The sequence below is a fragment of the Pseudoalteromonas sp. SANK 73390 genome, assembly GCF_054966645.1.
Genome location: NZ_ARPN01000043.1, coordinates 1 through 57671, shown reverse-complemented (window position 1 = coordinate 57671; position 57671 = coordinate 1). Strand labels below are relative to the sequence as shown.

General features: G+C 39.2%; 52 protein-coding genes, 1 tRNA gene and 3 pseudogenes (1 of these 56 running past the window's edge). 4 read left to right on the top strand and 52 right to left on the bottom strand.

Features of this window, described 5'->3' with window-relative positions; translation table 11 throughout:
• The 50 genes from SANK73390_RS05170 to SANK73390_RS04925 all read right to left on the bottom strand — a co-directional run.
• A protein-coding gene (locus SANK73390_RS05170; protein ID WP_462764380.1) for a hypothetical protein crosses the window boundary here: on the bottom strand, positions 1–1273 show its 5' portion. Its footprint begins 278 nt before the window's first position; only the first 1273 of its 1551 coding nucleotides appear in the window; it begins with the start codon at positions 1271–1273; its stop codon lies off the left edge, out of view.
• A gap of 3 nt (positions 1274–1276) precedes the next feature.
• Positions 1277–2584: a polysaccharide deacetylase family protein gene (locus SANK73390_RS05165; RefSeq protein WP_462764378.1), complete on the bottom strand. Its 1308-nt coding sequence runs from the start codon at positions 2582–2584 to the stop codon at positions 1277–1279.
• A 23-nt stretch (positions 2585–2607) separates the two neighbouring features.
• Positions 2608–4500: an asparagine synthase (glutamine-hydrolyzing) gene (gene asnB / locus SANK73390_RS05160; RefSeq protein WP_462764376.1), complete on the bottom strand. Its 1893-nt coding sequence runs from the start codon at positions 4498–4500 to the stop codon at positions 2608–2610.
• Position 4501: 1 nt separating this feature from the next.
• Positions 4502–5293: a glycosyltransferase gene (locus SANK73390_RS05155; protein ID WP_462764375.1), complete on the bottom strand. Its 792-nt coding sequence runs from the start codon at positions 5291–5293 to the stop codon at positions 4502–4504.
• 24 nt (positions 5294–5317) lie between these two features.
• Positions 5318–6385, bottom strand: coding sequence for a DegT/DnrJ/EryC1/StrS family aminotransferase (locus tag SANK73390_RS05150; RefSeq protein WP_462764373.1), 1068 nt, complete (start codon positions 6383–6385; stop codon positions 5318–5320).
• Positions 6386–6405: 20 nt separating this feature from the next.
• Positions 6406–6981, bottom strand: a complete 576-nt coding sequence (locus SANK73390_RS05145) for an acyltransferase (RefSeq protein ID WP_462764370.1) — start codon at positions 6979–6981, stop codon at positions 6406–6408.
• Between the two features lie 3 nt (positions 6982–6984).
• Positions 6985–7941 carry a Gfo/Idh/MocA family oxidoreductase gene (locus tag SANK73390_RS05140; RefSeq protein WP_462764368.1) on the bottom strand — a complete coding sequence of 319 codons (957 nt, stop codon included), beginning with the start codon at positions 7939–7941 and terminating at the stop codon, positions 6985–6987.
• 1 nt (position 7942) lies between these two features.
• Positions 7943–9022, bottom strand: a complete 1080-nt coding sequence (gene wecB / locus SANK73390_RS05135) for a non-hydrolyzing UDP-N-acetylglucosamine 2-epimerase (protein ID WP_462764365.1) — start codon at positions 9020–9022, stop codon at positions 7943–7945.
• A gap of 5 nt (positions 9023–9027) precedes the next feature.
• Positions 9028–10305, bottom strand: a complete 1278-nt coding sequence (locus tag SANK73390_RS05130; RefSeq protein ID WP_462764362.1) for a nucleotide sugar dehydrogenase — start codon at positions 10303–10305, stop codon at positions 9028–9030.
• Positions 10302–11567, bottom strand: coding sequence for a UDP-N-acetyl-D-mannosamine dehydrogenase (gene wecC / locus SANK73390_RS05125; RefSeq protein WP_462764359.1), 1266 nt, complete (start codon positions 11565–11567; stop codon positions 10302–10304). Before wecC ends, SANK73390_RS05130 begins: the two co-directional genes overlap by 4 nt.
• A 38-nt stretch (positions 11568–11605) precedes the next feature.
• On the bottom strand, positions 11606–12724 hold the full coding sequence (gene wecB / locus SANK73390_RS05120; RefSeq protein WP_462764356.1) for a non-hydrolyzing UDP-N-acetylglucosamine 2-epimerase: 1119 nt from the start codon (positions 12722–12724) through the stop codon (positions 11606–11608).
• 282 nt (positions 12725–13006) lie between these two features.
• Positions 13007–15241, bottom strand: a complete 2235-nt coding sequence (locus SANK73390_RS05115) for a polysaccharide biosynthesis tyrosine autokinase (RefSeq protein ID WP_462764353.1) — start codon at positions 15239–15241, stop codon at positions 13007–13009.
• 14 nt (positions 15242–15255) lie between these two features.
• Entirely contained in the window at positions 15256–15690 is a 435-nt protein-coding gene (locus tag SANK73390_RS05110; protein ID WP_462764350.1) for a low molecular weight protein-tyrosine-phosphatase, read from the bottom strand.
• 11 nt (positions 15691–15701) lie between these two features.
• Positions 15702–16817, bottom strand: a complete 1116-nt coding sequence (locus tag SANK73390_RS05105) for a polysaccharide export protein (RefSeq protein ID WP_462764347.1) — start codon at positions 16815–16817, stop codon at positions 15702–15704.
• 444 nt (positions 16818–17261) lie between these two features.
• The gene (gene rfaH / locus SANK73390_RS05100; RefSeq protein ID WP_462764344.1) at positions 17262–17741 is read right to left on the bottom strand and encodes a transcription/translation regulatory transformer protein RfaH; all 480 of its coding nucleotides are present in this window, start codon (positions 17739–17741) and stop codon (positions 17262–17264) included.
• 178 nt (positions 17742–17919) lie between these two features.
• Positions 17920–19086 (bottom strand): nucleotide sugar dehydrogenase, encoded by a 1167-nt coding sequence (locus tag SANK73390_RS05095; RefSeq protein ID WP_462764428.1) that lies wholly within the window; start codon positions 19084–19086, stop codon positions 17920–17922.
• A 43-nt stretch (positions 19087–19129) separates the two neighbouring features.
• Entirely contained in the window at positions 19130–19858 is a 729-nt protein-coding gene (locus tag SANK73390_RS05090; RefSeq protein ID WP_462764341.1) for a hypothetical protein, read from the bottom strand.
• A 418-nt stretch (positions 19859–20276) separates the two neighbouring features.
• Positions 20277–21206, bottom strand: coding sequence for a glycosyltransferase family protein (locus SANK73390_RS05085; RefSeq protein ID WP_462764338.1), 930 nt, complete (start codon positions 21204–21206; stop codon positions 20277–20279).
• On the bottom strand, positions 21203–21997 hold the full coding sequence (locus SANK73390_RS05080) for a glycosyltransferase family 2 protein (RefSeq protein ID WP_462764335.1): 795 nt from the start codon (positions 21995–21997) through the stop codon (positions 21203–21205). The genes SANK73390_RS05085 and SANK73390_RS05080 overlap by 4 nt, the downstream gene beginning before the upstream one ends.
• A 12-nt stretch (positions 21998–22009) precedes the next feature.
• Positions 22010–22999 carry a glycosyltransferase family 2 protein gene (locus tag SANK73390_RS05075; RefSeq protein WP_462764332.1) on the bottom strand — a complete coding sequence of 330 codons (990 nt, stop codon included), beginning with the start codon at positions 22997–22999 and terminating at the stop codon, positions 22010–22012.
• Positions 23000–23010: 11 nt separating this feature from the next.
• A complete protein-coding gene (locus SANK73390_RS05070; protein ID WP_462764331.1) occupies positions 23011–24258 on the bottom strand; it encodes an O-antigen translocase in 1248 nt (415 codons plus the stop codon).
• Positions 24255–25367 carry a DegT/DnrJ/EryC1/StrS family aminotransferase gene (locus tag SANK73390_RS05065; protein ID WP_462764328.1) on the bottom strand — a complete coding sequence of 371 codons (1113 nt, stop codon included), beginning with the start codon at positions 25365–25367 and terminating at the stop codon, positions 24255–24257. Before SANK73390_RS05065 ends, SANK73390_RS05070 begins: the two co-directional genes overlap by 4 nt.
• A 26-nt stretch (positions 25368–25393) precedes the next feature.
• The gene (locus SANK73390_RS05060; protein WP_462764326.1) at positions 25394–25861 is read right to left on the bottom strand and encodes an acyltransferase; all 468 of its coding nucleotides are present in this window, start codon (positions 25859–25861) and stop codon (positions 25394–25396) included.
• A 1-nt stretch (position 25862) separates the two neighbouring features.
• The gene (locus SANK73390_RS05055) at positions 25863–26255 is read right to left on the bottom strand and encodes a sugar 3,4-ketoisomerase (protein ID WP_462764324.1); all 393 of its coding nucleotides are present in this window, start codon (positions 26253–26255) and stop codon (positions 25863–25865) included.
• A complete protein-coding gene (rfbA, locus tag SANK73390_RS05050; RefSeq protein WP_462764321.1) occupies positions 26252–27127 on the bottom strand; it encodes a glucose-1-phosphate thymidylyltransferase RfbA in 876 nt (291 codons plus the stop codon). The genes SANK73390_RS05055 and rfbA overlap by 4 nt, the downstream gene beginning before the upstream one ends.
• 3 nt (positions 27128–27130) lie before the next feature.
• Positions 27131–28192, bottom strand: a complete 1062-nt coding sequence (gene rfbB, locus SANK73390_RS05045; RefSeq protein ID WP_462764318.1) for a dTDP-glucose 4,6-dehydratase — start codon at positions 28190–28192, stop codon at positions 27131–27133.
• Between the two features lie 14 nt (positions 28193–28206).
• Positions 28207–28935, bottom strand: coding sequence for a WecB/TagA/CpsF family glycosyltransferase (locus SANK73390_RS05040; RefSeq protein WP_462764316.1), 729 nt, complete (start codon positions 28933–28935; stop codon positions 28207–28209).
• Complete coding sequence (locus tag SANK73390_RS05035) at positions 28916–29842, bottom strand: glycosyltransferase family 2 protein (RefSeq protein ID WP_462764313.1); 927 nt, start codon at positions 29840–29842, stop codon at positions 28916–28918. Before SANK73390_RS05035 ends, SANK73390_RS05040 begins: the two co-directional genes overlap by 20 nt.
• A 457-nt stretch (positions 29843–30299) precedes the next feature.
• The gene (locus SANK73390_RS05030) at positions 30300–31262 is read right to left on the bottom strand and encodes a glycosyltransferase family 2 protein (protein WP_462764310.1); all 963 of its coding nucleotides are present in this window, start codon (positions 31260–31262) and stop codon (positions 30300–30302) included.
• Positions 31263–31417: 155 nt separating this feature from the next.
• Entirely contained in the window at positions 31418–32695 is a 1278-nt protein-coding gene (locus tag SANK73390_RS05025; RefSeq protein ID WP_462764307.1) for an oligosaccharide flippase family protein, read from the bottom strand.
• Positions 32696–32697: 2 nt separating this feature from the next.
• A complete protein-coding gene (locus tag SANK73390_RS05020) occupies positions 32698–33720 on the bottom strand; it encodes a TDP-N-acetylfucosamine:lipid II N-acetylfucosaminyltransferase family protein (RefSeq protein WP_462764304.1) in 1023 nt (340 codons plus the stop codon).
• Positions 33717–34292 carry an acyltransferase gene (locus SANK73390_RS05015; protein WP_462764301.1) on the bottom strand — a complete coding sequence of 192 codons (576 nt, stop codon included), beginning with the start codon at positions 34290–34292 and terminating at the stop codon, positions 33717–33719. Before SANK73390_RS05015 ends, SANK73390_RS05020 begins: the two co-directional genes overlap by 4 nt.
• A gap of 5 nt (positions 34293–34297) precedes the next feature.
• Positions 34298–35383 carry a DegT/DnrJ/EryC1/StrS family aminotransferase gene (locus tag SANK73390_RS05010; protein ID WP_462764299.1) on the bottom strand — a complete coding sequence of 362 codons (1086 nt, stop codon included), beginning with the start codon at positions 35381–35383 and terminating at the stop codon, positions 34298–34300.
• 157 nt (positions 35384–35540) lie between these two features.
• On the bottom strand, positions 35541–36881 hold the full coding sequence (locus SANK73390_RS05005; protein ID WP_462764296.1) for a hypothetical protein: 1341 nt from the start codon (positions 36879–36881) through the stop codon (positions 35541–35543).
• 382 nt (positions 36882–37263) lie between these two features.
• Positions 37264–39315: a secretin N-terminal domain-containing protein gene (locus SANK73390_RS05000; protein WP_462764293.1), complete on the bottom strand. Its 2052-nt coding sequence runs from the start codon at positions 39313–39315 to the stop codon at positions 37264–37266.
• 16 nt (positions 39316–39331) lie between these two features.
• Positions 39332–39841 carry a hypothetical protein gene (locus SANK73390_RS04995; protein WP_462764290.1) on the bottom strand — a complete coding sequence of 170 codons (510 nt, stop codon included), beginning with the start codon at positions 39839–39841 and terminating at the stop codon, positions 39332–39334.
• Positions 39834–40403 (bottom strand): hypothetical protein, encoded by a 570-nt coding sequence (locus tag SANK73390_RS04990; protein WP_462764287.1) that lies wholly within the window; start codon positions 40401–40403, stop codon positions 39834–39836. The genes SANK73390_RS04995 and SANK73390_RS04990 overlap by 8 nt, the downstream gene beginning before the upstream one ends.
• 1 nt (position 40404) lies before the next feature.
• Positions 40405–41532 (bottom strand): hypothetical protein, encoded by a 1128-nt coding sequence (locus SANK73390_RS04985; protein WP_462764285.1) that lies wholly within the window; start codon positions 41530–41532, stop codon positions 40405–40407.
• A 6-nt stretch (positions 41533–41538) separates the two neighbouring features.
• Positions 41539–42390: a type II secretion system minor pseudopilin gene (locus SANK73390_RS04980; protein ID WP_462764282.1), complete on the bottom strand. Its 852-nt coding sequence runs from the start codon at positions 42388–42390 to the stop codon at positions 41539–41541.
• Positions 42390–43055: a PulJ/GspJ family protein gene (locus SANK73390_RS04975; protein WP_462764279.1), complete on the bottom strand. Its 666-nt coding sequence runs from the start codon at positions 43053–43055 to the stop codon at positions 42390–42392. Before SANK73390_RS04975 ends, SANK73390_RS04980 begins: the two co-directional genes overlap by 1 nt.
• Complete coding sequence (locus SANK73390_RS04970) at positions 43045–43473, bottom strand: PulJ/GspJ family protein (RefSeq protein WP_462764277.1); 429 nt, start codon at positions 43471–43473, stop codon at positions 43045–43047. The genes SANK73390_RS04975 and SANK73390_RS04970 overlap by 11 nt, the downstream gene beginning before the upstream one ends.
• Positions 43460–43849, bottom strand: coding sequence for a type IV pilin protein (locus SANK73390_RS04965; protein ID WP_462764274.1), 390 nt, complete (start codon positions 43847–43849; stop codon positions 43460–43462). Before SANK73390_RS04965 ends, SANK73390_RS04970 begins: the two co-directional genes overlap by 14 nt.
• 1 nt (position 43850) lies before the next feature.
• The gene (locus SANK73390_RS04960) at positions 43851–45053 is read right to left on the bottom strand and encodes a type II secretion system F family protein (protein ID WP_462764271.1); all 1203 of its coding nucleotides are present in this window, start codon (positions 45051–45053) and stop codon (positions 43851–43853) included.
• Positions 45053–46705, bottom strand: coding sequence for a GspE/PulE family protein (locus tag SANK73390_RS04955; RefSeq protein WP_462764268.1), 1653 nt, complete (start codon positions 46703–46705; stop codon positions 45053–45055). Before SANK73390_RS04955 ends, SANK73390_RS04960 begins: the two co-directional genes overlap by 1 nt.
• Positions 46705–47130 carry a type II secretion system major pseudopilin GspG gene (gene gspG / locus SANK73390_RS04950; protein WP_462764265.1) on the bottom strand — a complete coding sequence of 142 codons (426 nt, stop codon included), beginning with the start codon at positions 47128–47130 and terminating at the stop codon, positions 46705–46707. Before gspG ends, SANK73390_RS04955 begins: the two co-directional genes overlap by 1 nt.
• Before the next feature lie 13 nt (positions 47131–47143).
• Positions 47144–48193 carry a UDP-N-acetylglucosamine--undecaprenyl-phosphate N-acetylglucosaminephosphotransferase gene (gene wecA / locus SANK73390_RS04945; RefSeq protein WP_462764262.1) on the bottom strand — a complete coding sequence of 350 codons (1050 nt, stop codon included), beginning with the start codon at positions 48191–48193 and terminating at the stop codon, positions 47144–47146.
• 86 nt (positions 48194–48279) lie between these two features.
• Complete coding sequence (locus SANK73390_RS04940; RefSeq protein ID WP_462764259.1) at positions 48280–49233, bottom strand: Wzz/FepE/Etk N-terminal domain-containing protein; 954 nt, start codon at positions 49231–49233, stop codon at positions 48280–48282.
• Between the two features lie 20 nt (positions 49234–49253).
• Positions 49254–51908 (bottom strand): SLBB domain-containing protein, encoded by a 2655-nt coding sequence (locus SANK73390_RS04935; RefSeq protein ID WP_462764256.1) that lies wholly within the window; start codon positions 51906–51908, stop codon positions 49254–49256.
• Between the two features lie 107 nt (positions 51909–52015).
• The gene (locus tag SANK73390_RS04930; protein WP_462764254.1) at positions 52016–52810 is read right to left on the bottom strand and encodes a DUF481 domain-containing protein; all 795 of its coding nucleotides are present in this window, start codon (positions 52808–52810) and stop codon (positions 52016–52018) included.
• A 21-nt stretch (positions 52811–52831) separates the two neighbouring features.
• Positions 52832–53647, bottom strand: a complete 816-nt coding sequence (locus SANK73390_RS04925) for a mechanosensitive ion channel domain-containing protein (protein ID WP_462764251.1) — start codon at positions 53645–53647, stop codon at positions 52832–52834.
• A gap of 178 nt (positions 53648–53825) precedes the next feature.
• Between SANK73390_RS04925 and SANK73390_RS04920 the strand changes: the two genes are divergently transcribed.
• A tRNA-His gene (locus SANK73390_RS04920) sits at positions 53826–53901 on the top strand.
• 424 nt (positions 53902–54325) lie between these two features.
• Here the strand turns inward: SANK73390_RS04920 and istB are convergent.
• Both istB and istA read right to left on the bottom strand, forming a co-directional pair.
• Positions 54326–55116 (bottom strand): annotated as a pseudogene (gene istB / locus SANK73390_RS04915) (IS21-like element helper ATPase IstB).
• Positions 55117–55138: 22 nt separating this feature from the next.
• A pseudogene (gene istA, locus SANK73390_RS04910) lies at positions 55139–56129 on the bottom strand (IS21 family transposase).
• 234 nt (positions 56130–56363) lie between these two features.
• Between istA and SANK73390_RS04905 the strand changes: the two are divergent.
• The 3 genes and pseudogenes from SANK73390_RS04905 to SANK73390_RS04895 form a co-directional block, all read left to right on the top strand.
• A pseudogene (locus SANK73390_RS04905) lies at positions 56364–56484 on the top strand (helix-turn-helix domain-containing protein); the annotation flags it as partial.
• A 167-nt stretch (positions 56485–56651) separates the two neighbouring features.
• Entirely contained in the window at positions 56652–56981 is a 330-nt protein-coding gene (locus tag SANK73390_RS04900) for a hypothetical protein (protein WP_462764248.1), read from the top strand.
• Complete coding sequence (locus SANK73390_RS04895; RefSeq protein ID WP_462764245.1) at positions 56978–57601, top strand: ATP-binding protein; 624 nt, start codon at positions 56978–56980, stop codon at positions 57599–57601. The genes SANK73390_RS04900 and SANK73390_RS04895 overlap by 4 nt, the downstream gene beginning before the upstream one ends.
• Positions 57602–57671 lie beyond the last annotated feature (70 nt).

Sequence of the window (57671 nt, the reverse complement as noted above, 5' to 3'; positions counted from 1 at the left end):
GTGAGAAACGCCTTTTTGCTACTGGTTGCATAGATGATAAAATTGTTACGCAGCTTCCCGAAAGTTCATATGTATTTTCTTTATTATAACTTTGTGAGCTATATAACTTTCCAGACGAAGATTTACAGATAACACCGTCGCTTCTCAAAACGAGGTTTTTATCTTTAAATTGATAAACTACGCCTCCCTTATATAAGGAGACGATGCTATATAAGCTTGGACGTTTGTCCACAATAAGCCCAGCTTCTTGAAAATGATGCTGAAAATCGCTTTCTGATTCAAAAGGTAATTGCGAAGAACTGTTATGTTTAGCACCTTTACTATAGTGTGCAGCAGCCCAGCAATAGGAATTAAAAGCTGGTATCAAATTTGGTTCATCTATAGCATCTAGTGTAACCACATTGTTATTCGCAATATGCTGACGCATAAACTGAGAAATCGCAGCTGATGGTTCAGAAAATTCGCTCAAATATTCAAAACCAGACGGATAGTAAAACCGGGTATTGCGGCTTCCATAGGTGCCACCAAAAGAGCCATCAGGATGAACAAAGTGTTGAATAAACTCAACAGACTTTATCAAAGAAGCTTTCAATGCTTCATCTTTAGTGGTGTTAAACACATCACATAGATAATAAGTACACAGTGATTGATAGCCAGGGTCTGCACCTTCGTACTCTAAATACCACCCTTCTTGCGACTGCTTAGAAAGAATACGTGTAAGGATCTCCTTACCCCTACTCACCCCCTCTTCACCAGTGAGTTTGCTCCACTTAACCAACGCGGCAACGGCAGTGGCTAAATGGTTAGAAATAAAAGCATGATTTTCATCTGCAGAGTGCAAATAGCGTATCATGGGGCGAATAATCGCATAGTAATCTTTTAACTTTGAAGCCTCAAAGCGACTTCCGAGTAACTCAATAGCGGTCAGTAAGTCATATGCAACGAGCGCAGTTACACAAAAAGATCCCTCATACGGAAATGCCTCTTCCAAACTACCATCAGCACGAGTTAGTTCTTTAGCACCAATCAACATGGCATCTATGAGTCTTAGAACAGCCTTCTCGCTTAGGTAGTCTGGCAAAATGCCCGCTTCGGTCAAGCGAGCTAATCCGTGTCCGGCTCCTTGAAACGTCCCATTGCCAAAATCGATCAACCCCCACGCCCAATGAAACCGATCACCAAAACCAAATGTTTCGGATGTTTCATCTATATCAAAAAGCGCTAAAACTCTTGGTAAACTGCGTTCAACGGCAGATAAGTATACATTTTCCATTATTTATGCGCGCTCTCTTAGCACTTGTAATAGTGTTCTATAGCCATTTTCCCAGCCATAATCGTTACCCAAGGTATGAGGATGCCAGATAACACTTACCGTGCCACCAACGCCTGTAACCTCATCAACCATTTTTATGATCGTTTCTTTTCTTTCAGCTTCGGTCAATGCATTGTAGTCATACAAGTGAGAGTCCATCAGTACCATAGGTAACACACTAAAACCGGACTCAAAACGACTGTCTAAAGCTTTTAAATCAAATGCTAAAGCAAGCCCATTCCTAAACCCTATTCGGTCATTAAAGCCCAAAGTTGTGTCTTCTTTAAAACCAGCTTTGTACTGTTCAAGCCAAGTTTCGCCGAACGAGAAACGCAGCCAATGTTGGCGACATGTTTCAATCGGCCGATTTAAAGCTTCGCTTACTTTAGCTTGCTGCTTATGCATAAGCTCACTATCGTGCCAAGCTTTAAACGACTGATGTAAACCAAATTCATAGTTATGCGCTTCAAGTGCTATAAGAGCATCTACCAAGTTGGTATTTCTTACATCATAAGATGGGTCGATTAAAAGCTCCTTGAAAGAACGTTGGTAACCCAGATCTCCGCCATAAATATTTATAATTTTGCGGCTGATCAGTGGGCTATTAGTTCCGTCATTCAACTTGTCCAAGTAAAAGTAAGACTCTGTTCTAAAGAAAAACGCAATAGCTTTTGCAATTGTATTTGTGAACTGAGTGATTTTTAAACCTTTAAGCGCTTTTAGCGCATTGAACGTATGAAATGCAGTTTGCTTAAACCGAATTGCTTTTGTCTTACTTATAGCATCGAGATCATGAGTGACTAACACTGCAGGAACTGGCTTCGGCCCATTTTTAATCACGGATTTTTGAGCTAAATGGTTCGTCCAACAGTACAGGAACATAGCAATACGATTGACCCACGCATGTTTCCACATTCTTTCATCCCAACCAGAAAGTTTAAAGCTGTAAGAGTGTATAGGGCCATGCTGCTTTTCGAACTCTCTCTCTGCCAAACAGTTAGTAAACCAGTGAATAACATACCACCAGTCAACATCTTGCCACGAGGCTTCTGCTGATGCGACTTCAGCAGGCACCAATATTTGGCCATCAACTCCGCAGTGTTGGGCCCAAGCTGGTAATTTTATTGCCGTCAGCTCGACGGGCAATATTACTTCGTGTTTTTTATCTTGATGAACTGGTAACTTTTCAATCAAATCAGCATTGTCTCCCCAATAGCCACAAAGTAGTTGGAGAGCAAATTCTTTGATTTCTTGGTTTTGTATTATTTCCATATCTAAGTAATTTGTTAGCTAAACTAGGAATCAATATATGCTTGGTGCCAAAGCTCTAAGCTTAGTATTCCCCAAAGCTGTCTAGATCCAACCCCTCCCATTGAAGAGATGTTCTTTAGCACTTCTTTTTTGTATATACCGCGCTCAAGGCTCTTCTTGGACAATAGTGTATCTAAAACAAAATCACGAACAATACCGCCATTCATCCACTCCTGAAGAGGGACTGGGAAGCCCATTTTATCTTTTCTGTTAAATACTTTTTCTGGTAAGTGAGGCCTAACTACAGTGTTGAGTACAGCCTTTGTTTTCCCACCTTTGAACTTCATCGCAGGAGGAATTGTGCCTACTAGATCTGTAATTCTAGGGTCAAGTAGAGGTACTCGTGATTCAATTGAAGACGCCATGCTAACTCGATCTTCAACGTGTAACAATGCTGGTAACAACGTTTTCAGATCAAAGTGCGACATTTTATTAATGTATGATTTTGATTCAATTGAATTAAATACTTTGCAGAAATCCTCATAGCACTGCTCTCTACTAAATGAACGAGTCATATCTGAAGACAATATTTTATGGCTATCTGGGCTACGATCAATTAAGGCGAAATAACGCTCTGACATATTTCCAAACAAACCAGCGCTCCAGAATTTAGAAAGCATAGGTTTATACCTTTCTAATAGCTTAAGATTATTTGACATTTCATTCAATGAGATAGCATGTATACCTTCAGAAGTATCACCAAAAATTGAGCTTTTCAGGCTCTGCTCTAGATAAGCAACTAAATATCGCGCGTAGCCACCAAAAATTTCATCTCCACCTTGACCGCCTAGAATAACTTTCACATGCTCAGAAGCGACTTTACTTACCATATATTGAGGGAATACACCCGGCCCAGCAACAGGTTCATCAAGCGAATAAATAATTTTGGGAAGTAATTCAACAAAATCTTCAGCACTAGGCACGACATCATGCATTATACCGCCAATTTGCGAGCTTACAGCTTGGGCATACTCTGACTCATCATATTGTGGGCCTTCAGCAAAGCGTCCAGTAAATACCGGCATACCTCGTTTCAAAACTCTAGCTGCATATGATGCGATCGAACTTGAATCCAAGCCGCCTGATAGGTAAGCACCCAACGGGACATCACTTCGAACTTGAAGCTTTAAACTATCGTGTAGAAGATGTTCAAGGTTTTCTACAAAGTACTGCTCCGTGTGCTCATGGTCCACATCATATGATGGAGTCCAATACTGTACCTGTTCAGTGATCTTCGCAGCATTACCTTTGAGGTAATATCCAGGCTCTACTTTTCGGACATTTTCAAATAATGTCTCTTCACCTAAACAAAACTGGAAAGTAAAGTAATGATTTAAACCTTTTTGATTGATCTGGTTTTGATACCCTTCAATCGCACCAAGCGCTTTAATTTCAGATGCAAAGAAAAGAGCATCGTTGCCTTGTTGGTATAAATAAACCGGTTTAATGCCAAAGTGGTCTCTGGCCATAATCCAATCACCAGTATGTGTATCAAGAAAACAAAATGCAAACATACCATTTAGTTTCTTGATCGCACTTTCACGTTCAACAATCAATAACTGAAGTAAAACTTCAGTATCAGAATGAGTCGTAAATTGAACCCCAGCTTGGATCAAGCTAACACGCAGCTCAATATAATTGTATACCTCTCCATTAAACACTAAGACATATCTGCCACATGAGCTAATCATAGGCTGTTGACCATGTTCAACATCAATGATTGACAACCTTGAATGCCCTAATACGCCATAGTCACTTCGAAACACCCCTGAACCATCGGGGCCCCTGTGATGTAAGCGAGATACCATTTTATCAACAGTATCAGTAGTTTGTAACGGATGTCCAATGTTAGATAAAAAACCAGCAATTCCGCACATACTATCCCTTATTAAATGACTTATACTTCGCTTTGTACGCGCGACGCCAGCCGCCAAATGGCCAGTGGTACAACAGAGCCATCGTTAAATAACCCCAAGTTGTAACACTACTTACCATTTTACTTTCGCTGACTTTTTGGTCATATCGAAGCATGAACGGTACTTCACCAAACTTAGCATCAATTAACTTCAGTTTTACTAGTTTCTCGAGTGTACATGTAAAGCCAAGTCCCTTAAGTTGGACAAAATCATTGCCATAAAATGCAATAGCGGACTGGATAATGCTCGCCTTATAAGCCCTAAATCCACAAGAGTATTCTTTTAACCCAGGGATTGGGAAAAATACCTTCATGAATAAATTCGCTGAACGACTGATGAAAGCGCGATAACCACTAACACCTTTTTGCCCACCGCCTGGCTCAAAGCGTGAAGCAATAACAACATCATATCCTTCACGAACTTTATTGACCATGCTTGGGATAATCTCAGGCTCGTGAGTATCATCACAATCTAAACGAATGATAATATCATCAGCTTTTGTTATTGATGCAGCTTTTTCAAACAAATCACGAGCTGTCTCACCTAATCCTCTATTTATTTCATGAATAATAACTTCGAGGGGGAGTGATTTGCTATATTCGTTCAAAAGCTCTAATGTTCGATCTGAGCTCCCATCATCACAAACAAGAACTTTAACGTCTTCATCAGTACTATTAATGTACGCTTCGATCTTCGGCATTAAAACAGGTAAAGATTCTTCTTCGTTATACGCTGGTAACATGATTAAAATCATAGTTCATTTCCTATGGGAGTATGGCTATTTTAAATACGGGTGCACTGGTAAGCTAAACACAGAACTTGCTAAACGCTCTGCTACCGGGAAGTCTCCTTCCTGATACCCTAACACTTTAAATGCGGTTTGTTGGTGCATACACGTACCGTAGTAAACCATTGTCGGAATACCTTGTGCTTTATACTTGGCCATTTCTGCATCTCTGTCTTCTGCCATAAGCGTATACTGTGCCCATGAGCTGAGATAGCCCTCTGGTACAACTGGCGTTTTGTACGTGTCTTTTAATTCTGCCGTGTACTTTTCTGCCGCTTTGTTGCGGTTAATCAACTCTTGCGGGAATGCTGCTAGTTTTTCAAGTAAAACCGCAGCTTGAATGGTATCTAGGCGTGAGTTCATGCCGATACGTATGTTATCGTATTTGTCTTTACCCTTACCATGAACACGATATGATTTTAATAGCTCTGCATATTGATCATTATTTGTGAATAATGCACCGCCATCTCCGTAGCAGCCTAATGGTTTTGCTGGAAAGAAGCTAGTTGTAGCAATATCACCAAATGACCCTGCACGCTTGCCATTGATTTCTCCCCCAAAACCTTGCGCCGCATCTTCAATGATTTTTAAATCATATTTATCTGCAATTTTTCTAAGCGCTGGGTAATCTGCTGGCAAACCAAATAAATCAACTGCAATAATCGCTTTTGGTTTTAATTTGCCTTCTGTGATTACGGCTTCAATGCGTTTTTCTAAATCTGTTGGGCAAATGTTGAATGTATCTTCGTTAGAATCAACAAACACAGGGGTTGCACCTTCAAACGCGATTGTTTCAGCTGTGGCGAAGAAAGTAAACGCCGGACAAAAAACCGCATCACCCTCTTTAACATCTAGCACCATAAGGGCTAGAGTCAGTGCGTCTGTACCATTGGCACAGCTTACTGTGTGCTTGACACCAACATATTCTGATAGTTTTTCTTCAAGCTCTTGCACTTCTGGCCCCATGATATATTTACCATGGTTTAAAACTGCGTGAATACGAGTGTCAATTTTTTCTTTTAAGTGCTGATATTGCGCAGCTAAATCTATAAATTGCATTTAATAATTACTTCTACGAATTATTTAATTGAAACAAAGCCATTTTCTAACTGATATTGCTCACCTGTGTGCTCACAAGTTGCAGTACCATTCCCTTCGAGTGGCAAATTAAGTTGCTCACCATACTTACTGATCCAGCCAATCTGTTTTGCAGGTACACCGACCATTAAGGCAAATGGCTTTACGTCATTATTAATGACAGCACCTGCGCCAATTAATGAATATTCTCCAATTGTAACACCACATACAACCGTGCAGTTAGCACCTAAAGTTGCGCCACGTTTTACTAGGGTGTCTCGATACTCAGTTTTACGCTCAATAAATGAACGGGGGTTGTAGACATTTGTAAAAACCATACTTGGACCACAAAATACATCATCTTCAAGGTATACGTTGTCGTACACCGATACGTTATTTTGTATTTTTACATTGTTGCCAATAATTACTTTATTACCTACAAATACGTTTTGACCTAACGAGCAGCTCTCACCGATCTGCGCTTCACCGCATACATGCACAAAATGCCATACACATGTGTTTGCACCAATTTTTGCGCCTTCATCAACAATAGCGCTATCATGTACATGGTAGTTCATAGATTAAAGTACCTTGTTTAAAAGTGGGTGTGCCTTTTCGCCTGCTGCGACAATGTCTTGCACTCGAATGTTTTCAACCGTTTCAATTGCAATACGGTTTTCATCGATGCCAAAACCATTGCCTACCAGCACATTTTGATAGCTTTGGGTATGCAAGTCCGTGAAACCTCCGGAGAACTCAAGTTCTTCGGTGTTATCTCCATCATTAATGGTGATACTGCGGTAAGTCAACTTCTCACCTTTTACGGCATTTTCAGGTAGGTTATTTGCGTCAATTGATAAGAACCATTTAACACGTGCTCGTTCATACTGAAGAAAGCCACTTGCAGTCTTCTCATCTCTAAAGTGAATTTCGTTATGTTTCAACTCACCGAAAATAAAATGCAACATATCGTAGAAATGCACGCCAATATTGGTCGCCACCCCACCAGATTTGTGGTCAAAGCCTTTCCAAGATTTCATGTACCACTTACCACGTGAAGTCATGTATGTTAAGTCAACATCAAATACTTTATCGAGCGGAGCAGACGCAACTTTTTCTTTTAGAGCAATAATTGATGGGTGTAAACGTAACTGCAGAATTGAATTCACTTTTGCGCCGTATTTTTGCTCATAGTCTTTCAGAATATCCATATCTTCTGAATGCAATACTAACGGCTTTTCACAAATGACATCTATACCATTCTTAAGTGCATACTTCATATGTGGTGCATGAAGGTAATTTGGGCTACAAATTGAAATGTAGTCAAGCTTATTACCTTTTAGTGCTTGGTCTTCTACAAAAGCAGTAAAATCTTCAAACTCTGTAAAAAATTCAGCATTAGGAAAATGGCTATCCATAATACCAACAGAGTCATTTATATCCATTGCGACAACTAAGTTATTACCCGTCTGTTTAATTGCTTTTAAGTGTCTTGGAGCTATATATCCAGCAGCGCCTATTAATGCAAAATTCTTCATGCTAGTTACATCCACCTTTTAATAAATAACTAATAATTTCCTCGGCACAGTGCCCATTTCCATAAAATGGAATAGAAAAATCTATCTCTGTTGATTTAGCCTTACCATAACTAGCTAATATTTTGGTCTTTTCAACCCCTACCAAATGATTGCTGCCGTGGTCAACAAGCTCTACCCATTCAGTCTCATCACGTGTAACCAAGCATGGCTTATCAAAGAAATACGCTTCTTTTTGTACACCACCGCTATCACTTACTACGAGGCTACAGTGTTGAAGTAGGTACACCATTTCTAGATACCCTACGGGCTCTAAGATAATGAAATCAACAGCTATATCATTAGCGTCTAAAATGGCTTTAGTACGCGGATGCAGAGGCACAACCACAGCTTCTGACTGGTGGATTTCATTTAAAGATTCAACCAATGATTTCAAACGTGACAGGTCATTAGTGTTTTCAGCACGATGAATCGTACCTAAAACAAACTTACCGGACTGAACACTAGAAGGTAGCTCAGAAGGTTTTTGGCTTCGCTGAGCATAAAACTTAGCTGCATCAAGCATGACATCTCCCACCACTGGCAGGTAGTTAACATCATTAATATAGCCTTCCTTCAACAGATTCTGCTTAGCTAATTGAGTTGGACAGAATAAGATTTTACTTAGTTTATCTGTCAAGATTCTATTTTGCTCTTCAGGCATGCGCATATTGAAGCTGCGTAAACCGGCCTCCACATGTGCAACTTTGATATGTAATTTTGACGCAGCAAGCGCTCCTGCTAAAGTAGAATTGGTATCACCATAAACCAGCACCCAATCAGGCTGCTCTTGAAGCAAAACTTTTTCTATCTTCTCTAGCATCCTACCCGTCATAGCACCATGACTTAATGATGCTATCTCTAATTGGTAATCTGGCTTTGGAATATCCATCTGCTCGAAAAAAACATCACTCATATTAGCATCAAAATGTTGCCCAGTATGAACAATAATTTCTTCTAAATCGCCATGCTTTTGTATTGCTCGACTCACTACTGCAGCCTTGATAAACTGCGGCCTAGCACCTATCACCGTGACTATTTTCATAGCAATTACAACCTAATATCAGCTTCTGATGACTTTAATACATGCTTAACATCGTACAGTACATGGTTTTCTTTACCAAACGAACGCAATTTTTTCTCACCCATTTTTTTAAACTCTGAGTGATCTACGGCAAGTACAATACCATCGTATTTGCTTCCTTCTAACTCAGTAATTAAGTCAATGCCGTATTCGCGCTTAACTTCTTTAGGCTTAGCCCAGTTATCGTACACATCTACCGACATATTGAAGTCTTGTAATTCTTTAACTATATCGATGATTTTAGTGTTACGAACATCAGGACAGTCACCTTTAAAAGTGAAACCAAGAATAAGCACTTTCGCTTCATCAATGTGAACTTTCTTACTGGCTAACTTTTTAACTAGCTGAGTCGCAACATACTCACCCATGCCATCGTTAATCCGGCGACCAGAAAGTATAACCTCTGGGCGATAACCTACTTCCTGTGCTTTGTGCGTAAGGTAATAAGGATCAACACTAATGCAGTGACCTCCCACTAATCCTGGCTTGAACTTTAGAAAATTCCATTTTGTGCCTGCAGCATTTAGTACTTCTTCTGTATCAATATCTAAGCGATTAAAGATTTTTGCAAACTCATTGATAATCGCGATATTTAAATCACGCTGTGTATTTTCAATTACCTTTGCCGCTTCAGCTACTTTAATTGAACTCGCTTTGTGTGTACCCGCTTCAATAATTGAGCCGTACAGAGCATCAACAAAATCAGTAACTTCAGGTGTTGAACCTGAGGTGATTTTCATGATTTTTGCTAGGGTATTTACTTTATCACCTGGATTGATACGCTCTGGTGAATAACCCGCAAAAAAGTCTTCATTAAATTTCAAACCTGACACTTTTTCAATGATCGGTAAGCAAACCTCTTCTGTCGCACCTGGATAAACTGTAGATTCATAAATTACGACATCACCTTTTTCTATAAATTCGCCCAGCATTTTCGACGCTTTTTGTAATGGTCTTAAATCAGGTGTATTGCTGTCGTCAATTGGAGTCGGCACTGTAACAATGTAAACCGTACTATCGGCAAGTTCACTTTTATTACTTGCAAAACGAAGTGATGTCGCTGCTTGCAACACTTCATCTAACACTTCCAATGTTGAATCATGGCCAGATTGCAGCTCTTCCACCCGTGCTGAGTTAATGTCAAAACCTAGTATATTAAATTTCTTTGATAACTCAACCGCCAGCGGTAGACCAACATAACCCAAGCCAATGATGGCAATTCGAGTATCCCTGCTTAATTTCATTGCCAAACCCCCTTTGTATCAACGATCAAGCCCTTCGGGGCTCCTATTTGTTTAAACTGAATATGATCAACTAACATTACGTGAATATCCGCTTTATGAATTGCAGACTCCAGTTTAGCTAATCTAACATTGCCTAAATTTTCTTGAACGCAATTCAAGTTAGGCTCTACTGCTAAAATTGGCCCTTGATGTATTTCCGAAATACTTTGCACAATTTGCATCGCGGGGCTTTCTCGTAAATCATCGATATCAGGCTTAAATGTCAAGCCATAACAACCAACTGTGACATCTGTAACTGTTTTACCAGGATTATTTTGTAAGAAATCAGAAATAGCCAATTTCACTTTATCTATAACCCACTCAGGTTTTGAATCATTTACTCTGCGTGCTGTATGAATGATCTGCGCTTCACTAGGTGTCTTACTTACTATAAACCACGGATCTACTGCTATACAGTGCCCACCAACTCCAGGGCCTGGCTTCAAAATATTAATTCGAGGATGACGATTAGCCAAAGAGATAAGCTCCCACACATCGATGTCTAGCTTATCGCAGATAATAGATAACTCGTTTGCAAAAGCGATTTGCACATCTCGACACGAGTTTTCTGTTAGTTTTGCCATTTCAGCAGTACGAGCATTAGTAATTACACATTCGCCTTGTACAAATGTTTTATATAGCTCTACAGCTCGGGCCGAGCACTTTGCCGTCATGCCACCAATTACACGGTCGTTCTCTACCAACTCACGTACTACATGGCCGGGTAAGACACGCTCTGGGCAGTGAGCAATATTTATGTCAGCATTTACTCCCGCGTGCTGCGGGAAGCTTAAATCAGGGCGAGCCGCGGCTAACCAATCTGCCATTTGCTCAGTAGCACCAACTGGCGAGGTAGATTCAAGAATAACTAAATCTCCTTTCTTTAGTACTGGCGTAATTGCTTCACTAGCTTTATGAATATATGTTAAATCGGGTTCTGGAATTTGTGAGTCGTTATTTTTAAAAGGAGTCGGCACCGCAATTAAAAAGGCATCGGCTTGCTCTGGTGATTGCGTTGCTTTGAGATAACCTTCTTTTACCGCAGCGTGAACTATCATATCTAGCTCAGGTTCAACGATATGGATTTCACCTCGATTGATTGTGTCGACGGCATGCTGATTAACATCTACACCGATCACTTTCTTTTTACGAGAGGCAAACATCGCTGCAGTTGGTAATCCTATATAGCCTAAACCAATCACTGAAATTGTATTAAATGACATACTTTCCCTTTGGAAACCTTGAGGTTAAAACTTATTTGTTATTTTTTAGCTAAAATATCACAGATTCTTTTACATGCGCTTCCATCACCATAAGGGTTATGGGCTCTGCTCATTTGCTCGTAGCTTTTCTCATTAGTTAGCAGTTTATCTAAAGAAGAGGTGATTGCTGCGACATCAGTTCCTACTAACTTTACTGTCCCAGCTTTTACAGCTTCAGGTCTTTCTGTTGTATCGCGCATAACCAAAACTGGCTTGCCTAAGCTTGGAGCCTCTTCTTGAATACCACCAGAATCGGTTAAAATAACACGTGCTCTATTCATTAAATAGACAAAAGGCAAATATTGCTGAGGCTCTATTAAGTAAACATTGTCTATAGCGCTTAAAATGCGATTAACTGGCTCTTGCACATTTGGATTTAAATGCACAGGATATAGGATTTGACAGTCTGGGTGCACTTTTGCAGTCTTAGCCAGAGCTTCACAAATACGCTCAAATCCACCGCCAAAGCTTTCTCTTCGGTGACCTGTAACTAAGATAAGCTTTTTGCTCTCATCCAACATGGGGAATTGTGCAGCTAGAGTATTGCTTAGATCAGAGTCTGTTTCTATTTGATGCTTAACCATTAGCAAAGCATCGATCACTGTGTTACCCGTAACAAATATATTTTCATCAAGGTAATTTTCAACTAGCAAGTTTTGTTTAGAGGTCTCAGTGGGAGCAAAGTGGTACCTGGTAAGCGCCCCTGTAAGCTTGCGGTTTGCTTCTTCTGGCCATGGAGAGTATATATTGCCTGTACGTAAGCCAGCTTCAACATGACCAACTGATATTTGCTCATAATAAGCCGCTAAGCTTGCAGCAAATGTTGTTGCAGTATCGCCATGCACTAAGACCACATCTGGTTTAAACTCTTTAAGTACTGGAGTAAGCTCTAATAAAATTCGGCTTGTCACCTCTGGTAACGTCTGCCCGGCTTTCATTAGGTTTAGATCATAGTCAGGGGTAATTTTGAATAACTCTAATACTTGGTCCAGCATTTCTCTGTGCTGCGCGGTAACACATACTTTGGCATCAAAGCGTGCATCTTGCTTTAGAGCGTGTACTAAAGGAGCCATTTTAATTGCTTCTGGCCTTGTGCCGAATACTGTAAGTACTTTCACAGAGTGTCCCTTTTATTTTTTCTGCGGGTTTATTTAGAAATGCTGATTGGATTTTAGGAAGCTTTTACTTGTCTTGTTCAGCGTTCTTATTCATTAAGCCCTGCACCTTCGTGCAGAGCTCTTATTTTGCGAGTTAAATTTGTTCCAGCGTAACCTTGATTATTCTTTCACCAATCGCAACATAATACCACTTTAAACATGTTGAATTGTTATGTTGCAACAAATCCTACTTGTACTGTGTGTCACAATAAAGACTCACCTTTTAGGTCGCGACATAACCTGCTATGTTTTATCTGATTTGTACTCGTAGTTGTAGTACCCGTAATAGCCGTAGGCATTACTCGATTTACGAACCACACCATTGAATACAACACCTTTCACATCAATACCGTTTTGCTCAAATCTATTGCGAGTAATTTCAAGCTCTTTTGCATGGTTTTGACCAAAACGGGTAACTAACAATGTAGTTCCTGCGTGCGTACCAACAATAGCGGGATCTGTAACGGCTAAAATTGGCGGTGTATCCACAATAACTAGGTCGTACATTTTACTCACTTCACTAATTAGTTTGCTAAAGTTTTCATGCATTAATAGCTCTGATGGGTTTGGTGGTATTTGGCCTCGGGTCATGATATCTAAACTATCAACTTGTGTATGTTTGATAGTATCAGCTAGGTTTAGTCGCCCCGAAAGGTAGTCACTTAGGCCACTGTCCCACTTCATGCCGAACTGAGTTTGCAAATAACCTTTGCGCATATCGCCGTCTATGACAAGTACTTTCTTCCCGCTTTGCGCTAAAACAGTAGCAAGGTTCACCGTAATAAATGACTTACCAACACCAGGGCTTGGGCCTGATATTGCAATTACATTGTTCTTTGCCTCTAGCATAGCAAAGTGCAGGCTAGTACGCAGGCTACGTAATGCCTCAACAGAAAGGTCTGCAGGGTTATCAATGGCTAATATTGATTTTGCTTTTGCGGTTTTACCTTTACGAGCTTTGGCAAAACCAGTGAGCTTTACTTGATAATCAGAAAATGGCACGCTGGCATAAACAGGCATGCCTAATGCTTCTATCTCACCTGGGTCTTCAATACCTTTGTGTAATGCTTTTTGAATAAGTACGATAGCAACTGCTAACATACCACCCAACATAGTTGCCATTACAACAATGAGTGCTTTTTTTGGCTTAACAGGCTGGGTAGTATTTACCTCTGCATAGTCAACAATACGTACGTTACCGACGGTACCTGCACGAACAATGTCTAGCTCTTGTGTTTTAGCTAGTAGAAGCGTATATATTTCGTTATTTACCTCTACATCACGCCTCAAACGTAGTAACTCACGCTGCGTCTCCGGTAGCCCTTGCACTTCACCAGCCAAGTCATTGCGTTGGCGTTTAACTGTCTCAATTTGCTCAACAACGCCTCGGTATGCAGGGTGTTCACGTTTAAATTTACGCCCAAGCTCTAAACGTTTTAAATCCAGCTCTTGCAACTTAGTTTCTAATATTACTATCTGCTCGAGTACTGCTTGTGTTTCTAAACTAATATCAATTGACTCTTGACGTATTTGATATTCATTAAACGCTTTTTCTGCTCTTTCAAGGTTACGTTTAACATCAGGCAATTGCACCTCTAAAAACTCTAAAGACTGCTGTGCTTCTGCACTATTACGCTCTACATTTCTGCGAACATAAATGCTCGCCACCTTATCAAGAACCTTCTCAGCATATGCTGGGCCTTTATCTTGTAAGGCAAGATTGATAATACCTGAGTCTTTACCTTTTTCAGACGCTGATATTGCGCCTTGCAAGTCAAGAATAGTTTGCAACCGATTGCGTTTAATAATTGAAAATTCAGTTTCAGGACGTGCTGTTAACGTTTTAATTGTTAATTCAAACTGACCAGCTTTAACCTCTTCCCCTACTTTACCCGCAAGAACCACTTCCCCGTTTGCATTTAATAAAGCAAAATTATCATCCGTTTGTGCTTGTAGAGTGAACTCTACTCCTTCTGTGCTTTTAGGTAATCTAAAACGGTGGATCTCGATCTGTTCACCTCCCCATGCATAAGAACTTGCTCCAAAGCTTGGTTCTGCTACTTCACCTTCGCTTTGTGGTACAAATTTACGGAAGCTGCGCCCCCCAAAAAGTGGGAAGAGTTTTGGCTCAACAACTATATCTAAGTTTATCGAGTCAACCGCCTCTCCAATCACGCTTCTTGATTTAAGTAGTTCAATTTCTGTTACCGCCGCAGAGGTGCTTTCAAACATGCCAGACATGTCATCAAAACCAGGAACTGAGCCGCCCTTTTCTTCTACTTGTACCATAGCGGTTGCTTGGTAAATTGGCGTACTAAATATCGCATACGCGACACCTAGTAACATAAATAAAGCCGTTACACTTAAAATGAACCACTTTTTATCAAGCAATGCTCCAAAAAGCACCATCAAGTCAATTTCTTGGGCGTCTTCTTTTTGTGTTTTTTGTGGAGAAATTAAATTTGGCTGCGCATTCATATACTCGCAATTCCTTATAAATACTTTTGCCAAGCGCTACAGGCGCTGTCGATAAGCTCGTACACGTGCTCAAATGCCTCTTTTGACTGGCGATATGGGTCTGGGATTTCTTTATCTCCAATCCACTTACCGAGCAAAAAGGTTTTTCCACGAGCTTGTGGGTAGCGGCTACATAGGTCATCTAGATGTCTATGCTCCATGACCAGAATTAAGCTATTTTGTGCAATTAGGGCACCATTTAGTTGACGGCCTTGGTGGGGGCTCATATCGATATTTTGTGCTTTAGTCAGTTGCTGTGCCATTGCATCTGCAGCTTTACCTTCCAAAGCAGTTAAACCTGCCGATGACACTTGAATATTTTTGCCCGAAAGTTTGCTTTTTAACACATACTCAGCGGTTGGGCTGCGGCAAATATTACCCGCACAAACTATTAATACACTATCAAACATGAGTGATCACACTATTGATTTTCGATATCTTGAATTGCATCCACAGTTGAAAGTGAGGGCAATAATAAACTAATAACTTTGTTCCAACGGGCCAATGGCGCACTAGTCACATAAACAATATCTTGAGCTTGCAACTCAAACTGCTCTGCAAGTACTAATGAGGCTACATTTTTGGCGTGCAACTGATACACATCTGCCAGTACCCCGTCCTTTTGCAAATCACGTTTGCGCAATACAAAAACGCCGTTCGCATCGGCTGTACGTTCATTAAAACCGCCGGCATCAGTCAGTGCCTCAGCAAGGCTCAAACCATAACGATTAACGTCTACTTTACCTGCTTTAATTACATCGCCAAGCACATATACATTACGTTTATCGTTGCGACTGATATGAACAATATCCCCATGTTGTAACAAACGGTTTTGTGATATATCGCCTTGTGAGTAAAAATCGTCAAGCTGAATAACTTCTGTTTTTTGACCACGGGTAAAAGTGACTGTTTCCCAATCTGCACTTTCCGTCAAGCCGCCGGCCTGATTAATGGCGTCAATGAGAGTGAAAGGCGTTTCAGTGATAGGGTATACACCTGGTTTAGTTACTTCACCAGTTACATAAGTTTTTTGGCTTTTAAAGCCAACAACTTTAACATCAACTTGAGGGTCTTCAATAACTCGGCTTAACCTTTTAGCCAACTCATCTCTAAGCTCTGTCACAGTTCTACCCGCTGCAGGTACTTTTGGTGCATACGCATAAGTAATAGTGCCATCTGCTTGCACGCGGAAACCATCAAATTCAGCGGTTCGTTGCACTGCGGCAGGAATTGTCAGCTCAGGGTGGTCCCACACTCCAATGGTTATCACATCTCCCACGCCTAGGCGATACTCATAGTCTGAGACATCAATACCCTTAAGCGCTGAACGTTCAAGCTCTTCTGCACGTTTTATTTTATGCTCTTGGACTAATTGAGAGTCGATAATGTGGATGTTTACTTTTTCTAAATCTCTTTCTAGATTAGCGGTTTGTTGTCCCGAGCCAATCCCTTCGAAGTGACCACCAGGAACAAGTGTGCAGCCACTCATTACTAATAAAAGGCTACTAGCAATGATAGTTTTACAGCGTAACGCCATTGTATTTTCCCAAAAAATTATAATCTATTCTTTTTATTGCTTTTTATTTATTAGCAACTAATTTAATTGGCTCAATTAAAACATGCGGGCTAGTTAATCGCAAGTAGCGAACACTTCAACCCAAAGGCACTGCTAGAACAAAAAGTCGTTCTTTAAACATGTACTCATTTAAATTAAGGTTATAAATAAGCTCATATTTTACAATATAGCGATGAGCATATATAGACGCAGAAACAAGCTCAGAATGATAACCTCAAGTTCAAGATAACAATCACTGATTTAGGTAAACAATCTGTAAGTAGAGGTCTAAACAAAGTTGTTACAATTCAATTTAGGCACGCTTCCGCCCTTAGGTTGCAGCTCCTAAATGCTGTTTTATTCGCTATTTTTTAGTTAAAGTTATTTTTTAAGCTATTAACGTATGTAAATCTCTAGTTCGCCAAATTAAGCTTGCTTTTTAAAAACACTATTCTCAGTAACAATCTGCACATCTTGGTTTAAAAGCTTAATAAGTAAAACACTTCTCGTATCACCATCAGCTTGCTGATAAATTGCTGTTATATTTTTATAGCAGCCATCAGTAAGCATAACTTTGTCTCCAAGTGCAAACTCACATAAATCCGTTGCCATGTTATTTTCACGAAGAGATTGAATTATCGGTTCAGGTACTTCTTGAATACGCTCTCCAAAGCGGACAAAATCAACAACCCCTCTCGTGTATTTTATTGCGGAAAAGTGTATAGAATATGAATCTAGATGAACAAAGATATATCTGGGGAACAAAGGCTGAGTAACAGCGCGTGATGATGTGGTTTTACGTCGCTTCAATGTTGGGAAAAACGCTTCGATCCCTTGCTGTGTTAAGTTGGCTAATGCTCTGCTTTCTTGTTTTGGTTTACAGTACACTAAATACCAATACTTCATTTGAACAGTCCATTTTCTTATTCGAGCTTAAACGCAACAGATTATACGTATATATAACGATGAGTCTAGTACTAGTAGCACCAATACATTTAAGTGACCAAAAAAGGTACAAAGCTAATACAAAATGATAGGTATAAGATAGCCTACACCGGCGAATAAAATCTCAGTTTAAAAAAAGCTAATCACAACCGAACAGGTCACGAGTGTAAACTTTATCTTTAACATCGCTTAATTCCTCAACCATTCGGTTTGAGACGATTACATCGCTCATCTGTTTAAACACTTCAAAATCAGATATCACTTGCGAATTAAAAAACAACTTTTCAGTTAACACCGGCTCGTATACAACTACATCTATACCTTTGGCTTTGATGCGTTTCATCACACCTTGAATAGATGAAGCTCTAAAATTATCTGAACCTGCTTTCATAATCAGCCGGTATATACCAACCACCTTTGGCTGCTTTTTTAAAATTGACTCAGCAATAAAATCTTTTCTAGTTGTATTTGCATCAACAATAGCTTGAATAATGTTGTTAGGTACATTTTGATAATTAGCTAAAAGCTGTTGCGTATCTTTTGGTAAGCAATAACCGCCATAACCAAAAGATGGGTTGTTATAATGATTACCAATTCTAGGATCAAGGCATACCCCTTCTATGATCTGCTTTGTATTCAAACCATGAGATTCGGCATAGCTATCTAATTCATTAAAATATGCTACGCGCATAGCTAAGTAAGTGTTAGAAAATAACTTGATCGCTTCAGCTTCTGTTGAGTCAGTAAAAAGCACTTCAATATCTTTTTTTATCGCCCCCTGCTGTAATAACTCTGCAAATAATCGCGCCCTTTCAGATCGCTCACCCACAATAATTCTAGAAGGGTGTAAATTATCGTAAAGCGCCTTACCCTCACGTAAAAATTCAGGTGAAAACATAATATTAGAAATACCTAACTGTTCAGAGAGTTGTTTTGTAAATCCTACAGGAACGGTCGACTTAATAACAATTACCGCATTTGGATTGTGCCTGTACACATCTGCAATAACAGATTCTACTGAATCAGTATTGAAATAATTTGTTTCTGGATCATAGTCAGTCGGAGTTGCAACTAAAACAAAACCTGCACCATGCAACGCACTTTTCAAGCAGGTAGTTGGGTTTAGGTTTAGTTCCCTATTTACTAAATAGTCACTAATCTGCGGATCAAAAACAGGCGATAAATCCTGTTTTAACTTTTCAATCCGAGCATGATCAATATCATATACACTTACTTCATTATATTGAGCTAATAAAACGGCATTAGATAAGCCCACATAGCCACAACCGATTACCGAGATTTTCAAATTATATTCCTTTATTATCTCATAAAACAATAAAAGTATCAGGTTACAACCCAGTGTCAGTTTCGCGACACTTTGCTGAACTTTCACTTAACTTTTTCAACTCCAGTGCATAACGGTGAGGATATAATGTAGTCAGTATCAGAACTAACCCTACCAACGCATAAACGCTGTTTATTGAACTTACTGACAAACCATTTAGAAACAAAATTACCAGCACACTTATTCTCGCTCGCCCTGGAACTAAACTAATTTTCATTAGCTGGTTTAATATAACAAACACTATTAGTAAGCCAACAATACCATGATCAAACACTTGTCTAATAATGTATGAGTGAAGAATAACCGAATAACATATTGTTGGATCTTTTGCGCTAAACAGTGTTTTATAAAAAGTGAGACGCTCACAAACCACATCAGGTAGTGCTGTTAGTGGTGTTGAACCAAACAAAACGTTTACCCAACTCCAATCTTTAACAGCAATTAAGAAGCCCTGAGCAAATACAACCCTATCAATAGAACTCACATCACCACCTGATAGCCGGCTGGCTAAAACTGCGACTACTCCCCCACCGATTATGGCAAGGAAGAACAGCTTCAAAATTGTTCTAAAGTCAAAGTTACGAATAAGCAATAAAGTCAACATAGCAAAATAAGCTACAACTCCCGAACGAGAGCCTGACATAAATACCACTAAGGTTAACATTAGCCACTGAGTTGCTGAGAGCTTCTTTTCGATTGACCAAACAGCCAACGCAATGAACAGCATTGTCATTATTTCAAAGTTATTTTCAGCAAAAACGCCAGGTCTTTTGAAAGTCGCGAAAATTAACCAAAGTATATATTTACTAAAAAAAATACCTAGCAATATATTAAAAAGCATAATGACTTGTCGTTGACTAAAAAGACACTTACCAGAAAAAAAAGCTAAAATTATTAAGTATACGTATGATTTATAAGCTAAAAAATAGTCTTTTGGATGTGTACCATGTAAGTATGCGACAGTAAATGTATATAATATGTACAACAAGCAAACACAAATAATAAACCAAGCGCCTGACTCCATCCGCTTAGCTACAAGTAGCAAGCTAATTAGTATCATGACCTCAAACAATGCATTTGTTGGAAGCGGGTTATAGTACTTATAGGAGATAAAACTCGCTACTGACATTAACATAATAAAAAATAGGTAGTTATTTTTTATCATTACTCAACGCTTCCATAACTTTTACTGCTGCTTCACCATTTAAACCATATTTTATTGCCAATTCTCTTGTTCTCGAGTGTCGTTCCGACAGCATTTCAAAATGCTCAAGTACAAAAGTGGCAACGTCTCTCGGATGTTCAACAATATATACGCCATATTCACGAAGATTTACACCTCCAAGTTCAACTTCTAAATCAAACGCTAGGCCAACACTATTAGTCACCACAATGATACAATTGGCAAGCATTGCTTCCACCATGCAATAAGAGTAAGTTTCAATCATCGAAGGTATAAGCACTACCTGAGACTCAGCGTAGTATTTCAGCATTGCATCATAGTCAAGTTCACCACTATCGCAGTTAAGTAGCAAATGGTGACATGTTTGAATTTGTTCAAATCCTTTTATTTCTTCATGTTTTCGGTTTGGAAAGAAAAATGAATTTGGTTCTTTTATTATTTCAGTATATGGGAACTGAGCACCTAAATGTATAGTGTCATGCTCGTTCGTTTTTAATGCCTTTGCTTGAAGCTTAGATAAGCACAAAGTCTGGTTTGTCATCCAGATACATAATTTAGTAAGCTTTTTAGATGCAACCATACGACGAACAAATGGGACTTGTCGTTTTAAGATTTTAGGAAATAAGGGCTCTCCTTCATGCGGAATAAAAACAACTCGCTTACCCAACACTCTAAATAAAGGACAAAAAAGCAAACACAAAAATACATAATTTATAACAATAGTATGACTAGCCATGCCCTTTTTAATTATGCGAATGATATCACTTACTATCGTACTCTTAGATTTAGAAAAAAACGCAAACTGCACTTGTTCATTACTTTCTAACTGCTCGGCTAATAAACCTATTCCATTATGATTTCCGGCAGTAAATGAGATCACTAACACCCCTTTACTCATGACATCCGTCCATTACTCTGTAGTTTTCGCTTCAATAAAACAACTGAAAAAATAAGCAATCGTTTTGCCATTGCCACCCATTTTTTTGTACCGGATGTATGTTTGCAGATCACTTTATAGTCTTCTTTTATCATCCTTTTCATATTACTAGAGATACTGCCTGAGACTTGCCGATAAAAAGCACACCGGCCACCAATTATTTGCAGAGATTTATTTTGCTTTGCAGCTTTCAAGAAAAAGTCATGATCTTCAATCACCACATCCTCAGAAAAGCCGTCTAATTCTAAAAAGGTAGACTTTTTGATTGCGCAACCAATAATGCTATACTTTTCGCCTTTTTTACTACCCCAACCAAAGAGCACATCATTAAATGTTAAAACATCATTTTCTCTATTGAAACCTGCAGAAAAGTCAACATTTTTAGTCTGATAGAAAAAAAGAACGGGCGAAAATACAATATCAGCCCCCTCTTCAAATGGCTTTTGTAGTTGCTGCACAAACCCTTTGCCTAATAAGTCATCACCACCCAATACAACTAATATGTCTCCTGACGCCATAGAAGCAGCTCGATTCATCGTCTTAACTTGCCGAAGATTTTTTTCATTTTTATACACATTTAAGCGTTTATCTGTATTAGCATAAACCTGTAACCTATCGAACGTATCATCCGTAGAACAGTCATCGATTGCAATCACTTCATCGTCATCTCGGATCGCTGCTAATACACTCGATAGCGTATCATTTACAAATTTCTGTTGGTTATAAAAGGGGATAATAACTGTAAACTTCAAAATAACTTCCAATTAGCGTTTTAACATACGCTTAAGTAAAATAAACCCGTTTGCGGCTAATTTTAGTATTGGCTTATTCAGCACTGTACATGTCAGCAAACGTAAATAAAAAGGCCTATATTGTATCACTTTTATAGAGAAAGTTTGTTTAATAATGTATGTGCATTGACAAATTAAATTTTCAACTTGAGCAAGCTGGGCTTGCTCCATTTTGGACTTATTTTCTGTCATTACAATAAAGCTGGACCAAACGCATACCATCAGCTGCGCACAAAAGCGCGACTGCATTTGGTCGAAAACGTCTTGCCTATCGAGTAACGCTTTTAACTTTAACTGATTTTGCAGTAAACCAAACCGAGCCATAGAAAACGATTTGGTTGAAGAGTTTTGATGTTGGCGGTAAAAGTATTTACCTGAGCTAAATGTTACTTTTTGACACGATAAGAATAACTCTCTTGTTGTCAATTCATCGCCATGTAAATTTGACTCATCATACCGAATATCTGAAAACATACTCGCTCTATACATACCAACTCCATGAATACTCCAATCAAGAGAAAGCTCAGTCGCTTCTAATCCAGAAACAACACCTTGGGTTGGCACTTGTTTAAACTTATTATGCTCAGATGCTCCATTCCAATAATACAGGTCAAATAGCCCTGCATCAGCATCTGTAGACTGCATAGCTTCAAACAACTTTTCTATGGCATTTGGAGCCAATTCATCGTCAGAGTCGACCATACAAATATAGTTCCCTTTGGCATATTTAAGCGCATAGTTTCGTGCACTTGATGCTCCACCGTTGCCCTTTGAGAATATTTTAACTTGCGGGTAGCGGGCGGCTATTTTTTGTAATAACTCTAAAGTACTGTCGGTTGAGCCATCATTTACACACAGTATTTCAACATTTTGATAACTTTGATTTACAATCGATTCAATACTTTGCCTAAGAAATGCCTGTGCATTATAACAGGGCATTAATACTGAAACTAACGGGGTCATAGCCTTGCTCATTACAGCTCCATTTTCTTCAAATGTTTAAAAAATACAATCCAAACAATGGCGCCATAAGCGAAATAAGTCATGGCATAGGCCTCTGAAACCCCAGTTATTCCTCGGAATTCAACTAGGTACATCGTCATCAGTGCAAACCCGAAGCTCGCAAAAATTTCACAAAAAGCATTCATCTTAAAGTAGCCTTTTGCAAGCATTAACAAAGCACCAATATGACTGAGAATTCGGATCACATCACCAATAATTTGTGTTTTGAATAATGCTTCCGCTGGTAAAAATGCTTCAGTAGCAAGTAGTAAAATTAAGAACTCTCTTAAGCCATAAATAATTCCACCGCCTAAAATAGCCAAAAACATCACTAACACAGTTACTTGCAATGTCGTGCTTTTTAACTCTGTTCTACTTGTTGACTTAGACAGTTTTGGATAATAATACACACCAATAGCAGTGATCAATATAGATAAATAAGCAGTCGAAATATTCCAAACTAACTGCCATTGTCCGGCAGCATCAATAGAAACTTCTGAGGTCAATGTATCTCGCACTAATATCAAAGAGACGGGTCCTGTTAGCGCACCTATAAGGCCAAGCCCCAAATATTTAGACATTACCTTAACATCTTCACCTTTACTCGAACCGACCCAATTTTTAAACTTAAACCACGGCTCTTTACAAACCCGTGCAATAACAACAATACCGGCAATAGCATTATTAACGGCTACCGCAGCTAACCCTCCAACCAGTCCGTATAAGTAAATAAGCATAACGGCGATCAAGCAAGACATCACCGTTGATATCATTAAGGTTGTGATATATTTCGCATGCTCTTCTCTACCATTAACGACAGCCAACAGCAACGCATTAGCAACATTTAAGGGGAGCATTAACAGAACAAGTAATACCACCCAATACAATGCAATATTATCAAAAAGTAATTCCGCGAGTTTACCTGAAGTTAGCAAAATGATTGGTGCTGTAATGATAAATATCAAACTAATAAGTTTACTAGTTGCACGCCAAAATTGTGTGGGGTTATCTCTAAACTCGGCGGTATAACGTGATACACCTTGTGATAGCTGATTACACATCACACCGTTCAAACCATTTACAAAACTCTGCAGTTGACCGACTAAAGCCACCCCTTCTGTACCAGCATATACCGCAACAAATTTTGAAACGACAAAACCTTTGACCATATTAAGCAGAGTTAATAGCCCGCTTAATATAGTAACGCTAAATAGCTTCATAGTGTGAAGCTATTAACTGCTTTTATAACTAGCTCGACTTGTTCATTTGTCATCGTTGGATCAACAGGTAAAGAAAGCACCGTTTCATGTAAATGCTCACTGATAGGCAGACTAAGTTCACGAAGATCCGAATATGCTGCTTGTTTGTGTGGTGGGATTGGGTAATGAATTAAGCACTGAATGCCCTGCTTCTGCATATGAGCTTTTAAAACATCTCTTTCTTGTGTTTGAACAACAAATAAATGCCAAACATGTGCTTGAGGGTCTGTTATCTGAGGCAGTATTACTAATGAGTTTTCAATGCCACTAAAATAGCGCTGTGCGATGGCTCTGCGACGCGCAATTTCACTATCCAGGTGCGCCAATTTCACTTTCAAAAAAGCAGCTTGAATTTCATCTAAACGAGAGTTAACACCTTGATAAAGGTTTTCATACTTTTTGTGGGAACCGTAATTACGCAAAGCCGTCAATACATCAGCCAGGTCATCATCATCAGTTGTTATCGCACCAGCATCTCCAAGTGCCCCCAAATTCTTCCCCGGATAAAAACTAAAACCAGCCGCATCACCAAAACCACCCGCTTTTTTTCCATTAATCGTTGCACCGTGTGATTGAGCTGCATCTTCAATAACTAACAACTGATTTGTTTGAGCAAAATCACAGATAGCGTCCATTTCACTTAGCTGCCCGTATAAGTGCACAGCCATAATCACTTTGGTTTTATCCGTTAAATGTGTAGCCATTTTATCAATATCAATATTGAAAGAACGCGAGTCAGGCTCAACAAAAACAGGTATAAGCCCATTTTTAGAAATAGCTAAAATCGAAGCAATATAAGTATTTGCTGGTACCAATACTTCATCACCTTTATGGAGCTTACCCATTTCAAGCCAAGCTTGTAAAGTCAACGTTAAAGCATCCAGCCCATTAGCAACACCAATACAGTGCTTAGTTTGACAATATTTTGCAAAGTCAGCCTCAAAAGACTCTAATTCGCTACCACATAGATACCACCCAGACTGGATCACACGTTGAGCTGCAAGATTTAGCTCAGCGTCGTACTGAGCATTAATGGCTTGTAAATTAAGAAAAGGAACTTGAATTGACATGATGGTACTCACAATAATAAAAAAGTTTAAGCTTGCTTGTCATCTAAATAACGCACGATGCGTGCTGGGTTGCCCACAACAACAGCATTATCAGGGACTGACTTTGTAACAACTGCGCCAGCGCCAACCATTGCGTTACAACCAACGACGACGCCAGGAAGAATAGTTGCATTTGCGCCTATAGAGGCACCTTTTTTTAATCTAGTTAATGGAAACTGCTCACTATACTGCTTTGAACGTGGCATGATATCATTGGTAAATGTTGCATTTGGACCAATAAACACGTCCTCTTCAATCCGTAAACCATTCCACAAATATACACCAGACTTGATAGTGACTCTGTCACCAATAATCACGTCACTTTCTATTAGCGTATGAGCACATACATTCACATGATTGCCAATCTGGGCACCTTTAAATACCACTGAAAATTGCCAAATAGTAGTGTCATGACCTATATTTTCTGCTTTCACGTCAGCAAGAGGGTGGATCATATTATTTTATCCAATTCAAAAACTGATCGTAGTCACGAAGATAGTCCAATTCGTCATAGACATCACTTGCTAATACAATCAATACACAATCAGCAGTAAAGTTATGCATTTCTCGCCAAATTACTCCATTGATAAGGACGCCACGTTCGGGAGTGTCCAATCTAATGGTTTGCTTTGTTGTGCCATCATCTAGCAAGAGATCACACGCTCCTGCTACGGCAAAAATAACCTGTTGTAAATTTTTATGAGCATGAAACCCTCTAGATACCTGCGGTTTTGTGCCATAAATATAATAGATACGTTTGATATCGAAAGGGACTTCTTTATCAACTTCCAAGGCGATAAGAGAGCCTCGCTCATCCCCTCTAGATTTAAAGTCTAACTGCTCTATCACTTTTTTCCCGCCTTTACTAATGAGTCTAGATACTTACCATAACCGTTTTTCTTCATTAAATCGGCACGGGCTTGTAAGGCATCAACCGTTAACCAGCCTTGTTTCCATGCTATTTCTTCTAAGCATGCCACTTTTAACCCTTGACGCCTTTCAAGAGTTTGCACAAAATGACTCGCTTCTAACAAACTATCGTGAGTACCAGTATCAAGCCAAGCAAAGCCTCGACCTAACACTTCGACCTCTAATTGGCCTCGATTTAAATACTCATTGTTCAAACAAGTGATTTCTAGTTCACCACGGCTTGAGGGCTTAATCGTTTTTGCAATATCGACCACTGAATTGTCGTAAAAATATAAACCTGTCACTGCGTAATTTGATTTTGGTTGCTGTGGCTTTTCTTCGATCGAAAGCGCCTTGAAATTCTCGTCAAATTCAACTACACCAAACCTTTCAGGATCACCGACTTGATAACCAAATACGGTTGCCCCTTTGGTCTTGCTTGCTGCATTCAATAGTTTTGGCGTAAACCCTTGACCATAAAATATATTATCCCCTAGCACCAAACATACGGAATCTTGACCAATGAACTGCTCACCAATAATAAACGCCTGCGCTAAGCCGTCAGGTTTTGCTTGTTGCGCATAAGTAATATTAACTCCAAACTGGCTGCCATCGTCTAAGATACGTTCAAAGCCTGCCGCATCCTCTGGCGTAGTAATAATTAAGATTTCTTTAATCCCAGCAAGCATAAGTACTGACAGAGGATAATAGATCATTGGCTTGTCATAGATAGGTAATAGCTGTTTTGAAACACCTTGCGTAATGGGGTATAACCTTGTTCCTGAGCCGCCAGCTAAAATAATTCCTTTCATTTTCTACCCCTGCCCTAATCTTTCTAATTGATATGATCCATCTAACACTCTAGAGTACCAAGGCTTATTTGCTAAAAACCACTCAACTGTTTTCTTAAGCCCTGATTCAAAGGATTCTTCTGGCTTCCAGCCAAGTTCACGTTCTATTTTAGAAGCGTCAATAGCGTATCGTAAGTCATGGCCTGGGCGATCTGCTACAAAGGTTATCAAATCTTTATAGTGACTAATTCTATTTGGTAATTCAGGCCTTAACTCTTGCAGTAGTTCACAAAGTGTTGTCACAACTTCAAGATTAGTTTTTTCGTTAAGCCCACCAATATTATAGGTTTCCCCTATCGTACCCTGTGTTGCCACCAATAATAGCGCTTTAGCATGATCTTCCACATAAAGCCAATCTCTGATTTGCTGACCATCACCATAAACAGTCAATGGCCGACCATCTAACGCGTTTAAAATCATCAGTGGAATGAGTTTTTCCGGGAAATGATAAGGTCCGTAATTGTTTGAACAATTAGTCACCACAATAGGCAACCCAAAAGTTCGTTGCCAGGCGCGGACCAAATGATCGCTAGATGCTTTTGATGCTGAGTATGGTGAACTCGGGTCATAAGCTGTACTTTCAGTAAACAAGCCACCCGTATCAGCTAGATCGCCATAAACCTCATCCGTTGAAATATGATGGAATCTAAACTGTTGCTGCTTTTCGTCACTCAACTGAGCAAAGTACGCTCTTGCTACCTCTAATAACGTATAAGTCCCAATGATATTGGTTTGAATAAAGTCACTAGGGCCATCAATTGAACGATCGACATGACTCTCTGCAGCAAGGTGCATCACAATATCTGGCTGATGATCAGAAAAAATACGCTGCATCGAACTCATAGAACAGATGTCGGCCTGTTCAAAAGTATATTGTTCACTATCAGAAACTGTTCGTAATGATTCTAAGTTTCCTGCATAAGTTAACTTATCTACATTAACCACTTCATGGTCAGATGTATTAATAATTGTTCGAACAACTGCGGAACCTATAAACCCAGCTCCGCCTGTTATCAGAATTTTCATATAAAACCCTCTATCTAGCTGGCTCTTTTAAAAAAGTCGATGAAAAAGACCCAAAAGAATTGAGGGTACTGTTTCAAAAGTCGCTTTGCTACATACGAGCTATTACAAGCACGATATAACCAACGTAAATGAAATTTATCTATCCAAGCAGGATAGTAGTGTAATTTATTTGATGTTTGATGTAAGAAACCACCACATGTATATACTTGTTTCACACACCCTTGATGTGCTTTCAACTTAACCGCGAATTCGTCTTGCTTTGGCGTGCCCAAACCACAAATAACATACTCAGCTTCTGATTTTGAAATACGTGAAATCACTTCGTCATCTGACTGAAAGTAACCGTGTTCGTAACCAACAATATTAATATTTGGATAATTGCATTTGAATATTTCCACTGTTTTTTCAATATCTTTATCTTGGGCACCAATAAAGTAAACTTTTAGTTTATGCTCATTTGCTTTCTCTAAAAAAGTTTTAGCAAATGAACTCATATCAAAACTAATTCGTGGCACTGTTCGAGCAAAGCACAACGAAAATAACTTAGCGGACGAGATAGCATCTGTATAGATTGCATCTATTTGCTCAGTTATTCCTCTATTTTCTCTCAGTAGTAAATAAGAATATGGATTCACGAAAGTGATAACTTGTGTTCCTTCCCAGTTACTTTGGCTATTGATAGCTCGGTCTAATTGAGATTCAATATTTGGACTCTGCTTAATTTTATCTAAAAGTACGTGCATATCTAAAAAACCGTGAAATAAGCGTTGTAGGAATTAGCAATAATAAAAATGCGATGATTCTGTATTTGTCCCAAATTAAAAACTCGTTATTTTTCAAAATAGAAAATGCTGTCTGTTTGTTACCACTCATTAAGTTTTTTCTGACACAGCTCATAACAGACAAATGTAATAAGTATCCAATACTACTAACAAATTGTTTAGGTGTATTATCATCTTTGGTTAATGCGTCAAAATAATCTATATGCGGAGATAGCTGTATACTCTGCGTAAACTTTGATTTTGAAGCATCGAGATCATAGACCACAGCACATTTAGGAGAGTAAAAGAGCTTTGCTTGGCAAGCCAACCTCCCCCAAACTACTTGGTCTTCACCCAATTTAACACCAACCGGAAACATGCCTATCTGCTTCAATGCATCTGTCTCTATACAGACAGAAGAAGATGTAATGGGTAAATCTGCATTACAACAAGCTAAAAAATAATCATCTACTTCACCAGATTGATTTGGTAAATGTATGTTTTTAGCTGGCTTTAGCTCATTGCCATCATAAAACTGGTAAGCGGTAAAAAAAACAGCCCCACCAGGGTTATCCTTGTGAAGCGAAAAAATTGTTTCAAGGAAGTGTGGTAACCAGTAGTCATCTGCATCCAAAAATGCAATGAAGTCACCTGTCGCAGTGGCTATCCCTGAATTTCTAGCTTGAGACACTCCCATATTTTGATGGTGCCTGATAAGCCTGATGCGACTACCAAACAAAGCTTCTACAATACTAGTGCTATCATCCGAAGAACCATCATCAACCACAATGACTTCTAAAGGCTGCTTCGTTTGTGCAAACACAGAATTGAGTGCCCTAGATACAAACTTAGCCTTATTATACAAAGGCATGACTACTGATATTTTCATTTACTTTTTCTACTCTACTGTTATATGTAGATATCTATCCTTTGCTACCTTCAAAACTAACTGCTGCTATACTGACTAAACAGCAGTGGATCTGTACAATAGGTTGATTTTGCGAACACGCAATTATAGAGTATTTATAATCAATTTGGTACTGCTAGCAGTGTTCTTGTTTGCAACTCAACATCATTAGATACAAAAGCGACTCGTTCAACAGATATCGCTACAAAGTAAGTATTTATATCAATAGGCAAATAAACGAAATGACTGTCGGTTACATTAGCTCTGGTCCAGTGAACTTGTTCAAAAAGCTATTTATGTTTCATAACTATTGAGCAAACTTTAATTATCACATTCTCATTTAAATTAAATATTGAGCAGCAGATAATCATTCTATAAAATCAGCCTTTGTTAACATTAGTTTATGTTATTCTTTGCACTGGAAACACAATGGCCATCCCTATTTTCCATGAACCTTATTGTAAACAGGTTTATGTTTATTGAATAATCCATTAACTTTACCTATCTGTCGCATCATGAGCAGTTTACCTTTCATTCTTTTTCTTTGCGATATCAATGGCAGCAAATAAGTCAGCAAACCAACCCAAAAGCCTACAAAGAGTTTACATAGTTCTACAAAAAGACGTTTAATAGAATAGTGATGCAGCATAATAATTCGCATATCTGCAGCGCCAATTCTATATGCTCGTTCAACAGCCCAGAGTTTGGTCACTCTGCTGGCATCAAATACCTCATGACTGACAGCATCTATAGATAGAGCAAAACGCGCCCCTTTATTCTTTAAACGCGTAAAATACTCTTTATCTCCTCCGCCATACAAAGCATAAAATGGGTCAAAGCGTTGCTGCTCAAATTCAAAATAAACACTTTTACATAATAAAACATTCCCGACACCTTCAATCAGAGGAACCTCACAAGATGCTGTTGGCAGTGGCGGATAATAAATTGACAGCTGGCGTAACCAATTGGGGGGGGAGGTAGTAAAATCGGGCTTGACTACCCCGCTAATCACATTACATGAAGTACGCTCTTGCGTAGCCAATAATGCAGTTAACCATTGAGGCTCCACCCACTCATCATCATCAATCATAACTAAAAAATCGGCCTGCAGGTCATCAAATGCTTCTTTGAGTAAATCGTTTCGGACAAACGAAATACCTCGCTCTTCTACAACCGTCGTTTTTATCGGATGAATATATAGCTCTTTGAGTTCAGCAACCAGCTTTAAGCCTTGGCATTCAGTGCTGTCATTATCTGCTACTAAGAGAGATAATTGAACATTACTGGGAATCGTCACTTTAGCAATTGACTCCAGAAGCCTTTTTAATCCACAAGGCCTTTTATAAGTAGGTATGCCAATGACCACTCTTCTCAATTGTACTTTAGACTCAGACAACTCCATGGTACCAACCACCTACACCAGCATACTCATTTTAAGGACGCGGAATTTTAGCAAAATTGACGCTATAACCAAACTAATTATCGCTATAACAGCGTATAGTACGCTCAAAACCACCTCAGTAACGGAAAAATACTGCCCTAGCGTAATAACGAAAGTTAAGAGAAAACAAAAAAAGTCAGTATTATAAAAACCCCTTTAAAGAAGTGTATAAAACTGACTTGAATACAGGGAAGAATTAGCACATACCAATGTGCTATCAATAATGCACTTTGCAAAATAAGTAGTGCTGCAACCATGTTAGTTAACCCCATAGGAGCCGAGATAAAAATAGTACAAACCCGCGCTAAGGTTACTGCTAAATTCCAATAAAAAGAGCGCTTAACTGCCCCGCAAGCTTGTAACAAGCTACTACTGGGGTTAATAAGCGACATAATTAAGTAAGTTATTGCAAACAAAGAAGCTAGTTCTTGATATTGTGCCCACTCGCTGCCGAGCAAGGCCTCTAAAAATATTTCCGAAAAAAAGACTAACCCAATATATAAAGGAAAGTTAGCTAAAGTTAACAAAGCGAGCCCTTTCAAGTAATAATTACGTCGTTCTATAGGCTGGACCTTGACTAAGATAGGAAACAACACCCGGTTAGCTATTGGATTAATAAGCTGTAGCATTGGCTTACCTATTAAATCTTTAATATAGCTATATACACCTAGCATATCAGCACCTAACAACTTCAGTACCACGAGCTGGTCAAACTGGCGGCTAAACACCCCGACCAAATTTTCTGACATTTGGTAACCCCCATACTTAGCTGGCAACTTAATGTCACGAACTTTCGGCCACGTCAATTTAAAATGGCTGGGATTAAAAACCAAACATAAGATAAAAACTATACTCGCATTCAGGAGCTGAGCATATACTGCACTACTAACACCAAAATCAAGCCAAAGTAGCGCACATATCAATAACAAACTGGCACTTTGCGCTATGATTTCAAAAATGGCTATTGTTTTAAACAGTAATTCTTTTTGTAGTAATGCCATTGGTTGTGCAAAGCACGCGCGTATTAAAATTATAGCTGCGACACTAAAAGAAAATGCTTCTAAGCTAGGTAAATCAAAAAAGTCACTTATGAATGGAGTAAATAACACACTAAGAGCGGCTATTATTATCGCTATTACTACACCTAACGTATACAACTGACTTCGACTTGTACTACTTAGCTTATGGTAATAGATAACGGCATTTGATAACCCACCATCACCAAGTATCTGCGCGACACTCACAAAAATGCTAATAAATGCGATTAGCCCTAAATCAGCTATTGGTAAATATCGAGCTAGGATTATAAATTGCAACAGCTGTAACAATACTTTAGTAATGGTTGCTAACGAGCTCCAAGAAACGCTTTGAAAAATAGCCTGCGGTGCATTCATTGCTATATCAAATCTTCTAACATACTTTTCCAGCGCGGGGTGAGGGCTTGTTCTGAAAAGTGCGTGCGCATTAAAGCTTGATTTTTATTATTTGGCTTAGCGATAAGATCTGTGAGGGTGTCATTTGTTTGCATGTCCAATTTGGCTACATCATAAAGTGAAAAACCAAACTGAGAAAGCTCAGTGTAAGTACTTGTTTTAAAGTCTAAAAAAATAGGCTTACCCATACTAAGCATAGCATAAACAGCATACAGACCTTGCTGGCGATTATGAGCAAATATAGTCATATCTACAGTACAAAGTAACTTGTCATACTCTTTTTTAGCTAACATATTGGTTATAGGTCTAAAACGATGAGCAAATAGCTTTTCCCCAATATTAAGCACGCTTTTAACATAAGCGCTACTCCCACCATAATTAAGAGGCACAATCAGCTCACAGTCAAAGTCCTTTATCAAAGCTAGCTTTTCAAGCACCTCTATATGGTTATTACTCGGAGCCGCTGAGTTGCCGACTAAAATCCTTGCTAGTCCTCTACTTTGGGTATCAACTGCTGAAAAGCCGATCAACGGATAAGGTAAAACATCGCTATTTGTCACTCCTAAAAGCTTTTCAAGTAAATTCTTATCTCCTGAGTTTAAAGTATACACTCGCTGAAATTTTGCCAATAACAATTTATGTATGTAGGTATTGAGCCATTGCTTAATGCCTCCCTTCTTCTGATAACGATACATTTCTGCCCCCCAAATAACACATACCGCATTATGTAAGCGCTTTAATATCATTAGCCTGCGTATCAAAGTCGGGTCAAATAGACCATGAAAAACAAATCGCTCTGCATCAGAAGCCGCTTTTAGCATTGCCACGAGCTCTTTATTACATAAAAATTCTTTGAAGCCTTGCTTATGGTGTGAAGCTCCTGAGGGGATCCAAAACTGCTGCTCTATATCAGGGCAAGCACGAGTAAAAAATTCACTCATCGGTAGGTAATGATGTGCTGACGCTGAAAAAATATGAATAATCATTTAAAAGTTTGTTCCAACCTTTTTTGTAACTCAAGTAAATCCCGCTTACGTTTTTTTAGTTCTTTTGCAGGTGTGCCTGCTACAATAGTAAACTCAGGTACACTATTAACCACAAAACTAAGCGCCCCAACAGCGCCTCCTTGCTCAATACATACACCAGGCATTATGACACTACCTGAGCCTATAATTGCATGTGCAGATATATAAACAGGTAAGTGCTTAACATTACTAAACTCGCTTGGTACCATTGGGTTTGTCATAAAGCAGCCACTATAGTCATCTGAACTTGAATAAATGCTGACTCGAGAAGAGATGTTAGTGTAGTTTTCCAAAGTGATCAGCTCAGAGCCTATCAAAGAAGAATAAACTGCAATATGAATAAAGTTACCTATTTTTATCCCTTTTTCACCTGCAGACAATACACAAAAGTCATCGACTCTTACATAATCACCAAGCATAATACGTTCAGCACCATAAAAGGATGCTTTACGTGATATCAGGCAGTGTTCACCAACATGTTTAAACCCCATACCTAAAAGTTCTGCTTTGCTATAGTGACTACTTATATTCATTTTAATTATCTATAGGCATCAAGAATATCAATAACTTTATCACAAATCGCATTTATATCATCAAAGGTTAAGTCATAGTACATAGGCAGGCACAATACTCGCTTTGCAATCTGGTGTGCATTTGGCAACAATTTTGGTTTGCTATACACATCCAGATCACTCAAACAAGGGTAAAAATAGCGCCTAGTTTGTATACCTTGCGCTTCAAGCTGCTTACTTAAAAGCAATAGCTCACTTTCATCATTCAGCAAAATTGGCATATAGGCGCCATTTTGGTCTGCGCTATTTTGCCATCTTTGCAGCTTTACATGGCTTGTTAACCTTTGCATATACTTTTTTTGTAGAGATTTACGATGAGTAATAATATCTTCAATATGCTCAAATACACACAACCCCATCGCGGCATGCATTTCACTCATTTTTGCATTTGTGCCAACATGTAGTGGAATTTGCACCGAGCTCTGACCAAAGTTGATTATCTGTTGGGCTTTTTTTAAATCTGCTTCATGCTTAAAAATTATCGCGCCCCCTTCGATGGTATGAAAGAGCTTTGTTGCATGCAAGCTTAACGTCGCACAGTCTCCAAATTTTAATAAAGACTCACCATTATACTCACTGCCAAAACAGTGAGCGGCATCATAAATAACCTTAAGTTGGTGCTTTGTCGCCAAAGCTTGCATCTGTTCTACATCACAAGGATTGCCAAATACATGCACAGGCACCAAAGCATCTGCCCATTGTAAGTCTCGTTCATCAAACAGTTCAGGGGCAAGATTAAAGGTCGCAGAAGAAATATCACTAAACCGACATTGAATATTCTGAAATTGCAAAGAACCAGGGGTTGCCGCAAAGGTAAATGGTGTGGTTATGGCTTTGGTTATACCCAAGGTTTGATAAGCGACATGTAATGCCTGTGTGCCATTTGCAACCAGTAATAAATGGGCAACACCGAGGTAGCTTTTTAACTTTTCAGTTAATACTTCAACACAAGGCCCCTGATTAGTAAGGCGATTACGTTGAAAAATACCCGCTACTTGCAATTGATAATGCTCAAGCTCAGGAAGAAAAGGTTTTACAATCGGATATTTCACACAAGGCTCTAAGCAGATAACAAAAAGGCTAGTTTAACGAATGAGTAAGCGTTACGAAAGAGTACAACTCATTATTTATTCTATCTAACAGTACATTAATTTAAAAATAAAAAAGCGAGCCTAGGCTCGCTTTTTTTAAAACGTGATTAAAGCAATATTAGTTTACTTTAACGCGGTCTTTGTCATCTTTGCTGTAGTAAATAGTGCTAACGTCGATGTTTGTAGCAGGAGCGTTAGTAGTGATACGTACGCTTGCATAGCCAGTTACTTCATTTTCTTTAGCTAGTGCATCAACAGCTGCAGAAACGTCAGTTACTGTATACTTAGTAGCTGTACCTACTTTCTTAGCAGCAACCATTTTGCCACCAGCGAAGATTTCAGCCATGATGTCGCCTTCAACAGTACCGTTGTTCGTTACTGTGATAGCGCGAGCAAAATCGTCTTGGAAAGGTACAAATTCTGAGTACTCAGAGTCACCGTTTAGTGACCAAGTAGAAGCTACAGCTTTGTTTATGATTGTAGCAGCCTTAGCTGTACCTTCTTTAACTACTGCTGTCAAAGTAACTGACTGTGGTGCAGTTAAAGCAACGCGTTTAGCAGTTGCTGGCATTACGAAATTGATAGTCTTACCAGCAATAGTTGCTGCACCTTTAAGAGTAGCTGTATTACCAGATACAGTGAACTTATCAGTAGCTGCATTACCAACATTGATTGAATCGATACCAGTGAAGTCACCTTCAAGTGTTAGCTCAAAGTTATCATCAGCAATTGATTGAATCCAACCTGCTGCAGTGTTATCAGTGAATGTAAAGCTAGGAGCTGGAACTTGTTCAACACCTGCGTTATTTTTAACAAAACCTTTACGCAACTGAGCAACATCAACAGTACCGTTAGAAGCTGTTAAAACAGTAGTGAACTGCTCTTTACCTTCAAAAACAGTTGCTGAGTCAGTAGTGCCAGTTGGCGCTGAATCAATCGCGATACCAGTTGAAGTCACAGCGGAAGACTTAATAGTTACTTTAGCAGCCTTCGCTAGGTCAGCTAGCTTGATGCTAACACCATTAGCGTTAGAACCGTTTAAAGCACCTGCAGCACGCAACTGGAAGAATAAACCATCAGTTGATGCAGTATCACCAGCATCAGTACCATCTGTAGTAGCTGTAACACGGAAAGTCAACTTAGATGCAGTTGCGTTCAATAGACCGAAAGTCGCTGTATCAGTACCAGCAACAAGATTTGCACCAGCCGCATCGTTAACTTGCGTTAAAGAGTAACCTGAGTCAGCGAACTCAGAACCAGTAATATCAAGAGTTACGATGTCACCTACTGTGTATTCAGCATTTAGCTTCAAAGTAACATTTGTGTCAGCGTATACAGTTGCTGAGTTTGCAGCCATACCTTCAACTGATACATTCTGTGAAGTACCAGTAGTTTCTACGGCAACAGCTGAGCTTGCAACACCAGCTAGAGCTAGCGCTAGAAGAGATTTTTTGAACATGTTTTCCATTCTCCAAAGTTTCATGAAACGGGAACAATCAACGTTCCTATTTTTCTTTTATTTGATCATTCAGTTAGGCCGTCACCTAAGTGACATTCCGATCAAATCCATGCTTAGTCTAAACATTGTTAGTGCATTGTCAAGCAGTTAACCACGCAAAAACTAAGCGTTAAAAGTAATTATACAGCCCCCATCCAGAGGGTGCAAAAAAAACCACTAAATTTCATTAAGTTAGCCAAGAACAGAATGGTTAACTTGTTGTTTTTTTATACATTTCCAAAATTGTAAAAAAACGTATATGCAAATATATATCAAAACATTAATACTAAAATAAAGTAGTAATATGTCAATATTATTACTTTATAAAAGCTAACCACCCTACTTATTTAGTAGCCTCACTAAAATCTAGGTTATTTAAATTCTTTTTAAAAGACTCCATCACGCCTTGCCACTGCTCTGAAGCCTCAACCACACGTGGTGTTACCATTACCACTAACTCTGTTTTGGTTTTAGTGTCTTTTTTACCATCAAATAAGCGCCCTAAAATCGGTAAATCAGAAAAAAATGGCACACTCGTATCTGTTAAGCTATTACTTTGGCTAATTAAACCGCCCAACATAATAGTTTGCCCATCGGCCGCGATAACCTCAGTTTTTATCTTTCTTTTGAATATAGTGGGCTGACCTTGAGTCGACTCGTCACCGGAGGCGTCATTGCTAATTTCTTGCTCTATTTCCATCAATATGACCCCTTGTGCATTCACCGTAGGTGTTACATTGAGGTCTATACCCGTTTCACGATACACAACCGATGTTCGTGAGCCGTTAACTGGGTCGGTTACAATCTCCCCAGTGGTTGGAATTTCATCCCCAACTGCGATATTTGCCTCAACCCCATCTCGTACAGATATAGTCGGCCTAGATAGCACATTCACGTTCTGGTTTTTTTCAAACAACTGAATATCTAACTTGCCCGTAAGGCCCTCTAGCACATAATTAAGCCCACTTGCGGTATTACCCCCTATATTATAGTAACCAGTTTGCGCAGCGCGGTTATTTGCTAATGCAAACTTAACCCCTTGGCTAAACTCATCCGTTAAGGTGACTTCGGCAATCAACACCTCTAATACCACCTGCTTTGGCATCACATCTAGCCGTTTAACTAACGGCAGTAGGTTACGATACTCAGAGCCTGATGTATGAAATATTATCGCGTTTGAACGTTCATCTACAACCATGCGCATCGCATCATTTGACACATTGATATTAGAGTGAGTAGTGCTGCTTTTTTGCTGGGTTTGGTTTTCGCGCTCAGCAGAAGTACTACGACTAGGTGCGTGCCCTCCCCCTCCTAGCAGGTTTTGTAAGCTTTGCCCTAAATCAACCGCTCTGGCAAACTCGGGCTCAAAAATAAAATACTGCTTTTCATTACCATCCGCTGGGCTATCTAGTTGCTGCGACCAAAACTCAACTCGCCTCATAAATGTATCGTTATTAGTAAAAAACACTAAGCTATTGGTTCGCTCAATAGCTACAATACTAACAGCTTGCTCAGTAGAGCCGTTGGCAGAACTAGTAATACCTTCTTGTTTGAGAAGCTCGCCAAGTTTGATACTCAACTCTTTCACTGGCATAAAAACTGATTTATACATGCTAATATGGCGGTCTCTAAATGCTGGCTTATCCATTATTTGCATAAATTCAAGCGCGCGTACAACTTCCGTACGCTTACCTTTGAACATAATGGCATGTTGGTTAAATAAGGGTTGTGCATCTACGTTCGTCATTTGCCGTATTGTATTTGCTAATGGCGTTTGCATGCCGCTTTTAAACGGCGCAATTTGAATAATGGTATTTGCGGTGTTAGGTACGTCTTTTACTTGATTACCATATCCATAAACAACATTACCGCCCGAAGCGTTTTCTGATGGATGAATATAAAAGATCCCCTCTTGCTCTCGAATCACAATACCACGTTCAGTTAATAAGTTTTGGCTAAGTGAAAATAACTTGCGCTTGCTTAATTGCTCCTTGAGGTTAACCGTAATAGCATCTTCACTATTAGTTATTTCATCTCCAATGATGTAATTAACGCCAAGCAAGTCTCCAAATACATAATGCAAATAGTCTTTAACTTTTAAGCTATCTGCCGCTAACTGCACAGTATCACTGTCACTAAACTTGAGTGATAAATTTAACTGTGCTGTTTGGTTTACTTTTCCATCTCGTAGTGCTGGTAGGTATACTAGCCCTGTTGACTCTGAATTCACACTTACTGAAGGTGCTGATATTTGCTCATCTATGCCCGCAGCTTTTTTGAGTGGCTTATTGTGTAAATATGAGTCTTTAACTGCAACTGAATTTGGCATTGAGCTACATGCAGAAAGCCCTGCCGTAACAATAAAACTCAGTAAAATAGTCTGTGCTTGTTTCATAATTTTTCCGTTGTCGTTATTGCTTAGCACCTTGGTACATGATGAGCGTTATATCTTGATTCTCTGCGCGTAAAGCTACGCGTGTATTTGATAAAATTGATAGTTTAAACCCCTCAACATCCGCTTGATTATCAAAACGTACAAGTTTTGACTGGCCTGCTTTTAATGGTGTAACTTCGATTAAGGCATAAGAGATATCATTAGATTGTATAACCGCTTTTAACTGTAATTGTTTATCTCTAGCAAAAACGGTTTGTAGCTCACCACTTTGGCTAGCTTGATTGATAACTTTGCTATCATCGCCTTGGCTATCCGCTTCCTCATTTTGTGAGCCAGAAATACGCTTAATACTCGCTTCAATCTGCGCCTTTGAGTTTTCAGATAACACTGGCAAAATGTAAGCATCATCAAAGTTTGTTTGAAATGGCTTATCGCTAGCACTTGTGTTCATTGCCAGCCTGCTGGTTGCATCGTACGCAAAAACAAGTAGCATCAACAAAGCTAAATAAACGTACGACTTACTCATTGCTTGCTTGCCTCTCATTTAAATAAAAAGAAATTAGCAAGCTTGCCTCGCCACTCCCAGCTTGCTCAGCACTTATACCATTTAGGCGCATATCAAAATACTCTATTGCTATCATCGGATGCTGAGCTTCAAGGTGCATCAAAAAACGACCTAATGCAGCGACATCACCTTTAATGTTTGCCCGCATTTGCTCTCGGTGTATACTTGCTTGCAGAAACTTAAACTCCGGCTGCCAGCCAATATTATTGGTTTGTAATTCGAAATCATTCAACCACTTATTAACTTGCTTTTGCGCTTCAATTCTAAACTTTGAAGGATCTTGCCAGCTATATAATAACGCTTCAAACTGTGATTTGAGCGCAACAATCTGCTTATGTGCTTGTTCAATATCATCACGTTGATTAAACACCTGCTGCGCTTTGTTCAAGCGCTTAGCTACATGATCAATATCAGTAACCATGTTACCTTGCCAAGTAAGTAACGGCAGCAATGCAAACTTAATGACAGCTAAAATCGCAATAATACTCAGCGACAGTTTATACTGTTTAATTTGTTCAATCACATTATTCTCCTATACTCTCTTTGGCTACTTTGTGAGTGAACGCCATTTTATGTGCCTTAAAAGGGACATCATAACTTATCACAAACTCCTCTTTACCCTGGTAACTTCTAACAGGGAAGTCAAACTTGGCCTCAGATACCCATTTAACACTGCTAAGTTGCTCTAACACCGCGATAGCACTGTTGCTTTTTCCTCGGATCACAAAACGCTCCCCTTTGAACTCCATTTTTTCGATAGTCGCACTATCGCGCAGCTTTTCTAATATCAATAGGTTAGGAGATATTTTAGGCTGATTTACAAATACGCTTTGCAATGCTGCAACTTGACGCTGATGTTCTTCTAGCTTGGAGTAAGACACCAAGGCTTGATCAATCTCTAGCTGGTTTTTATCCAAGTCATCCTGCAGTAAACTTTGTTTCATTATCAAATAACCGCTACTGAGTAGTAAGTAAGCACAACCCCCAACTAGACTCATTAGAACCCCTTTTTTAAACGGTTCTTTGTACTGTTTAATACCGTTTGCTTGAAAAAAAGAGGTATGTGAGTTTAATAATAAAGGTAAAACCCCCGCCGCTAAATAATCAATTAATGTATTTTCATCTGAAATACGATTGCACGACTGCTGCTTAATACCCATAGTATTAGCAAAACGCTCTTCGCTATTAATAAGCCCCTGTTTCATAGCAGAATACACAACATTATTGCGTACAGCTAAGTAGTATCGCTCATTCACTAGTAATAACGCTTGTTCAGACATAGTCTGGGCTAATAGCGCTGTTTCGGGAAATTGCCAAGCGCCACTTTGAATTGATGATTGTGGATACCAAGCATTAATGGTTGTTGAAACGTCATCCTGTGCTCTGGCTTGAAAGATGGCTTTTTGGTTACCTTGCTTTTTTTGTCGCAGTGCCAGTAGACCTTTGAGTGACTTCCTATCTGTAATTGGTAACTTCTCTGTGCTTTCTTTAAAATGTTCTCTGGCTATGATCTGAAAAAATTTAGGTGCACTTGCTGGCACTAAACGCCACTGTTCTTGATATTCTAAATGATAATGCTGATTGTTTTTATAGTAGCTGACCAATTTACAAACTAACTGCTTTTGCCACCTAGATAACGGCTTCACATTCATTAACTTTTAACCTTCTGAAGATACCAAATTGACAGGATTAGCGTTTTTTGGTTGTAATAAATAATATAATGTACGCTTCACTCTTGAACTACCCACCTGAGTTTCCAATGATATTCTAAAATTATTTGAAGGATATAAAGTAACTTTATTACCTTCTACTAGGCCGGTATAGGCCAAAAAAATAGTTGGTGTTAATGAGCTGTTGTTGCGCAACTGTATAATTTGCCTTGCAACCGATCTGTCAAATAAACTCATAATCAAACTATCTGGTGATGTCATAGGATTGAAAGTACTGCCTTTATACATAGTTGAGTTTTGCACAAGAAATAGTTCTATGTACTTTGGCATGGAAATATGTGATAACTCTGGCCATACCTGTATGACCCCATTTTTATAATCTTGCTCTTTTAAAGAATACCTAGACGTACTATCTACATCTTGCCAGTCTTTTATTCGGTTTAATAACAGCCTCGCATCATAATCCTGCAGGCCTAGCTGCGTCAACATTCGCAGCCACCTTTGCTCTGAGGGAAAGTTTAAGTTTAACAGCCCTCTTAAATCTTGAAGCCTTACAGTGGTGTTATGTGATAACACAAAAGGGGTGCTATGAAAATTCCAACCTGCTGTCACCTCAGGAATACTAGGAGAAGAGCCTGCTGTAGGGGATTTTCGCTCGCTAAGCAAGGCAAAAAGTAAAGATGCCTCTGCACTATAGTTATCAACTAACGCTTGTGTACGATCATCAAACCCTTTTGCTATAGCTACCTGTTGCTTTGCCGTATTGGTAATAAAAAGTGCTAGCAAGCTTAAAACAGCGGTAATTAAAAGCACTTGGAGTAAGGCGATTCCTTTTTGCATTAAAATTGCCCAGCCTTACGAAAATACCCATTCCATCTGGTTGGATCTGAGTCTAGTTGCGCCAACAACTTAAAACTCCCTAACTCTAATTGGATGTACAGAGGAGTTAACTTACGCTCAAATGCAGAGTAGTTGTCATACCAATCAGGTTTTGCCCCTATTTGCTTACTCGCTGCTAATGCCAAGTCTCGCCAACCGAAATAATTTAACGCTGCACTGTTTAGACCTTTGATTAAAGTAAAATTATTTACAAACTCAATCTCTTGTTCTGTGGACGTTAAAATAATTTGATGAAGCGGTGTTGACTGATAAAGAAGATTAAACTTCTCTTGTTCAGCTTGTAAAATTAACCGAAAAACTTCTGTAGAACCTGTGGCTAAGCCATTATTAGTCACCGCTAGAAGTCGCGACTTTGAGCCAACAAAATACAATACAGGTTTATCCTTACTATCCCTAACAATGTAGGGGACAACCCCTTTAATTACCTGTTCGACTTGTGCCGTCGCTTTAGCCAAGCGAGCTTGCTGTTGAAAGTCTCCAAGCTCTTTATCCCACCTACTTGCGAATTGTAAATATGCAAACGTTCCTGTAGCCATCACTAAACTCAGTAACGTAATTGCAATGAGCAATTCAACTAGCGTAAAACCTTTACTCTTACCTATCACGCCAACTGACCTCTTTGAGCTGGTAGTGTCTGTTTAGTCCATTACTTTCTAAATTTAAGTCTACTTGCCACAGCTTATACTCATTAGTTCCACCTAGCATGGCATTAAATTCACTGCTACCTGCCAGTAAAGCATACTCTTTTTGTGTTACCATTTTGGCTTGCCAAGTGAACGCCACTTGGCCATTTATACCACTGCCACTGAGTGTATTTTTGTTAAATGGCATGTCTCGGATATCTTTGCGCACCGTATCTAGAATGCCAGGCATTGCAGTCGCAAACATAACATGTTTAGTTGCTTTTTCGGATGAAATGAATGCACCTCGATAAATCATTGAAACGGCAGTGATCACTGATAATAGAATAACGACAGAGATCAGTAACTCAACGAGTGTAAATCCTCGATTAGGGTGTCTCATAGTTTTGGATCTCAAGACTAAGTATTTGCTCTAAAAACATTGCGGTTACTTTATTTGGCTTTGCTACCCCAAAACGGTTCACGAGCAGTTCTTGTTCTGGAAAGATCAAATAGCTTACAGTATGTTCTTCCACAGTTCCGCCATCAAAATACACGATAGCGTTCCTTCCGTTTAATACAACTTTATAATCTCGCTGCTCTAAAAATGCTTGATTTGTTTTATTTCTGAGCCAGTTTTTGGTTTCAACAAGCTCGATTTTTGCATCTGAACGATTTATCGCCTTCAAAGATAAAGGCGCCACCAATGACATTAAAAGGCCCATTACGACCAATACAATAAGCAACTCTATCATCGTAAAGCCTCTCTCTGGCTTCATTTTAAAACCCGACATCATTGAGTGAAATCATACTGAGCATCATGACCACGACAACACCACCAACAAAAACGCCCATAAATAAAATCATGAGTGGCTCTAATAATGAGGTAACTCTATCGGTCCAAGTTTCAAAATCACTTTTCGAGCGGCTGGCTACTTCACTAAAAACCGCTTCCAGCTTGCCTGACTCTTCGCCCACTTCAAGTAGTGAGATATAAAACGATGGGTACAAAGAGGTCTGCTGTAATGAAGGGGTTAATTGGCTACCTCGCTTTACTTTTTTTCGCGCAACTTCAAGCTCAGAATAAAGTTGTTGGTTGCGAATATTGCCGGTTGCTAAATGTAAGGCTCTGTCTATAGGAACGCCAGCCTTAAGCATAAGGCTCAGCCCCGTATTAAAACGAATGCGCTCGACCGTCTTAACAGAGGTCCCTAAAACAGGAAGCCGCAATACAATCCGATGCCACCAAGCAACTACTGAATCTTGCTTACTGGCAAAGTAAATACCGATTCCCGCAAGAGATAAACTAATTAATAACAAGCTTTGATAGTCTGCAAACCAACGGCTAGTTGCCAACATTGCTTGAGTATACCAAGGCAGTTGGTCAATATTGGCAAACATGTCAGCCATTTTTGGAATTATCACATTAAAAATAAAAGCGATGCTCAAAATACAAACAAAGAAAATAACTGCAGGATAAGTTGTTGCACTGATGATTTTTTTTCTTAAATCGCGTTTAAACTTTAGATCTTCAGATAGCCCCGAAAATGTACCGGCAAGATCGCCTGAAGCTTCTCCCAATTCAATTAGATTACAGTACAAACCATCAAATACGTTTGGGTGCTCTCTACAAGCATTAGACAAGCTATTACCTTTTTTTAGGCTTTGGCTCAACTCTGATAATAATTTAGCTAAAGCCGGCTTTGCTTTAGTTTTTTTAATTATATCGAGCCCTCTGTCTATTCGTATCCCTGTTGCCAAAAGTAAACTTAACTCAGAGGTGACAAATTCAAGATCAGCAAGGCTCACCTTTTCTGCAAATAAAGCCTTTCCTTTTCCTGATGCTTTTAGCTCATTTAACTCAAAGGGCAATAACCCTTGTTGTTCAAGCTCTAACTGTGCGCTTGAAAGACTTTTTGATTCAAGCTGACCATCACATTTGCCGCCCATTGAATCATAAGCTTTATACTGAAAAAGAGGCATTACCCAGCAACCCTTATCACTTCTTCAATTGTTGTTTGCCCTAAAATAGCCTTATATAAACCGTCTTCCAATAAACTTCTACGGTTGTTACTCGTGTTGTGAACTTGCGCTTTTTGAATAAACTGAGCATCTTTTGGGGTCGATTTAATCGTATCGTCGCACTCAAGGTATTCAGTGATCGCCAATCGCCCTTTGAACCCACTATTAGCACAGGCTTCACAGCCCTTACTTTTCAAAAGCTCTATTTTTTCAATATTAAATTTACGAGCAATTCCATTTAAATCATATTGCTTTATTAACTTTTGAGCTTCAGGATCTGCAACAGCACACTGTTTACATATCTTTCGCGCAAGTCTTTGGGCAACAACTGAAATAATAGCTGCATTTAGCAGGAACTCATCAACACCTAAATCTAATAGGCGAGTATATGCACTTGCTGCATCATTGGTATGTACTGTTGAGAAAACCAAATGACCAGTTAATGCTGATTGCAATGCTATTTGAGCGGTCTCTTTGTCACGGATTTCACCCAGCATAATCACATCAGGATCTTGGCGTACAACTGACCGTAATCCAGCCGCGAAATCAAACCCAATTTCACTATTAACCTGAACTTGGTTCACACCTTCAAGTTGATATTCAACAGGGTCTTCCAATGTAATGATTTTAACATCATTACTATTGAGTGAGTTTAAAAATGTATACAATGTTGTCGTCTTACCAGAGCCCGTAGGACCTGTAAGTAATACTACCCCAGCCGTTTTCTTGATATCACGACGAATACTTAGCTCTATGTCTTCAGATAGCCCTAAAACAGACATATCGTAACGTACACTTTCTTTTTTTAGAAAGCGCATAACGATAGATTCACCATCATTTAGCGGTAAAGCTGAAACCCGAATATCAATCTCTTGATTCGCTATTTTCATCTCAATCTTACCATCTTGTGGACGTCGGCGTTCCGCAATATCCATGCCTGAAAGGATTTTTAATCGTGTTACTATTGGCAGCTGTTTACTTGCTGGAATAGCCTCTGCTTCATGCAAAACACCATCGACACGAAACCGAGCACGATAACGACCATTAAAGGGTTCTAAATGCATATCCGATGCACCTTGTCTCAATGCCCTACTAATCAATGAATTAAGCAGATTGACTGTCGGTGCCTCTGTGGCTAATTCGCGAAGCTTTTCTTCTTCTTCACTGAATAGATCATCATCTAAGTCGTATTTGTTATCAGATAATTGGCTTATAAGCAGGTTTATCTCATTAGCGGAAGCAAGTACGAACTGCGCGGCTATATTATTCTCATACAGCCACTCGTTCATATAGGGGTCTAAAGGGTCAACAACTGCAAAAAGCCAATCTTGTTGTTCTATATCTAACGGCACCCAATGGTGTTCAAGACAAGTTTGTAAATTTGCAAGTTCTTTGACTTGTACACTATCAAAGTCATCAACCTGCTGTTGAGTAATAATAGGTAAACCTAAGTAACGAGCATAGAGTAGCGTAACCTGATCCTCTGGAAAACTGCCCATATTAATTAGGATCTGTTCTAACCTGCCACCATATTTAGCCTGATAATTTACTGCCTTTTCGATATCAGCAGAGCTTACATTAAACTGCTCTAAGAGTAATTGTGTCAATTCCATTATTGATGAACTATATCTTCGTTAGAGTCTTCACCACCTTCTTTTCCATCAGCTCCTAACGACTTAAGCTGATATGGAGCACCATTTTCGCCCGGCACTTTATAAACATATTCGTTACCCCATGGGTCCATAGGTACCTCTTTAGGCAAATACGGTCCATCCCAGCGGGCTATTTCACTCACTCTTAATGCCTGTAAAGACTTAGGGTAACTCCCGACATCGAGGCGGTAAGTGTCAATGGCAGTCTCGAATGCCGACATCTGAACGGCTGCTATTTTTCTTTCTGATGAGCTTAACCTTTTGAAAAAGTCAGGGGCAACTAACGACATAAGTAAACCCAAAATCACTATTACAATCAATAGCTCCATCATAGTGAAGCCTGTTTGCTTATTATTGTTTATAAATTTACTTCTGTTGAGTTGCATATTGAACTACCACTTACTTTTTTATAAAAACGTATTTTCGAAGGAACCTTGCTACACGCCATGCGTGCTGAATACATGCAGAGTAACAAATAAACACAGATAGGAATACCAATAACATTCCCCATTCAGGAACTTTAAACAGTTCACCAGCCACACCAACTCCTGCCAAGCTCATAGCAAAGAATGAAATACTTGCCAACGCGCGTCGAGGACTAAACCCTATTCGCATAAAGACGTGATGTAAATGGTCTCTGTCAGCCATGAATGGAGACTGCCCTTTCTTAAGGCGTCTTATAATAATGGCCATCATATCCATCAACGGAACTGCAATGATCCATAATGCGGTTACAGGAGTAAATGCATTATTGGTATGAGATTGGCTTGATATCATTAATAGCCAAACCACACTCAAACCAATAAACATAGAGCCTGCATCACCCATAAATATTTTTTTATTCCGATGACCTTTAACGCCTAGGTTAAACGCTAAATAAGGCACTATCGTTGCAATTATAATCAGTGGTAATACACTTAACTCACCACCATTAACCGCCATCAAAAATAGAATTGCTGTGAAAGTAGTGATGCTCATAGCACCGGCTAAGCCATCAATACCATCAATCATATTAAATGCGTTAATGGCTGCTATTACTGCGATGACTGTAAAAGGAACTCCCCAAATACCGAGTTCAATATCACCAAACCCGAATAGATTGCCTAAGTTGTGAATATAGGCATCAGAGCCCCACATCATCAATAATGCAACGACTGCTTGAACACACAAGCGAATTTTAACGCCCAACTGCCTATAATCATCAACCACTCCTAACAACACAATGGCAGCGGCACAAATTAAATAAACAATCAAGCGTTTTTCTAAAGGGAGAAACACTAAAATTGAAATCAACACAGCGAGAAAAATAGAGACCCCCCCAATTAAAGGGATTGCCCCAACATGCTTCTTTCTACTACATGGCACATCAACCAATCCTACCCTCTCGGCTAATGGCTTGACCATAAAAATAGTGCAATAAGATGCAAAAAAAGCAAAAAATATGACCATACAGATCCACATATCCTCAGTGACCGACTAATATCAACGCGAGATTATAGCGCGTTTGAGCAATAAACAAAATTATCGATAACACTTTATAACACTTCTGTTTGTTTAACTTTAGAGACAACAAAATGCCTGAACAAAGCGATAGCCACAGACAGTATAAAACCTAAAAAGCTAAACGCGATACAAATAAGTGCGCGTTTGGGGCCCGCTTTTTGTTGAGGCTGTATTGCTGGATCAATCACTTTAAACACATATTGCGCCTGTGTTTTAGCTAGCATTCTAGTTTGCTCTTGCTGCTCTATAAGTTGGTAAAATATTCTTTGCATATCAGCAACTACAGTTTCCTGTAAGGCACTTTTTAAGTACTCTATTTTGCCTTCAGCCTCTGCAATATCATTTTGCTTCATATACTTATTAATCTCTAATACGAGATGTTCAACAAGAAACTTAGCAATTTCAGGCGAAACGTGAGAAGCCGACAGCCTTACTATCCCTTTTTTTTGCTCTTCTACCACACCTATATTATTTGCCATCACATATTCGAACACTTCCTGTGCACTTGGCTCTATTTGCATTGGCGGCTTTACTTCTCTGAGCCACTTATTCGCTTGTGAGTCATACAAACTTTCTTTATAAATAATGCTGTTGCTCGACAAGTCCCATCGCTCTGCTGCAAGTAATTTGGCTTTTAAGTCATATTTTTCAACAAATGAATTTATAAATGCACGGCTTTGTAATATTTGTAACGCAAGACCTGCTTTATCACTTTTTCCACCACCAATATTCACACCAGCCATCGCAGCAAGACCACCAAACTCTGACTTCAAGCCAGATAACATGCCGCCTTGATCTCTTTCGACCGGAGCTAAAATAGCCGTTGCTCTGTATTCGTTTGGCAAGGATAATGCGTAAAAAACGCCTGCTGCTGAAAACAGTGCTGATATCAAAATAATAAGCAGCTTTGAGCGCCATAATGCCGATAGAATTTCTGTTAAGTCAATTTCATGACGCTTAACAATCATTGCTTCATTTAATTCCAAACTACTTACCCCTAATTATCCTAATCTAATCTCGAAATAGAGGCTGCAGCTAAGCCCAGTTGATAAATAATTTGTGTCGCTGATGTCCACAACTCTAAGCTATTAATATGCTCTGTATCCAATGGAACAACTATGGTGTCACCAGCAGACAACTGGCTTGATTTGTTATTAACCGCAAACCATGAACCTGTAGTGCTAGGTAATACCACCGAACCATTCGCTTTGATAATATAGATACGACCTTCGTCAGCTTTTTGTTTTAAGCCACCACTTGCGCTTATATATTCGTTAACGTCTTTCGTAGGGTCATATAAATGCGTAGAAGCAAAGTGTACCTCGCCAATTACATTGACCGCATCTTGCTTAGCTGGAATATATAGAGCATCGTCATTTTCAAGTATAAGTTCTTGAGTTGAGCTCTCGCCAATATTTATAACTAACCGCCCTAGCGCTTCAACTTGAGACAGATCTTTAATGATATTATCCATATCTTCATAAGGCATATTGTTGGTTGAGTCTTTTTGGAACGTATTAGTCACAATATCACGACGCAAACTCTGTGTTAGTCGCTGTAATTGAGATTTTTCTTTGCGCTTAATTGACTCTCTCGTGAAAATAGCAGCTTCTTTATGTGCAAACTCACTAAGACCACCTGCACGTTTTAACACATTTGCCAACGTTTCCCCGCGGCTAAATGTATAGGTGCCAGGAAATTGGACTTCACCTACTATTTTTATCTCTAATCTTTCTTGCCAATTTGGCTTTGGAAAGATATTTACCGTGTCATTGCTGGTGATTTTTAACGTATTACTTGTAAGCTCTTGAACACCATTAAAATCAATATGCTCAACTTGTTTATCTGCCGAGTAAGACGCTCGTGATAGTTCAACTTTTTCAAGATACGCTGACTCTAAAAACCCTCCACCTGCATTGACAGCTTTTTGGAAAGTTGGTTTTTTAGGTAATGGATAAATATTTGGATATTTAACTTCACCATTAACAGCAAACAATTTAACAGGCATCGAAGCACTTGCTTGCTGCTTAAGCTTAGCAACTATAGGCGCAAGCAAGTTGTGACGGCTAAATACAGCATAATCTTCATCTTCTATTTCTTCTGACTGCTTAAATAGCGCTGATATACTGCTAATTTGCTGCTCTTCTTCCTCGAAAGTAAACTCTTCTTTAACACCAATATATTTTAAGTACTCATCCTTTTCATATTGCTCCCACAGTTTTACGTTTTCTCGTAATGCGAGTTGTTCTTGACTGTAGGCTAAGTTTGATAATACTTGCTCTTCATCTTCTTTAAGTGCATAGCGGCTAAAAACTACAATCGTATCATTTGATTCAAGTTTCAGATTATCCTGTTGGTTCAGCGCGACGTCTTGTAAAGAAAATTGAAGCACTTCAATATCACCATCTAGGTTCAACTCTCGTATAATTAAGCCATAGTTAAAGTCAGCTATTGGTAATAAATCTTCACGAGGGCTAGAGAATATATCGCGTAATGTTTTGCCTGCATACCATTGATAGTGACCAGGGCTTGTGACTGCACCAATTAAAGTAACCGTATTTTGTAAACGTGTAGAAGCTGCATTGACAATAACTTCATCACCATTTTGAGGCGTGTAACTAGCTTCTCGAGTGAAATCATAATTAAGTGTAATACGCTTTCCATCACCATTATAGCGAGATACAGCAACTCTTGATTTATTAGCATTTGCCTTAAGCCCTCCCGCCATAGACAATACCGTTGCTAACTCATCATTATCTTGCAATTCAAAAATCGCTTGTCTATTTACTTCGCCTTTTATAGTGATTTTTTTCGTTGCAGGTGGAACAAAAACTACATCACCAGGCTTTAATATCATATCGTTTGAACTATCACCCTTTAAAAGTAGGTCATATAAATCAAATGTCGTCATTAATTTGCCAGCGCGCTTAACTTGTATATTACGCAGCGAACCCAAATCACTCACACCGCCTGCTACAAATAAAGCATGCGTCACACTTGCCAATGGGGAGACCGTATAGCTGCCCGGCTTATATGCCTCACCAACAACCATGATACGCATAGCATTTAGTTCCCCCATGCTAACAAATGCACTTACACCAATCATTTCGTCTTCTATTTTTTTCTTAACTAAAACTTTTAACTCTTTAAATGACAAACCGACAACATGTACTGGCGCTAAGTTTGGAATCGCCAAACGCCCTTCGCTGTCAATTTGTACTTCATATTCCTCACTGGTTTTTCCATACAAATTAACTTTAATATTATCACCAATACCAATAAGGTAAGTATCTGGGATCGCGGCGATCTCTGTGGGCATAAATGTGGTGGGTTCCCCTTCAAAGAGTTCATAACCAAAAGGCTTTAATTCCAACTGTTTTGGCTTGTATCTATCTTCAAACTCTTCATCTTCAAGCTGCTTTTTAGCTCGATCTTGTATAGAGGTTTGAGATTCCTCTTCTTCTTGTTCACTCGCCCCTTCCTTATCTAGGTTTTTCATATCAAACCCATATTTTTTGGCAAGAGCTTCTTGCTGAGCTTTGGGAAGCTTTTTAAACTGCTCCATTTGTTGCGGGCTAGGTGATGCCGCATTAGCCGCCTCTAAATTAAATACAAATATTGAAAATAGAACAAAAAAGACAGTTAATTTACTTAACTTCACAAATATGACCCTTAATGAATGCGCGATTTGACCGACGAATGATACAGTATTTCTAGCGCAAAAAAAATGGGGCCTATGGCCCCATTTATGTATAAAAGTGTAATCGGTTAGAAGCTATAGACCAGAGTTAACGATGTTTCTGTATCTGTATTGTCTTTTTCCGGCGATACATCTGAATTGTGAATCACATTGTAAGCCACTTTCATTTGCAACGAGCCATTAATTTTTGTCATCAATGCTGATTCAGATGTTGTTTTTGTATTACTTTCACCGTACTCAACAGCCACTAATTGAGTAAAACGTGCATTTTCAGAAAGCTGCCAATTAAAGTCTAATTTACCCACTCCGATCACTTCACTTTCTGACGTTCCCGCCAAAGTATTTCCATTTTCATCTATTTCAGAACTATCATTTTGATGTTCAAAACGCTTAACACCAGGGCCCACCTCTGCATTTAAATACATATTTTCATTACTAAACAGTCGCTGACCATAACCCACTGATACAACAGTTTCGTTTCTATATGCACCAAAATAATCTGATACATAGGAGCCATAAATAAACAAATGACTATGGTCTTCTGTTAATTTGTAATTACCCTGTGTAGAAAGTGAATACTTTTCGTTAGTGCGCTCTGTAACACGTTCACCAGCGCTATTTTCAATTTCATCTTCTTTATAAATACCACTGAGTTTGTACTCATTGTGCCAATTATCTAGATTATGCTTAGCTTTAATGCCACCTTTTAACGTCGTTGTTTTAGTATTACCGCTGGTAATAATGGCACCAACTTCACTACTCACATCCCACGCTTTCTTTACCTTTTTGGCATCATCGCTTTGCGCAGATGCTTTACCCGCTATAATCGTGATAACACACAAGGACAACAGTTTTAATTTCATTACTCAATAACCTTTAAATAATTAGTCTTTATGAAGGTGGACATCCATTTGTGGAAATGGAATATTAATACTGGCTTCATCCAGTGAAATTTTTATATTTTCAACTAAGTCAAAATATGTCGGCCAATAATCAGGCGTTTTCACCCATGGGCGAACAACAAAATTCACACTAGAATCACCAAGTTCTAGTACAGCTACCGTATAAGCTGGCTCCTTAAGGATACGCTCATCTTGTTCTAACACTGATTTCAATACTTGCTTTGCCTGTTTGAGGTCTGCGTCATAGCCCACACCAATAACCAAATCAATACGACGCGTTTTCTCCCTTGAGAAGTTTACTATTGCACCAGACATGATCGAAGAGTTTGGCATTATGATAACTTTGTTATCTGGCGTTTTTAACTCTGTAGAAAAAATTTCTATTTTTTGCACACTACCAGCCTTACCACCTGCTTCAATATAATCACCGGCTTTAAAGGGCCGTAGAATAATAATAAGTACACCTGAAGCGAAATTCGATAACGATCCTTGAAGCGCTAAACCAATAGCAAGACCTGCAGCACCTAAAATTGCGATAAAGGAGGTAGTTTCAATGCCAACTTGTGATAACGCCATCAATACGGTGGCTGCAAACACAATTGCATAAACTATATTGGCAACAAAACCGGCAACAGCCTTATCTATTTTGCGCTTGTCAAAAGCTTTAACTGTTAATCTATCGCACATTTTTGCGACTTTTACGCCAATAAGCAAAACGAGTAAGGCAATAAGAGCCTGCATCGAAAAGTGGAGTAATAAATCAGAGTTATCATTTAACCATGTAATAGCTGTATCCATAAAGCCTCCTAGGCGTGGTTTTTAATTTTAAGCAGATCATACATAGATTATATGAATATTGTCGGTATGTAAGGATTTTTTTATTTGTGTTTTTCCATAAAAAACAAAAAAACACTTTGCAAGTGTAAGATATTTATGTATTATGCGCGCCACACACTAAAGAGGTGTTGTTATTGTGGCGGCTGTAGCTCAGTTGGTAGAGCCCTGGATTGTGATTCCGGTTGTCGTGGGTTCAAGTCCCATCAGTCGCCCCATTTTAAATGCCAAACAAATCATACTGCTAAGCAGTAATAGCTTACCTAAATGAAATGCTTAATCTGTATGTTCTAGTCAACACCAACAAGACCTTTTCCTAAAGATCCTTCTCTATCTATTCGCAACAGAATATTCTTAACTTTATGAATCCATTATAAATTGTAATATCACATATATATTCAACAATGCCATTTTTTCATATACTCACGAGTTAGCTGTGGTGCTTTAAATAGCTAATCAGGCTTTAACCTTTCTACAACAGTATTGATACATCTAGGTCAAGGCAGAGTTAGCTTTGATAAATAAGAGATAATAATTCGATACAACTCTCTGCTATGTAGCACTTTAAGCAACGCTGGATTTCTTTTGTCAACGGTAATCTAATTTTGACCCACTTAGCGGTAAAGTAAAATTGACCCACCTTTAGTGTTTATACTTCATTTGTTTATTGGTGACTGGGGCTATTCCAGCCATTTTTTTGCCTCTAAGTCGATAACTATCTCCTGCGATCTGAACGATATGTGCATGATGTAGCAATCTATCAAGCAAGGCCGCTGTCAGTGTTTGATCGTCAGCGAAGGCCGTTGACCATTGTGAGAACGGCAAGTTGCTCGTGACAATGACACTGCCATATTCGTAACGTTTGGCTATCACATTAAAGAACAAGTTGGCTTCCTCTCTCCCGAAGGGTAAATAGCCTATTTCGTCTATAATCAGTAACTTTGGGGCGAGTACACTTCGTTTAATATACCCTCCAGTCTGTCTTGTTTTTTGGCTGTCGCTAGTTGCAACATTAAATCGGCAGCGGTAATAAAGCGCACTTTAATACTTTTTTGAATAGCCTGATAGGCATAACTTAATGCTAGATGACTTTTGCCTACACCACTTGGACCAAGTAATACAATGTTTTCCGCTCGCTCAATAAAAGCAAGGCTGGTAAGTTCTTGAAGCTGTTTTTTAAGTGCTCCGCTAGCGAACTTAAAGTCATAATCTGCGAACAACTTAATGGCCGGTAAGCCAGCGAATTTGAGTAGTGTTTCTCTTGTTCGTTGCTGCCTTGCTTCTACTTCAACGTTTAGCAGTAATTCAAGGAAGTCAGCCAGCGAACTGTCTTTCCCAGCGGCATTGTCAGCAATGGCAGACCACTCGGTTGCTAAGGTGTTTAACTTTAGAGTCTCACAAACTTGCTGAATTCGCTCCATTTGTAAATTCATGGCTGAGCCCTCAACAACTGGTCTAAACACTCAACGGGTGTTGGAAGCTCTCAACAGGAATTGCCCTTTGTGATGGTATCAATGATGGTTTATCAGGCCGTGACTTTATTGGTAATGGAGCCAATGCCAGTTGTTCTTTAATTAACAAGGCCGCTGGCGTTTGTTTTGTCGTTCCGTGTATTCTTTTATTAGCAACATCTTCGAGCCATGGTCCGATTTGTGCGTTGGCCGTATCAACATCCAAGGTAAGCCCAGCTTGCTTTAATGTTGCTGCAAGCGGCGTAATAAAACTGCTTTTTAAGTAGCCATTGAATCGTTCGACTTTACCTTTGGTTTTTGCTCGGTAAGGGCGGCACGCTCTTAATCTGAACCCATAATCAGAAGCAAGTTCAAGTAGGAGCTTATTCCACCGATGGTGACCATCGCCATAAGCATCTCGCTCAATCATCAAGCATTTGGCGTTATCAAACAAGACTTCCTTGGGAACGCCACCGAAATAATGTAGAGCTTCGCGGACCCCGCTTATCCAATCGTCCTGTTTCTCATGAGTGCTGAAACGTACATAAGTACCACGGCTAAAGCCCATGGTTGCCACAAACGCTTTAAGTTTAGCGTGACCTCGCTTAATGGTCGTAAAGTCTACCTGCACCTGTTGTCAGGTGCCGTTTCGAAGCGGACGATATCTTCTTCCATTTTAGGTTTAAACTGCCGAATGTAGATTTTTAAGATCCCTTCTTTGCCATCGTATCCCTGCGTCTGAACTTCGCGTAATAAAACCGTAGCGGGGATCCAATAAGGCTTAGCAGCCTCAATTCGTTCTCGAAAGTAAGGTTTAAAGGGTCTAGCTTTGAAGGCCGAGCAGACCTAGGGCCATAATTAGGTGTTCGGGCAATATCTCGCAAATAACAACGAACAGTGTTGCGAGCGATACCGAGTTGACGGCTAATAGCTCGGATACTGTGCCCTTGTTGATGTAGTACATGAATATCCACTAGTGACTCCTGATTTAGCATTGCATCTCAACCACCGTTTTTTAAACCGATGGTCATTGTACCTCTGGTGGGTCAATTTTAAATTATCGTTAGTGGGTCAGTTTTACATTGTCGGTGACATTCTTTACTCAACTTACCTTCTGATGAACAAGTTGCTAGTCAATTGTTTTTGTTACCAGCAATGCAAAAATGATCCACTTCAACAATTGAGATCTGATCCAGTTAACTTAACACTGGTGTTTTTCGGTAAGCACCATGATTTCAAAAGAAGAGTTCATGAAAATGAAAGTCTTAGCCATCCAAGGCATGTCTCAACGAGCCATTGCTAAACAGTTAGGCATAGCGCGCAACACAGTTAAAAAATACCTTCAAGGTGACTTTAACGAGCCGCATTATGCTACTCGTAAACGGGTATTTCAAAATTAGAGGCCTTTAAACCGTATTTACATTCTCGATTAGTAAAAGCCGCTCCAATACATTTATCAGCCGTTGTTTCCTCAGAGAAATTAAAGAGTAAGGTTATACTGGAGAAAAGTAGAGCGAATGGTGTGTTATGTACGCAATGATTTTTATCATCCATTGGCGACTAAATTATCTGCCCTTGAACTTACTTTAGACGTTGAGACTGCCAATATTGAAGTCATTGACTGGTTAAATACGGTTGCTAATCAACGTATTCACGGCACAATCAAAGTAAAGCCAGCTGATAGGTTAAAAGAAGAGCAAGTCTACCTGCAATCTTTACCTCCAACTCAACCCCCTGCACCACCACAACCGGTAGAAGTGACAATACCTGTATTTGATATGTCCTTCGAGACTCAACCGTTACATCATGACTTAAATATTTACGCACAGTTTTCGGAGGCATTATGAACTTACAATTAGCACGTTTGCATGAACTAACAGAGGAGCTTCAACTTGCTGGTGTTGAAACGAACGCAACAGCACTAGCACAACAAGCGGCAAAAGAAGAGTGGGATTATTTACAGTTTTTAGAGCGCGTACTACAAAGTGAGCAAGCGTATCGGCACCAACGTAAACAGGTAATGTTTACGCGTGTGGCTGGATTTGCGTCATTAAAATCACTCGAGAAATTCGACTTTACGTTTGCCTCCGGTGTGCCCAAAAAACAGCTTAACGAGCTTGCCACACTCTCGTTTATTGAACGAAAAGAAAACATCGTTCTGCTCGGGCCATCAGGTGTAGGAAAAACACATATAATAATTGATGAAATAGGTTATTTACCGTTTAGTGCACAGGAATCGAAATTATTATTTGACGTCATAGCAAAGTGTCATGAAAAAGGAGCGATCATATTCACCAATAATCTCCCATTTGGACAATGGGGGAGCATTTTTGCGAATGATACAGCGTTAACATCAGCTATGTTAGATAGAGTTTTACACCACTCACATATTGTTCAAATTAAAGGGGAGAGTTATAGGATCAAAGAAAAGAAACAAGCCGGATTAATGGAAAACCTTAATAAATAGTGGATCATTATTCAAATGGTGGAGTGGATCACTTTTCGGTTGTTGTTGACACGAGTGACCAAGATGTGTG

Coding starts and splice junctions, on each gene's coding strand:
- SANK73390_RS05165 (WP_462764378.1), bottom strand. CDS start 2,584: ATGGAAATAATACAAAACCAAGAAATCAAAGAATTTGCTCTCCAACTA.
- asnB (WP_462764376.1), bottom strand. CDS start 4,500: ATGTGCGGAATTGCTGGTTTTTTATCTAACATTGGACATCCGTTACAA.
- SANK73390_RS05155 (WP_462764375.1), bottom strand. CDS start 5,293: ATGATTTTAATCATGTTACCAGCGTATAACGAAGAAGAATCTTTACCT.
- SANK73390_RS05150 (WP_462764373.1), bottom strand. CDS start 6,385: ATGCAATTTATAGATTTAGCTGCGCAATATCAGCACTTAAAAGAAAAA.
- SANK73390_RS05145 (WP_462764370.1), bottom strand. CDS start 6,981: ATGAACTACCATGTACATGATAGCGCTATTGTTGATGAAGGCGCAAAA.
- SANK73390_RS05140 (WP_462764368.1), bottom strand. CDS start 7,941: ATGAAGAATTTTGCATTAATAGGCGCTGCTGGATATATAGCTCCAAGA.
- wecB (WP_462764365.1), bottom strand. CDS start 9,022: ATGAAAATAGTCACGGTGATAGGTGCTAGGCCGCAGTTTATCAAGGCT.
- SANK73390_RS05130 (WP_462764362.1), bottom strand. CDS start 10,305: ATGAAATTAAGCAGGGATACTCGAATTGCCATCATTGGCTTGGGTTAT.
- wecC (WP_462764359.1), bottom strand. CDS start 11,567: ATGTCATTTAATACAATTTCAGTGATTGGTTTAGGCTATATAGGATTA.
- SANK73390_RS05115 (WP_462764353.1), bottom strand. CDS start 15,241: ATGAATGCGCAGCCAAATTTAATTTCTCCACAAAAAACACAAAAAGAA.
- SANK73390_RS05110 (WP_462764350.1), bottom strand. CDS start 15,690: ATGTTTGATAGTGTATTAATAGTTTGTGCGGGTAATATTTGCCGCAGC.
- SANK73390_RS05105 (WP_462764347.1), bottom strand. CDS start 16,817: ATGGCGTTACGCTGTAAAACTATCATTGCTAGTAGCCTTTTATTAGTA.
- rfaH (WP_462764344.1), bottom strand. CDS start 17,741: ATGAAGTATTGGTATTTAGTGTACTGTAAACCAAAACAAGAAAGCAGA.
- SANK73390_RS05090 (WP_462764341.1), bottom strand. CDS start 19,858: ATGACAATGCTGTTCATTGCGTTGGCTGTTTGGTCAATCGAAAAGAAG.
- SANK73390_RS05085 (WP_462764338.1), bottom strand. CDS start 21,206: ATGAGTAAAGGGGTGTTAGTGATCTCATTTACTGCCGGAAATCATAAT.
- SANK73390_RS05075 (WP_462764332.1), bottom strand. CDS start 22,999: ATGACCCCGTTAGTTTCAGTATTAATGCCCTGTTATAATGCACAGGCA.
- SANK73390_RS05070 (WP_462764331.1), bottom strand. CDS start 24,258: ATGAAGCTATTTAGCGTTACTATATTAAGCGGGCTATTAACTCTGCTT.
- SANK73390_RS05065 (WP_462764328.1), bottom strand. CDS start 25,367: ATGTCAATTCAAGTTCCTTTTCTTAATTTACAAGCCATTAATGCTCAG.
- SANK73390_RS05060 (WP_462764326.1), bottom strand. CDS start 25,861: ATGATCCACCCTCTTGCTGACGTGAAAGCAGAAAATATAGGTCATGAC.
- rfbA (WP_462764321.1), bottom strand. CDS start 27,127: ATGAAAGGAATTATTTTAGCTGGCGGCTCAGGAACAAGGTTATACCCC.
- rfbB (WP_462764318.1), bottom strand. CDS start 28,192: ATGAAAATTCTGATAACAGGCGGAGCTGGGTTTATAGGTTCCGCAGTT.
- SANK73390_RS05040 (WP_462764316.1), bottom strand. CDS start 28,935: ATGCACGTACTTTTAGATAAAATTAAGCAGAGTCCAAATATTGAATCT.
- SANK73390_RS05035 (WP_462764313.1), bottom strand. CDS start 29,842: ATGAAAATATCAGTAGTCATGCCTTTGTATAATAAGGCTAAGTTTGTA.
- SANK73390_RS05030 (WP_462764310.1), bottom strand. CDS start 31,262: ATGGAGTTGTCTGAGTCTAAAGTACAATTGAGAAGAGTGGTCATTGGC.
- SANK73390_RS05025 (WP_462764307.1), bottom strand. CDS start 32,695: ATGAATGCACCGCAGGCTATTTTTCAAAGCGTTTCTTGGAGCTCGTTA.
- SANK73390_RS05020 (WP_462764304.1), bottom strand. CDS start 33,720: ATGATTATTCATATTTTTTCAGCGTCAGCACATCATTACCTACCGATG.
- SANK73390_RS05015 (WP_462764301.1), bottom strand. CDS start 34,292: ATGAATATAAGTAGTCACTATAGCAAAGCAGAACTTTTAGGTATGGGG.
- SANK73390_RS05005 (WP_462764296.1), bottom strand. CDS start 36,881: ATGTTCAAAAAATCTCTTCTAGCGCTAGCTCTAGCTGGTGTTGCAAGC.
- SANK73390_RS05000 (WP_462764293.1), bottom strand. CDS start 39,315: ATGAAACAAGCACAGACTATTTTACTGAGTTTTATTGTTACGGCAGGG.
- SANK73390_RS04995 (WP_462764290.1), bottom strand. CDS start 39,841: ATGAGTAAGTCGTACGTTTATTTAGCTTTGTTGATGCTACTTGTTTTT.
- SANK73390_RS04985 (WP_462764285.1), bottom strand. CDS start 41,532: ATGAATGTGAAGCCGTTATCTAGGTGGCAAAAGCAGTTAGTTTGTAAA.
- SANK73390_RS04980 (WP_462764282.1), bottom strand. CDS start 42,390: ATGCAAAAAGGAATCGCCTTACTCCAAGTGCTTTTAATTACCGCTGTT.
- SANK73390_RS04970 (WP_462764277.1), bottom strand. CDS start 43,473: ATGAGACACCCTAATCGAGGATTTACACTCGTTGAGTTACTGATCTCT.
- SANK73390_RS04965 (WP_462764274.1), bottom strand. CDS start 43,849: ATGAAGCCAGAGAGAGGCTTTACGATGATAGAGTTGCTTATTGTATTG.
- SANK73390_RS04960 (WP_462764271.1), bottom strand. CDS start 45,053: ATGCCTCTTTTTCAGTATAAAGCTTATGATTCAATGGGCGGCAAATGT.
- SANK73390_RS04955 (WP_462764268.1), bottom strand. CDS start 46,705: ATGGAATTGACACAATTACTCTTAGAGCAGTTTAATGTAAGCTCTGCT.
- gspG (WP_462764265.1), bottom strand. CDS start 47,130: ATGCAACTCAACAGAAGTAAATTTATAAACAATAATAAGCAAACAGGC.
- wecA (WP_462764262.1), bottom strand. CDS start 48,193: ATGGTCATATTTTTTGCTTTTTTTGCATCTTATTGCACTATTTTTATG.
- SANK73390_RS04930 (WP_462764254.1), bottom strand. CDS start 52,810: ATGAAATTAAAACTGTTGTCCTTGTGTGTTATCACGATTATAGCGGGT.
- SANK73390_RS04925 (WP_462764251.1), bottom strand. CDS start 53,647: ATGGATACAGCTATTACATGGTTAAATGATAACTCTGATTTATTACTC.
- SANK73390_RS04900 (WP_462764248.1), top strand. CDS start 56,652: ATGGTGTGTTATGTACGCAATGATTTTTATCATCCATTGGCGACTAAA.
- SANK73390_RS04895 (WP_462764245.1), top strand. CDS start 56,978: ATGAACTTACAATTAGCACGTTTGCATGAACTAACAGAGGAGCTTCAA.